51 protein-coding genes and 1 pseudogene (1 of these 52 cut by a window edge) are annotated in these 57,540 nt (G+C 43.7%); 13 read left to right on the top strand and 39 right to left on the bottom strand.

The window, feature by feature from the left end; all coding sequences use genetic code 11:
* From ACVBDU_RS06460 to ACVBDU_RS06485, 6 genes are all read right to left on the bottom strand, one after another.
* On the bottom strand, positions 1 to 23 hold the 5' portion of the coding sequence (locus ACVBDU_RS06460) for an AraC family transcriptional regulator (protein WP_447178945.1). The gene continues 1,504 nt to the left of window position 1, outside the view; 23 of the gene's 1,527 nt are visible here — the first part of the coding sequence; the start codon lies at positions 21 to 23; its stop codon lies off the left edge, out of view.
* A 205-nt stretch (positions 24 to 228) separates the two neighbouring features.
* Complete coding sequence (locus ACVBDU_RS06465; RefSeq protein WP_447178946.1) at positions 229 to 2,832, bottom strand: CHAT domain-containing protein; 2,604 nt, start codon at positions 2,830 to 2,832, stop codon at positions 229 to 231.
* A 49-nt stretch (positions 2,833 to 2,881) separates the two neighbouring features.
* Positions 2,882 to 4,849, bottom strand: a complete 1,968-nt coding sequence (locus ACVBDU_RS06470; RefSeq protein WP_447178994.1) for a PKD domain-containing protein — start codon at positions 4,847 to 4,849, stop codon at positions 2,882 to 2,884.
* A 166-nt stretch (positions 4,850 to 5,015) separates the two neighbouring features.
* Positions 5,016 to 5,981 carry a hypothetical protein gene (locus ACVBDU_RS06475; protein WP_447178947.1) on the bottom strand — a complete coding sequence of 322 codons (966 nt, stop codon included), beginning with the start codon at positions 5,979 to 5,981 and terminating at the stop codon, positions 5,016 to 5,018.
* A gap of 195 nt (positions 5,982 to 6,176) precedes the next feature.
* Entirely contained in the window at positions 6,177 to 7,166 is a 990-nt protein-coding gene (locus ACVBDU_RS06480) for a hypothetical protein (protein ID WP_447178948.1), read from the bottom strand.
* Positions 7,167 to 7,237: 71 nt separating this feature from the next.
* Positions 7,238 to 7,681 carry a hypothetical protein gene (locus tag ACVBDU_RS06485; RefSeq protein WP_447178949.1) on the bottom strand — a complete coding sequence of 148 codons (444 nt, stop codon included), beginning with the start codon at positions 7,679 to 7,681 and terminating at the stop codon, positions 7,238 to 7,240.
* 138 nt (positions 7,682 to 7,819) lie between these two features.
* On the opposite strand from ACVBDU_RS06485, the gene ACVBDU_RS06490 reads away from it, so the two are divergent.
* Positions 7,820 to 8,404 carry an RNA polymerase sigma factor gene (locus tag ACVBDU_RS06490; protein ID WP_447178950.1) on the top strand — a complete coding sequence of 195 codons (585 nt, stop codon included), beginning with the start codon at positions 7,820 to 7,822 and terminating at the stop codon, positions 8,402 to 8,404.
* Positions 8,404 to 9,147 carry a tetratricopeptide repeat protein gene (locus ACVBDU_RS06495; RefSeq protein WP_447178951.1) on the top strand — a complete coding sequence of 248 codons (744 nt, stop codon included), beginning with the start codon at positions 8,404 to 8,406 and terminating at the stop codon, positions 9,145 to 9,147. The genes ACVBDU_RS06490 and ACVBDU_RS06495 overlap by 1 nt, the downstream gene beginning before the upstream one ends.
* Positions 9,148 to 9,185: 38 nt before the next feature.
* Here ACVBDU_RS06495 and ACVBDU_RS06500 read toward each other — a convergent pair whose 3' ends face one another.
* The 10 genes from ACVBDU_RS06500 to ACVBDU_RS06545 all read right to left on the bottom strand — a co-directional run bounded on the left by ACVBDU_RS06500 (position 9,186) and on the right by ACVBDU_RS06545 (position 16,370).
* Positions 9,186 to 10,490 (bottom strand): retropepsin-like aspartic protease, encoded by a 1,305-nt coding sequence (locus ACVBDU_RS06500; protein WP_447178952.1) that lies wholly within the window; start codon positions 10,488 to 10,490, stop codon positions 9,186 to 9,188.
* Between the two features lie 237 nt (positions 10,491 to 10,727).
* Entirely contained in the window at positions 10,728 to 11,426 is a 699-nt protein-coding gene (locus ACVBDU_RS06505) for a lycopene cyclase domain-containing protein (RefSeq protein ID WP_447178953.1), read from the bottom strand.
* A 75-nt stretch (positions 11,427 to 11,501) separates the two neighbouring features.
* Positions 11,502 to 12,641: a M23 family metallopeptidase gene (locus tag ACVBDU_RS06510; protein WP_447178954.1), complete on the bottom strand. Its 1,140-nt coding sequence runs from the start codon at positions 12,639 to 12,641 to the stop codon at positions 11,502 to 11,504.
* A 108-nt stretch (positions 12,642 to 12,749) separates the two neighbouring features.
* Positions 12,750 to 12,983: a hypothetical protein gene (locus tag ACVBDU_RS06515; RefSeq protein WP_447178955.1), complete on the bottom strand. Its 234-nt coding sequence runs from the start codon at positions 12,981 to 12,983 to the stop codon at positions 12,750 to 12,752.
* Positions 12,984 to 13,027: 44 nt separating this feature from the next.
* Entirely contained in the window at positions 13,028 to 13,891 is an 864-nt protein-coding gene (locus ACVBDU_RS06520; protein WP_447178956.1) for a DUF6268 family outer membrane beta-barrel protein, read from the bottom strand.
* A gap of 16 nt (positions 13,892 to 13,907) precedes the next feature.
* A complete protein-coding gene (locus ACVBDU_RS06525) occupies positions 13,908 to 14,801 on the bottom strand; it encodes a DUF6597 domain-containing transcriptional factor (RefSeq protein WP_447178957.1) in 894 nt (297 codons plus the stop codon).
* A gap of 68 nt (positions 14,802 to 14,869) precedes the next feature.
* Complete coding sequence (locus ACVBDU_RS06530) at positions 14,870 to 15,103, bottom strand: hypothetical protein (RefSeq protein WP_447178958.1); 234 nt, start codon at positions 15,101 to 15,103, stop codon at positions 14,870 to 14,872.
* A 59-nt stretch (positions 15,104 to 15,162) separates the two neighbouring features.
* Entirely contained in the window at positions 15,163 to 15,498 is a 336-nt protein-coding gene (locus ACVBDU_RS06535) for a hypothetical protein (protein WP_447178959.1), read from the bottom strand.
* A 13-nt stretch (positions 15,499 to 15,511) separates the two neighbouring features.
* Positions 15,512 to 15,940 (bottom strand): SRPBCC family protein, encoded by a 429-nt coding sequence (locus ACVBDU_RS06540; RefSeq protein WP_447178960.1) that lies wholly within the window; start codon positions 15,938 to 15,940, stop codon positions 15,512 to 15,514.
* A 25-nt stretch (positions 15,941 to 15,965) separates the two neighbouring features.
* Positions 15,966 to 16,370, bottom strand: a complete 405-nt coding sequence (locus ACVBDU_RS06545; protein WP_447178961.1) for a VOC family protein — start codon at positions 16,368 to 16,370, stop codon at positions 15,966 to 15,968.
* A 431-nt stretch (positions 16,371 to 16,801) separates the two neighbouring features.
* Between ACVBDU_RS06545 and ACVBDU_RS06550 the strand changes: the two genes are divergently transcribed.
* A complete protein-coding gene (locus ACVBDU_RS06550; protein WP_447178962.1) occupies positions 16,802 to 17,776 on the top strand; it encodes a GlxA family transcriptional regulator in 975 nt (324 codons plus the stop codon).
* Between the two features lie 981 nt (positions 17,777 to 18,757).
* Positions 18,758 to 23,626 (top strand): endonuclease, encoded by a 4,869-nt coding sequence (locus ACVBDU_RS06555; RefSeq protein WP_447178963.1) that lies wholly within the window; start codon positions 18,758 to 18,760, stop codon positions 23,624 to 23,626.
* A gap of 158 nt (positions 23,627 to 23,784) precedes the next feature.
* On the opposite strand, the gene ACVBDU_RS06560 is transcribed toward ACVBDU_RS06555, so the two are convergent.
* The 3 genes from ACVBDU_RS06560 to ACVBDU_RS06570 all read right to left on the bottom strand — a co-directional run bounded on the left by ACVBDU_RS06560 (position 23,785) and on the right by ACVBDU_RS06570 (position 26,298).
* Complete coding sequence (locus ACVBDU_RS06560) at positions 23,785 to 24,165, bottom strand: VOC family protein (RefSeq protein WP_447178995.1); 381 nt, start codon at positions 24,163 to 24,165, stop codon at positions 23,785 to 23,787.
* A gap of 234 nt (positions 24,166 to 24,399) precedes the next feature.
* Complete coding sequence (locus ACVBDU_RS06565; RefSeq protein ID WP_447178964.1) at positions 24,400 to 25,179, bottom strand: zinc ribbon domain-containing protein; 780 nt, start codon at positions 25,177 to 25,179, stop codon at positions 24,400 to 24,402.
* A gap of 3 nt (positions 25,180 to 25,182) precedes the next feature.
* Positions 25,183 to 26,298, bottom strand: a complete 1,116-nt coding sequence (locus tag ACVBDU_RS06570) for a Nif3-like dinuclear metal center hexameric protein (protein ID WP_447178965.1) — start codon at positions 26,296 to 26,298, stop codon at positions 25,183 to 25,185.
* A gap of 194 nt (positions 26,299 to 26,492) precedes the next feature.
* Here ACVBDU_RS06570 and lpxK point away from each other — a divergent pair, with 194 nt between their 5' ends.
* The gene (gene lpxK, locus ACVBDU_RS06575; protein ID WP_447178966.1) at positions 26,493 to 27,512 is read left to right on the top strand and encodes a tetraacyldisaccharide 4'-kinase; all 1,020 of its coding nucleotides are present in this window, start codon (positions 26,493 to 26,495) and stop codon (positions 27,510 to 27,512) included.
* 39 nt (positions 27,513 to 27,551) lie between these two features.
* On the opposite strand, the gene ACVBDU_RS06580 is transcribed toward lpxK, so the two are convergent.
* From ACVBDU_RS06580 to ACVBDU_RS06630, 11 genes and pseudogenes are all read right to left on the bottom strand, one after another.
* A complete protein-coding gene (locus ACVBDU_RS06580) occupies positions 27,552 to 29,777 on the bottom strand; it encodes a tetratricopeptide repeat-containing hybrid sensor histidine kinase/response regulator (RefSeq protein WP_447178967.1) in 2,226 nt (741 codons plus the stop codon).
* Between the two features lie 119 nt (positions 29,778 to 29,896).
* The gene (gene gap, locus ACVBDU_RS06585; protein ID WP_447178968.1) at positions 29,897 to 30,928 is read right to left on the bottom strand and encodes a type I glyceraldehyde-3-phosphate dehydrogenase; all 1,032 of its coding nucleotides are present in this window, start codon (positions 30,926 to 30,928) and stop codon (positions 29,897 to 29,899) included.
* Between the two features lie 148 nt (positions 30,929 to 31,076).
* The gene (gene lipA / locus ACVBDU_RS06590) at positions 31,077 to 31,952 is read right to left on the bottom strand and encodes a lipoyl synthase (RefSeq protein WP_447178969.1); all 876 of its coding nucleotides are present in this window, start codon (positions 31,950 to 31,952) and stop codon (positions 31,077 to 31,079) included.
* Between the two features lie 140 nt (positions 31,953 to 32,092).
* On the bottom strand, positions 32,093 to 33,310 hold the full coding sequence (locus tag ACVBDU_RS06595; RefSeq protein WP_447178970.1) for an Nramp family divalent metal transporter: 1,218 nt from the start codon (positions 33,308 to 33,310) through the stop codon (positions 32,093 to 32,095).
* The gene (locus ACVBDU_RS06600; protein ID WP_447178971.1) at positions 33,303 to 33,872 is read right to left on the bottom strand and encodes an RNA polymerase sigma factor; all 570 of its coding nucleotides are present in this window, start codon (positions 33,870 to 33,872) and stop codon (positions 33,303 to 33,305) included. Before ACVBDU_RS06600 ends, ACVBDU_RS06595 begins: the two co-directional genes overlap by 8 nt.
* On the bottom strand, positions 33,863 to 34,963 hold the full coding sequence (locus ACVBDU_RS06605; protein ID WP_447178972.1) for a glycosyltransferase: 1,101 nt from the start codon (positions 34,961 to 34,963) through the stop codon (positions 33,863 to 33,865). The genes ACVBDU_RS06600 and ACVBDU_RS06605 overlap by 10 nt, the downstream gene beginning before the upstream one ends.
* Before the next feature lie 18 nt (positions 34,964 to 34,981).
* The gene (locus ACVBDU_RS06610) at positions 34,982 to 35,188 is read right to left on the bottom strand and encodes a membrane or secreted protein (protein WP_447178973.1); all 207 of its coding nucleotides are present in this window, start codon (positions 35,186 to 35,188) and stop codon (positions 34,982 to 34,984) included.
* 256 nt (positions 35,189 to 35,444) lie between these two features.
* Positions 35,445 to 36,206 carry an anti-sigma factor domain-containing protein gene (locus ACVBDU_RS06615; protein ID WP_447178974.1) on the bottom strand — a complete coding sequence of 254 codons (762 nt, stop codon included), beginning with the start codon at positions 36,204 to 36,206 and terminating at the stop codon, positions 35,445 to 35,447.
* A 77-nt stretch (positions 36,207 to 36,283) separates the two neighbouring features.
* Positions 36,284 to 36,820 (bottom strand): RNA polymerase sigma factor, encoded by a 537-nt coding sequence (locus tag ACVBDU_RS06620; protein ID WP_447178975.1) that lies wholly within the window; start codon positions 36,818 to 36,820, stop codon positions 36,284 to 36,286.
* Positions 36,821 to 37,083: 263 nt separating this feature from the next.
* A pseudogene (murB, locus tag ACVBDU_RS06625) lies at positions 37,084 to 38,100 on the bottom strand (UDP-N-acetylmuramate dehydrogenase); the annotation flags it as partial.
* 91 nt (positions 38,101 to 38,191) lie between these two features.
* Complete coding sequence (locus ACVBDU_RS06630) at positions 38,192 to 39,388, bottom strand: pyridoxal phosphate-dependent aminotransferase (RefSeq protein WP_447178976.1); 1,197 nt, start codon at positions 39,386 to 39,388, stop codon at positions 38,192 to 38,194.
* 215 nt (positions 39,389 to 39,603) lie between these two features.
* Here ACVBDU_RS06630 and ACVBDU_RS06635 point away from each other — a divergent pair, with 215 nt between their 5' ends.
* Positions 39,604 to 40,974 carry an aspartyl protease family protein gene (locus ACVBDU_RS06635; protein ID WP_447178977.1) on the top strand — a complete coding sequence of 457 codons (1,371 nt, stop codon included), beginning with the start codon at positions 39,604 to 39,606 and terminating at the stop codon, positions 40,972 to 40,974.
* Positions 40,975 to 41,059: 85 nt separating this feature from the next.
* Here ACVBDU_RS06635 and ACVBDU_RS06640 read toward each other — a convergent pair whose 3' ends face one another.
* Positions 41,060 to 41,446 (bottom strand): DUF1573 domain-containing protein, encoded by a 387-nt coding sequence (locus ACVBDU_RS06640; RefSeq protein ID WP_447178978.1) that lies wholly within the window; start codon positions 41,444 to 41,446, stop codon positions 41,060 to 41,062.
* 228 nt (positions 41,447 to 41,674) lie between these two features.
* Here ACVBDU_RS06640 and ACVBDU_RS06645 point away from each other — a divergent pair, with 228 nt between their 5' ends.
* Positions 41,675 to 44,317 carry a valine--tRNA ligase gene (locus ACVBDU_RS06645; RefSeq protein ID WP_447178979.1) on the top strand — a complete coding sequence of 881 codons (2,643 nt, stop codon included), beginning with the start codon at positions 41,675 to 41,677 and terminating at the stop codon, positions 44,315 to 44,317.
* A gap of 263 nt (positions 44,318 to 44,580) precedes the next feature.
* Positions 44,581 to 45,876 (top strand): OmpA family protein, encoded by a 1,296-nt coding sequence (locus ACVBDU_RS06650; protein ID WP_447178980.1) that lies wholly within the window; start codon positions 44,581 to 44,583, stop codon positions 45,874 to 45,876.
* A gap of 395 nt (positions 45,877 to 46,271) precedes the next feature.
* On the opposite strand, the gene ACVBDU_RS06655 is transcribed toward ACVBDU_RS06650, so the two are convergent.
* The 6 genes from ACVBDU_RS06655 to rsfS all read right to left on the bottom strand — a co-directional run bounded on the left by ACVBDU_RS06655 (position 46,272) and on the right by rsfS (position 51,206).
* Positions 46,272 to 46,535, bottom strand: coding sequence for an acyl-CoA-binding protein (locus ACVBDU_RS06655; RefSeq protein WP_447178996.1), 264 nt, complete (start codon positions 46,533 to 46,535; stop codon positions 46,272 to 46,274).
* An 80-nt stretch (positions 46,536 to 46,615) separates the two neighbouring features.
* Positions 46,616 to 47,302, bottom strand: coding sequence for a phosphatidylserine decarboxylase family protein (locus ACVBDU_RS06660; protein ID WP_447178981.1), 687 nt, complete (start codon positions 47,300 to 47,302; stop codon positions 46,616 to 46,618).
* Positions 47,292 to 48,104 carry a phosphatidate cytidylyltransferase gene (locus ACVBDU_RS06665; RefSeq protein ID WP_447178982.1) on the bottom strand — a complete coding sequence of 271 codons (813 nt, stop codon included), beginning with the start codon at positions 48,102 to 48,104 and terminating at the stop codon, positions 47,292 to 47,294. The genes ACVBDU_RS06660 and ACVBDU_RS06665 overlap by 11 nt, the downstream gene beginning before the upstream one ends.
* A gap of 1 nt (position 48,105) precedes the next feature.
* Positions 48,106 to 48,714 carry an LUD domain-containing protein gene (locus ACVBDU_RS06670; RefSeq protein WP_447178983.1) on the bottom strand — a complete coding sequence of 203 codons (609 nt, stop codon included), beginning with the start codon at positions 48,712 to 48,714 and terminating at the stop codon, positions 48,106 to 48,108.
* Between the two features lie 149 nt (positions 48,715 to 48,863).
* Positions 48,864 to 50,804, bottom strand: coding sequence for an ATP-dependent zinc metalloprotease FtsH (gene ftsH, locus ACVBDU_RS06675; RefSeq protein WP_447178984.1), 1,941 nt, complete (start codon positions 50,802 to 50,804; stop codon positions 48,864 to 48,866).
* A gap of 30 nt (positions 50,805 to 50,834) precedes the next feature.
* Complete coding sequence (rsfS, locus tag ACVBDU_RS06680; protein ID WP_447178985.1) at positions 50,835 to 51,206, bottom strand: ribosome silencing factor; 372 nt, start codon at positions 51,204 to 51,206, stop codon at positions 50,835 to 50,837.
* A gap of 180 nt (positions 51,207 to 51,386) precedes the next feature.
* Here rsfS and ACVBDU_RS06685 point away from each other — a divergent pair, with 180 nt between their 5' ends.
* Positions 51,387 to 52,118, top strand: a complete 732-nt coding sequence (locus ACVBDU_RS06685; RefSeq protein WP_447178986.1) for a biotin--[acetyl-CoA-carboxylase] ligase — start codon at positions 51,387 to 51,389, stop codon at positions 52,116 to 52,118.
* Between the two features lie 80 nt (positions 52,119 to 52,198).
* Here ACVBDU_RS06685 and ACVBDU_RS06690 read toward each other — a convergent pair whose 3' ends face one another.
* The gene (locus ACVBDU_RS06690; protein ID WP_447178987.1) at positions 52,199 to 52,591 is read right to left on the bottom strand and encodes an SRPBCC family protein; all 393 of its coding nucleotides are present in this window, start codon (positions 52,589 to 52,591) and stop codon (positions 52,199 to 52,201) included.
* Positions 52,592 to 52,672: 81 nt separating this feature from the next.
* A complete protein-coding gene (gene pyrE, locus ACVBDU_RS06695) occupies positions 52,673 to 53,326 on the bottom strand; it encodes an orotate phosphoribosyltransferase (protein ID WP_447178988.1) in 654 nt (217 codons plus the stop codon).
* A gap of 8 nt (positions 53,327 to 53,334) precedes the next feature.
* Between pyrE and ACVBDU_RS06700 the strand changes: the two genes are divergently transcribed.
* The 4 genes from ACVBDU_RS06700 to ACVBDU_RS06715 all read left to right on the top strand — a co-directional run.
* Positions 53,335 to 53,922 (top strand): NUDIX hydrolase, encoded by a 588-nt coding sequence (locus ACVBDU_RS06700; RefSeq protein ID WP_447178989.1) that lies wholly within the window; start codon positions 53,335 to 53,337, stop codon positions 53,920 to 53,922.
* Between the two features lie 99 nt (positions 53,923 to 54,021).
* Positions 54,022 to 54,312, top strand: coding sequence for a hypothetical protein (locus ACVBDU_RS06705; RefSeq protein ID WP_447178990.1), 291 nt, complete (start codon positions 54,022 to 54,024; stop codon positions 54,310 to 54,312).
* A gap of 155 nt (positions 54,313 to 54,467) precedes the next feature.
* Positions 54,468 to 56,306 carry an ABC transporter ATP-binding protein gene (locus tag ACVBDU_RS06710; RefSeq protein WP_447178991.1) on the top strand — a complete coding sequence of 613 codons (1,839 nt, stop codon included), beginning with the start codon at positions 54,468 to 54,470 and terminating at the stop codon, positions 56,304 to 56,306.
* Between the two features lie 194 nt (positions 56,307 to 56,500).
* Positions 56,501 to 57,540, top strand: a 1,040-nt coding sequence (locus ACVBDU_RS06715) for a transposase (protein ID WP_447178992.1), incomplete at its 3' end; no start/stop codon positions are given.

Genomic DNA, 57,540 nt, shown 5'->3' on the forward strand with positions numbered 1-57,540 from the left:
TAAGGGTTCCCGGAAATTGGCATTGTGTTGAAAAAAGGACTATTACTATCGTTTTTTTTAAAATTTCAGCCACTGATTCACGAATAATGGGATTGGTTTTCTGAAAATCATTCGTGTATTCGTGGCTGTTTTTAGTAAGAAGCCGATATTTTCTGCCAATTTATAAAATTAACGCCACTTGTGAGGCCCGGGTTTCGGATTTCACGATTTTTATATTCATGTCCGGTTTTATCTTCCCCGGGCCGATCGGTGTTTTTTTCTTTTTTTTCTCCGGTAAAATTCGATGAAGAGCACTGTGCAAAGCAGGGCTATCAAAGTACCTGAAACAATAAACTGGGAAGAAGCCGGGAGTTTTTCGTGCTGTATATTTCCATAGTATACGAACCCGCTCCAGTAATAAGGGGATTTTCGGGCCAGGGGGACTTCTTTGTCTCCCAGGTAATCTATTTTGGATTGATGATTTGCCGCGGAAGCAGAGACGTATTTTTCGTAGTTTTGATAAAATAGTGTCATAATCCGGGAGGTAGCCCGGTCATTTACTTGCCACAAAGAGAACAGCAGCCTGTTAGCTCCTGCATATTGAAAACCGCGTGCGAGGCTTATAGCCCCTTCGCCGTGCTGTAATTTCCCGATGCCGGTTTCGCAGGCGCTCAGTACTACAAGGGCGGGCTTTAGTTGTAAGCCATATAATTCGTGAAGTAACATTACATCATCCCGGAATTCAATGTTGGCTGGAATTACAAAATTTCCCCCGCTGGCGTGAGTGGAAAGGTGGATAATATCGTAATCTCCGGCTTTTTTAAGGAAATTGGCTTTGGTGGCATCTTTTCCACTTAGGACATCCGCATCGGTTATACATCTTATGCTTTCCGCTTCTTCTTCGGAATATCGCAACTCCATGGGAGTATTTTCAAAAACAGGGAAAATACCCAGAAGTTTTTCTTTTTCGGCATACCGGTATTCCCTGAGATATAAGTCTGCCGAGGTTTGGTATACCATTTTTTGCCGTTTTACCAGGAAAGGCATCCGGTTATAGTTATCGCTTTGCACGGGCTCGATCAATAAGGCTTCAAAAGGGATAAAACCAAGCAATCCGTCCGGTACGATAACCAGGTACTCGGTATTGAGTATTCCGGAAGGAAGCAGAGACCGGTATACCTGGTAAGCACTACTGGTATAAGCTGTTACGTCATTATTTATACGGGAGGGATCATCAAAGAAGGAAATAAAGTGACGTATCTCTTCCCGGAGTGCATTTGTATTGTCTTTTCTGTGTAGTTCAGCACCATTTCTGCTAAAGACAAAGGTATACAGGTGTTGTTTTCCGGAGAAATATACGATCATATTGGCTTTGTCATTCTTCAGTTTATCCTGTAACAAGGGAACGGATATACCGGAAAAAGCAGTTTCAGGATATTTTATATCGATCTTATGGCGGAGTGATTTCAGCTCCAGGTTGAGCCGGTTTAAGGTTTCTGTATACGCCCGGACGGAATCCTGTCCTTTCCCGGTGAGTTGTGCACGTACCAGTTTATCCACGGTATTTTCGCGGATAGAGGACAGGGTGTTTTCTTTCAGGAGCAGGGAATCCCCCGGAAATTTTTCTGCCAGTGTTTTTTGGGAAATGGCATCTTTTAAGGCAGAAGCTTTACTTCGCTCCGCATAGAGAAAAGCTCTTTCGAGATAACGATCCTTATCTGTGCTTCTATAGGCATTGTAGAGCAGGTCAATGCATTTTTCGCTTCGTATCCGGTTATCGTTGCTGTGTACGATTTTTGTTTCCTGCGATATGATTTGTTTCTGTAGTAATCCGGTGACGTAAAAACTCAGTTCATAGTAGTCCAGGGCGATCTCCATGTCGTTTTCCAATGCTGCCAGGGCGTCGAAAACAGCGATCAGTGTATTCTCAGGGTATAGTGTTTCTCCGTTGGGCAGCAAATCCTTATTCCGGTTCGGCAGAAGGAAATCAAGGGCTGTGTAAAGATGTTCTTTTGCCTGTACCGTATCGCTATTTACCGTAAATAACTCGGATTTTTCCACATATAGGCGGGCAATATCCCTTGCCTGAAACGGTTGCTCTTGCATGGCTTTTTCGGCGAGATCGAGATATTGCCGTGCCAATGTTACCTGATCCCGGCTTTTGGCAAGCTGGGCCATATTGCGGTACATGGGGGAAGTAATTTCCGGGTTTATCTGTGTTGCCTGTTGCAGGATGGCTTCCGCTTTTTCATATTCTTCCAGAGCAAAATAATTGGTAGCGAGATTGTTGAGTAGTAAAGCTTTTTGTTTTGCATCCGGAACGGTATTTTTGAGATCGTCCTCCAGTAACCGGATAGCTGTGCGAAAATTTCCGGTATTGTGGTATACTACGGACAGATTGAGAACCGCGGCAATTCTCTGGGCCTGGTTTCCCTGTTCTTCGGCCAGAAATAAATAGGATTTGATAGTATTTTCGGCCTGGGTGAAGTTTCCGGTTATCGTGTAAAGGTTACCAAGTGGTTTCAGGCAATATTCTATAATGTCATAATCGGTTAGTTGATGGTCCTGGTAATTTTTCCAGGCGCTTTCGTAACAGGAAATAGCCTTTTGTAACCTTCCCGATTTCCGATAATGGTATCCCATATTACATTGGAGTATAAGCATGGCCGTGTGTTCCCCGGGAGTAACCGCCTGTTTTTCAAAAGCAGATGCTTTTTCTTCCATCCGGGCCAAAATATGCGGGGCAGGATCTTTCACCAGCCTGTCCACAGTGTGGTATATGCTGTCCGTAAGCTGTGCCTGTAACGGAATGAATGCCAGTAAATAAACCAATAAAAGTAATTTTTTTTTCACGCCGGATGTTTTTGTGTTGAACGATACTGCTCCCTAACGTTACGGGGCATTAGAACTTCCATATGGCATAGAGTTGAACCTGGCTGTTAGGGGCGTTGAAATTATAGACATACCGTGCGCCGATACTCGGGCCTATCCTGGCAAATCCTGCATTGAATCCCACAAAAATCCCGGTCTGGAAATTGGTGAACGAACTCGTGGTTTCTGTTTGTGTGACAAAATCTTTGGTTTCGTCACGAAAATCCACACCTTCGGAGGGGATGAGGAGCGAATACGCTCCGGTATCGGTAATACAATGCCTGCTGCTCAGGTCGGTTTTGAGCTGTACTCCGGTGCCGACAGCGAGGTAATTGTTGAGGTTGTACCTGTAGGATACCGGGACGAGATATAACGATATGTTCCGGTATTCGTTAAGCGATTCCATATCATAGGAGTCCGTAAAACCATTATCGTTGACAACTTCTTCCGTAAACCGTTTTACTTCGTCAAAAGACGCCGCCGAGACCATGAGCTCGGCCTGGAGGTAACCGCGATAAGACTTGTAGGGCGAAATGGTAACACCTGCAAAATATTCGCGATGATTGTCAAGGTCCGGGCTTATCATGTAACCGGCTTTGGCACCGACAGAGATACCGGGGAGAAAGCGGGTAGTGGCATAATTGGTAATAACAGGTTCATTCTTATCAAAATATATGGCTGTCCGGCTTTTGGTTTTCTTTTTGTGAAAATCCTTAGCCAGTTTTATACGGTATTTTACAAAGCCTTTGGTGGAATCGTATTCCTGTACGTTTTTCTGTTCGCTACCCGGGAGATAAATATTTTTGAAGGTGAAAACAGCCTTTTTTTCGGTAAAGGCAGTGTCGATGCAACTGTATGTAATGTTTTCTTCTTTCGGGCAAACGGGACATTCGGGATAGAGGTCCTCAATTTCCAGTGTACTTTTGTCAAACATATCGGGAATATCCGTTTCCAGGCGTATGGTCCGGGCAGGGCCCTCACCGTTGTTCTGAAATCTTGTTTTAAACCGAAAGGTCTTGAATCGCACCAGGCGATAATTCATAATGGTGGCGTTGGAAGACATTTTGTTGGGATCGTGGGAGGTAACGATCTCCATCTCCATTTCCTTCACTTTGTGATTGTCATAATTTTCGTCCGGAACATAAATGCTCCGCACTGTTATAATGGCACTGGTGTCTTTTAACATTTCGGGAGTGGTACGAAGTGTGAAAAAGATATTTCGCTCTTCATTGGGAGACATTCCGTCAAATTCCAGGATACTCCAGTCTTTGTAATAAGCCCTGGATTCTTCCAGGGAGAGGGGAAGGTTGGTTTTTTCCGTGCTGTCCTGCCATTGTTGTCTCAGGTAAAGGATTTTGTTTTCGGCGGATGCCAGCAGGGTTCCATCCTGTATGGTATTACCGGTGTGAACAAAATCTTCACCCGTTCGGATCTTTTCTCCGTGGTAGGTGCGGGTATCCGTAAGTTTGAAATTATCGGCTTTGTATTTTAACTCGTTATAAAAAAGGTATAATTTGCCGCTTGTAACATACTCTTTGGGATTTTTATAGCTGAACACAACTACAATATCTTCTGCCGGGACGGGCTCCCGGTTTCTTTGCAGGATGAGGTAGTCTTCCATGGAAGCCTCGTCTTTATAGGTTTCCGTAACCTTATCCACTTTTATTTTCTGCGGACGGGTTGCAGGTGTTTTTCCGTTGTCGTAATGATTGGTAACCCATAGATTTACTTCGTATTCTCCTTCTTTTTTATAGTGGTGCTTCGGCTCTTTGTTCCGACTGAAGTCACCGTCCCCGAATTCCCAGAAATAAGAATAATAGGCTTTCGGCGCACCTGCAATCTGTATAAGGGCCGGTGGTTGTGCTGTAAGTTCCACTGCATTGCCGGAGATGTTGTAATTAAAAGTGGCCGTGCGTTGCAGGGTGTCGGAAGGTTGTGCTTCCTGTGCGAAAGTACAACGGAAGACCGTAATGAAAAATAAAGAGATAAAAATCCGCATGTGGTTGGTTATTTCATTTATTAAAAACATGAAAAAGAAGGGTATTTCCCTTCTGTGAACGGCTTTATAAGCTTGTTTCCATAGGTTGTTTGTCTTTATATCCGGAAAATGTATTAATTGTTACCTTTTATTTTTTTTTTTTCAGTATTCGGAAAACAGAAGTAGGTTAGGGGAGTTCTGTAATTACCGTGAGCAACTCCGCAAGGGTTGCCGTACTTGTTTCGCTATGGGCTATGGTGTATATCTTGTCTGCTTCTGCAGTTACGCTTTTTACGGCATAATGCCATTGTTCATCTTCTGCGGAGATAAACAACAGGTGTATGTCCAGGTCCGGGGAAAATTGCCGGTAAGGATCTGTAAACATGGATGTCTCGTCATCCCAGTAAAGTTGTGCCAGTCCGTGTTTTTCGCCGGCATAAGCAAGGTAGACAGCAGCATTTTCACCATTATATCCGTCGCTTGCCAATACCTGCATACCTGTTTTTCTTCCCGCGTAGTTTGCTGCATGGGCGATACCTTTCCATCCGTTACCGGAAACATAGGCTATATAATAACTGTTTTCCGTAAAAAATTCACTTTGTGTAAGCGGAGACCAGGAGAAACTGCCATTCGCATTTTCCGTACCTTCCCAAAGAGACATATCCGCTGTAGCATCCCCGGTTCGGGAAACGGGAACGCGTAGCTGTATTTCACAGTTGCCGATGATCTCTTGTCCGTTCCGGGTAAAGTTAAGATAAAAGAACCCTCCGCCTATGAGAAGCGATCTTGTTTGTTCGTTTATCTGCCCTATGGAAGGCCTGTTGACAACCAGCATATCATTACGGTCGTACAATTCTATAAATTCCAGGGTTATATCTCCATCAACGGGTTGGCCATCTGCCGAGGTAAAGCAGCCCTGGGGTATGATGATCATCGTACCGTTGTCGGAAGTATGTTCCAGTCCCTGTTCTGCCTGAAAGATTATATTAGTGGAAAGCGTTTCCCGGGCGGTTTCCCGCAGGTTAATGAATTCCTGTGGCGCCGGAGCTTCGAAGTTCATTTCTTGCAGGGGCTCGTCGCAACAGGTGTCCCGGTTACAGCCGGATAACAGCAGGAACAACGAAAAAAAGTGCAGAAATGATGCGGATTTCATGATATTGGTGATTTTGGCTGGTAACTCAAATGTAGCAAAAAAGTTTTTATCCGTAATGCGATAAAAAGGATAAGCGGACAATGAACGTGAAAGTCATTGACACAGGGGGTGTTGCAATAAAGAGAAAACCCCGCAACCTGTGATCGGACAGGGCGGGGTTTTTGCACTAACTAACCTAAAAAACCAGAAATATCTTTACGGCAGTGCGTTTATGGCATCGACCAGGTCTTCTTCGCTGCCTGTGGTCGTGTCTTCGAGTGTAAAAGTGTAGATATCGTTCTCGGCCACGGTAACGCCCTGGATAGCGTATCGCCACTGGCCGTCTTCTTCGGTAACAAAGATGACGTGCATTTCCAATCCCACCGGGATCTGCCCGTAGTGTTCGGAGAACGTATTGGTGTTGGCATCGAAAGTGTCCAACAGGGCCAGGGCATTTCCCTCACCGTCATAAGAGAGGTATACGGCACAATTTTCATTGGTGAAACCTTCCGGAACCTGTACCTGTAAGGTGGTTTTGGGTCTCGGATCGTTGTAAAAACGGTCTACATTGGTCCAGCCGAATTCCCCGAAGAACGCGAAATACTGGTCGCCTTCCGCAAATACACCGTTGTCCTGTCCGTTGTCGTTATCTCCTGTTTCATCCCATACCAGGTTGCCGTCATCGTCTATGGTTCCTGCCCAAAGGGTCATATCCTGGTCGGGCCCTCCGGTCAGGTCTGCCGGGATTGTCATTTGCATGTTGCAGCCGGATTCCAGTGCTTCCCCGTTTTGGGTGACATTTATAAAGAATTCTCCCCCGGAGATCAGAAGTGCCTTGTTTCCTTCGGCATCAAGTCCCATGGTAGGCTTGTTTGCCGGGAGCATATTGCCTTTTTCGAAAAATTCCATGAATTCCAGTTCTACCTCACCGGTTACCGCATCCCCGTTGAGCGTAAGACATCCGGGAAAGATATTCAGGGTTACCCCGTTTTCCGAAGTGAATGTAATACCGTCTTCTGCCTGGAATTCTGCGGTTTGTAACCGGTTTTCCAGTGCGGCATTTCTAAGGTCGTTAAATGCTTCTGCCGTGGGTGCTTCAAAAGGCAGCTCTATGGGGGTAATCCCATCATCATCACTCAGGGAGCATCCCGTAAACAAGAGTGCTGCCAGTACTACAATAGCCAATGGTGTTTTTACGTTTTTCATGATTTCTTCTTTTTGGATTAATATTTTGTTTCCTCACAGTGTGTTTGAAACTTTTTGATGTTTAAACGAGTTCATTGTCTTGATTGACTGAAAATTATTTTTGACATAATGATTTCACCGGAAGCGACCAGGGCAATCATTTTATAGGCGTAATCTTCGGTGGAAGCATAACCTTTTGCATATCCGGTAGCTGTTTCAACTTCCCAGAAATAATTTCTCTTTTCCTTGTTTTTTGCTTCGTTTTCCGGTACATAAAAGCTTACTATTTCTTTTTCTATAATAAACTCTCCCCGGCTTACCATTGCAATCATATTGTTGGCATGTTCCGGATTTGGTGAAGTCCCCTTATACATGCCTTTGTCCGTTTTTACAGACCAATCATAAACTTTGGTAATACGGTCTTTTGTGATTTCCGTAACTTCGGTTGAAGTGTTCAAGGTCATTTTTTTATTTGCGGCATTTACATTCAGAAAAGTAAATACTGCGGTTGCGATAATTAAAATTGAATTTTTCATAACGTACTGTTTTTGGGTTTTTATAATTTCTTTTTTTGAGTGTGACTCTTTCTCTGTTTCACCTTTATATCAAATAGGTCTTTATTTTGTTACCCCTCTGCGAAAACTTTTTTATTTTAGTTCGGTAATTCTGTTAATATGGCGGAACATAAAACTCATGAAGACCAGAAGTATATTAATGGCTTATTGGAAAATAATGCACTGGTCATACAATCCATTTACGACAGGTTTGCGCCTAAAGTGGTACATTATATCTGCAATAACAGCGGAGAGGCAAGTGATGCCGAAGACATTATCCAGGAGGTGCTGGTTATTATTTATAAACAGGCAAGGGATAAAGATCTGATACTTAGCTGTCCGTTCGATGCCTATTTTTTCCTGTTGTGTAAAAGAAAGTGGCTCAACGAACTGAAAAAAACTTCGAGGAGAGAGGTAACAACGGAAGGGGATAACGTATATAAGGATGAAGGTGCGGAAGCACAGGTTATGGAGACAGATATTTTCGGAGAAAAGGAAAAACTCTTTACGTTGATGTTCGACCGTCTGGGAAAGGTATGTAAGGAATTGTTGCAGACATCATTCCGGTTAAGGTCTATGGAAGAAGTGGCAGAAGCATTGGGAATAACTTATGCTTATGCCAGAAAGAAAAAATCGCTTTGCATCGGAAAGCTGACGGAAATGATCCGCCGGTCTCCCGAATATGAAAAAATAAAATCCTCCTGATGATGGAAGAGCAAGATTACATTTTATTTGAAGACTATCTTTCCGGCGCACTTTCCGATGAGGAAAAACGGAAGCTGGAGGAACGTTTACTGCACGATGACGAATTAAGGGAATCATTAGCGCTTTACAAGGAAGTCTCTGCTTACCTGGACCGTACTTTCGGTAAAGCGGATGACACGGCTGCTTTCCGGGAGAAGGTGTCGGATATATCTGAAGACTATTTCCTTAAAAATACGGATGCCCGTAAAGGGATACGAAGGCTCAGGCCCTGGCAAATGGCCGTAGCCGCGAGTGTACTTGTTATTCTGGGCATTTTCTTTTCCCGCAGGATAGGTGTACCTGCTTATGAGGATTATGCGGATTACCCCCAGTTAAGCCTGGTGGTACGGGGAGACGATCATACTTTGCGGAAAGAGGCAGAGACCGCTTTTAATGCGGGAGATTATGCAAAGGCCTCTGTCTTATTCGAGGATATACTCGAAGAAGACGGGACCAATACGGAAATATCTCTGTACTACGCTGTTTCCCTTGTGGAACAGGGACGGTTTAAAGAGGCAGACGAGGTATTTGCAGGATTGATGACTTCCCGTTCCGTATTCCGTAGCGAAGCCATGTGGTATGGCGCCCTGAGTAAGCTCAAACAAAAAGATTATCCGGGAAGTGCCGGAATTCTGAGAAAGATCCCGGAGGATTCGGACAGGTATGGCGAAGCGCAAAAACTTCTGAAAAAATTGCCGAAATAGAATGTAAAGGTATTCTAAAAATAACCATTGCGTTCCGGTTAGTCGAAACGTATGAACATATCGTTAAAGTTGAACGTTACTTTATCAAATTTACCGATCAGGTCCTGGCCGATATTCCCCAGATAGTGATTGTCGGGTTTCAGGGCTTCTTTCAGTACGATAATAGAATCCATAGGTACTTGCTTTTCACGGATTTCCGGGGTAAAAGTAATATACATTCCCTTTTTTGTGATAAGTCCTCCCGCACCTCCGATAGTAATGTCCGTCTCTTTATAGGCTTTGTCCAGTTTCTTTTCGTTTTTAATATAATAGGTATCGTACAGCATACTGCTCATTGCCCCGGTATCCAGGGTATACGTACCGAACCCGGTCTTATCTTTGAGGTAGATGAGGGGGGTGAGGAAATCTATGGCGAGGTTTCTTTCTTCAAAAGTAGTTTGCTCTACGGGTACGATAAACCTGTCGTCACTCGTTATCTGTATCTCTTTCATACCTTCAATAACAGGAAAACCGATAATGCCGTGTATCTGGTAATCTATTTGCGGAAAAGCCAGGGCGTTGTCCGGGAATACCAAAAAAACCGCATTATGTACCGTGAGACTACCGAGATGTAGTTTCGGAGCAATGGCGATACGCGATTTTATCTGGTGCCCGGTTATGGCATCTACATTAATGGTACCGTCCAGGAGTACGAGGCCAAAACGTTTGGCGGCTGTTTCGGTTATGGTAGAAAGATTGGCCCCGGTATCAAAGACAAAATACTGTTCTACCGAGTCGAGTGACACCAGCAGGTTCTGAAGTTGGGCTTTGTCCCGGGAGATCTTCAGGTTTACGGTACTCTTTATTTCTATCCGTTGTTTTGGCTGTCCTTCCAGTGCCGACCATATAGCCAGCGTGTTTTTATAATCTTCCTCTTCTTCTTCCGTCAGCCAGTCCTTGTACCCGGAGAGTAATAAGGCCAGGGTTTCTTTGGCCTTTTTATAATCGGACAGTTTCGAATAATTGACATGCCCTATAGAAAGTAACCGGAATTTAAGGCTATCCGAAATTTCAGAGCCGTGTTTGCCCAGGAGAAGGTTCATTTTGTGGATGGACGAATCCGGGCGGTTAAAGACATTATTCAGGAAAAATCCGCTTTTCAGTCTGTGGAGTTGGGAGAGACGGTTCGTGTTTTCCGAGTATATTTTCCGGGCTCGGAAATAGTCTTTTGCATTGATCAGGGAATCAATTTTAAGATAGAGTTCTTCGTCTTTTTTAAGTTCCACCTGGGCAAAAGTTGTCAGCGTTGAAAAAATAAAAAAGATTACAATGGCCCACTTACAGGAAAGGAGGGGAGTGTTCATGTTGTTGTCTTTTAGTGAATAGTGGGGTTTGTCCGCTAAATTATGGATAAAATCTCAAACAGTTATTACTTCTAATTTTGAATGATCTATAATCCGGTATTTTTTTGTATCACAAGACTAAATAGTCTTAGGGTCTTCTCTACAAAATGCAGATAATTTTCATTTGCGGTTGTATTAAAAAGTAGGACAACAGGGTAAAAGTCCAGAAAAATAATGAAATTTTATAGGTATAACGGCTTATTTTTCAGACCTGAATAGGGCAGTTTTCTTTTTCCCCGATGCAAAATCGTAGGCTATGCCTGCCATACATCCCCAGGAGAAATACCACAGCAACTCGGTTAACGGGATGTTTCCCAGGATAGTGGCCCCGTAAGGAGTTCCGGACAACAGTCCGTATGAATCCCAGTAAGTGGGTGACATGAGGTTAAAAATGATCGCATAAATCGGAATGATGAGCAGCAGGATAAGTATTCCGGAGGCCAGTAAAGGTCTCCACAGGTCTTTTCGGACTATAACCATTATTATGGAAAAGATAATAAAGGAAACGGAACTGACAAAAATGGAATGGAAGCCGAGCAAGTTGTTAAAAAGAAAAAGGGCTCCGACCCCAGTGAGAAAAAGGAAGGCAAAGTGTTTTTTCCTGCGTTGCTCCCCGTTGGAAGTGGTTTTTCGGAAAACCACGTCATACACAGATACGGCCAGCCCCGTAACGAAGAAGCCGAACAAAAAATCCTCCGGGGAAACAGTGGCAGAACCAACTGAGGAAGGAGGATGCCAGTAGTCGCGGAAATACCAGAATTCCGCGATCAAACCTGCAAAGCCGCCAATTACACTTGCTTTCCATATTTTTCTTCTTAAATCGGGCCTGGAACGAAAGAAAATAATCCAGGGCACACATAAAAAAACGGAAATGAATAAATAGATATATTGATCCATGAAGGTGTAATAATGGTTGGTTTGATATCGATAAAGTTAACAAATTTGCTTTACATAAGGAAATTTTCCACTTTCTTAATGAAACCTGATAACGGTGTTGGGAGCCGGTCTTTCCTGGTATTTTTCCTGTTCCGAATCTTTTTTTGCAGGGTCCCAGGGCATTTTTCCGAAGCGCGAAAAATCAGTATAATAGCCAAGAAGGGAAAAGTGTTCAAACAAAAAGGGAAGGCCTTCCGCACCGAGGGGAGAGTTGGCATCGGCCACATGCAGGTGCAGATGAGGGCCGGTGGATTGCCCGGTAAATCCGAGAGCTGCTATAACCTCTCCTTTTTTAACTTTTTGCCCGGTTTTTACCCGGATACTTCCCGGTTTCAGGTGCTCATAGAAAACATACCTGTTATCGTCGATTTTCAGGGAAATGTAATTACCTGTGGCTTTTTCCGACGGATATCGGGGATGCCCGGAAACAGTGGCACTTTCGGTAAAATCATCTCTGGCCGATGCTACCGTACCATCTACTACAGCGAGCACATCAGCACCATATCCGTACCAGTTTTTAACCTGGTCCTCATCACCTTTTACAAGTTTGCCCATACTGTCCGTTTGCATAAAATCAATGGCAAAACGCCCCGGTATCCGCGCTTTTCCTCCTTCGGTATAGAATACCCTGCGGTGCCCGCGTTCCCAGTCCGGGCTGTAGATCGCAGTCCAGGGGCCGCCACGTAGCGGTGGGCCCAGGATAACTGTAGTTTCCCGGGGTTCAAGTACCGGACCGGTGAAGAAAACCGGTTTGGTTTTGGCATTCTCCGGATGTATAAACCGAAAGTTGTGTATTAGTGTTCTATTTTTTATCGTGGGTGGCAGGATAAATTCCATAAAAATAACACTGGCCCCTCCCGGTGGTAATACATTATCGGGAAGAGGTTCTGCCGTGCCTGCCGTTTTATGCCGAAGCTGCCACTCATCACCTGTGATCGAGAAAACAGGAATACTGTCCGGTTGTCCCATGACATCCAGCCGGGTGAATTGTACGGGACTGTCAGAGAAATTGGTGATGTGCAATTCGTAGTAAACCGTGGGTTTCCCGGCTATGGTAACAATTTCCGGCTGGTGCCCGATACGTATATCCGGGGTTTGTACATATTCCTGCCCGAAAAGTATACCGGGCAATAGAATAAACAATGTCCGGTATAATCCTTTTATTCGTGGAGTCATAGCATTAAGTATATCTCCCGTTTTTGCGCGGGGTATAATGGCTAATATACTTAAATTTCGACAGACTATACTTTGTCTTTGGTTTCAGGTTGTCTTTTTTTACAGAATTCAATCCGTAAACATGCAACAATGTATATGCATGGATTTCAGCAGGGTAATAATTTTATCGATATCAATATGGTAACCTTCCACCCGGAGTATCCTGTCACAATCTTCCAGGTCAAAGTTAAAACGGGTACGGGAAAAGTGAAGGGATAATGCCAGGATGCAGCTGTCCGCAGTAATGTCGTCCTGTACGTTTGTCTTGAAAATCTCTACCCTGCTCTGTATGTTGTTTTTCATATGTTCAGAATGTTATTGCCTGAAAAACGGTTGTTAACAGCATTTTAGTTCAGGTTATATTTTAACCCGATATTGAAGTAAAACATGTTTTCCAGGTCAAAATTATAAAGGGCGTTATCATCCAGCTTATAATTCTGGATCTGCATTTCATTGAAAATGGTGTATCCGCCTTCGGCAAACAAGGAGAAAGAATCACCTATATGATGATGATACCCCAGTCCACCAACTACTGCAATATGCGATAACCTGTTTTTTTTATTTTCCTGTCCCGGGAGCATGGGTTTGGTGATATTGGCCAGTGTCCAGTCCAGTTTAACAAATGGCTGAAGGGCTATCTTCCGATTTATATTGTAGTTAATGTAAGTACTGGGAACACCTAAGTGATACGACCATTTTTCGTCAATTATTTTATAATAAGAAATCACCCCAATGGGAAATCCGAGTTGCAGATCATATGCCATTCCAAACGTGAAGAAAGAAGTGAGGTCTTTACCAGATAGTGTGGCCACTGCGTAGGCGGTAAGCGAAAAATCCCTGAATTGCAGATTGCCGTTGAGATTGGAAGATATACCGGGTTCTACGACAGCCATTAATCTCCACCTGCTATTGAATGTTTTTATCCATCCTGTCTTTAAGGAAGCCGTATGAAATCTTTCGAGGGAGGAAGTTGAAAACGGATGGGATCTTTTTTCGAAACTGAAAGTTGAATATGTATAGGATGCACCTATCATCAGGGCATTTCCTCTTTCATTGGCGGAAAAGGTTTTTTGAAAGGAAAATCCGGATTTGAGTATACGTGTTCCCTCGTTTTCAGGAAGGAGGGTAGAGGAGACGGACAGCCCGTCTTCCTGCTGTGCGTAGCCAAAATTAAAACCTGTTAATAAGGCTACCGCGATAAGTTTTTTCATGAATTTGTCTGTTTTATTAATTTTTCAGACAAACATAGGAATCGGTGACCTGCAGGAATTGTACAATTTCGACAACAGTGCGACAGGAGAAGAGGATTTGTTCTGTGGTATATACCAGTGCAAATTGTTTTTTTCGGAATTCCCGTGGCGTCAGATCGGTTACCTGCTTAAATTCGCGGATAAAATGAGATTGGTCGTAGTATCCGCATGCATAGGCCGCTTCCGTTAAAGGAATATTTTCAGCATTATGCATATACCAGACGACATTGTTGATCCGTTTGATCTTTAGCAGTTCGGAGGGATTCAGTCCTAAGATCTTTTTAAATTTTCGTTCGATGGTTTTGTAATTGGTTCTGTGTAATTTGCCCAGATCATTTATTTTTAAAGGATTTTCGGTGTGAAACAGGCTGTTTATACAGGATTTTACAAACCGGTAATCGCTTACAAAATCTGTTCTGGAAAGTTTGTTTAGTAAAAAGTTTTCGAGAATTTTTATTCTGTCCGTATCGTTCGGGGCTTCAAATATCTGTTCTTCCAGAAAGAGATACTCCTTTCCAAGCAAAATATCCAGGGGATAATTTTTGTTGGCAAAGAGATGAGCAGGAATACCCAAAAAAGGGAATGCCCCGCCGGGTTTAAACCTTACGCAGAAATATTTAAGTCTTCCGGGAAGCACAACATGTGAAGACTTACTTTGAATACCGGAAATGTGGGAATCTTTAACACATTCTTTTTTGCCGTTTTTTACTTCCGTATGGGGATCACCGAAATTAAATACCAGTTCTATGTTTCCGTCGGGGATAAACGATTCTATGTCCCGGGGAGAGATGGTGTTGGTCACGTCCGTACTCCAGAAACATTCCACGTATTCCGATAGCGCCGGATGTGGTTTATATTCAATGTATTTCATTTTTGCAGAGGGGTTTGACCTATCAACGGGAATATAGCCTTAATAGTATTGGATCTTTTTTTAGCATTTTAAAAGATCAATTCTACATGTATATGGTAGGTATGCAGAATGTTCTTCACCTTTTCCGTATCTATACGGATGTCCTCTATGCGCAATATCCTGTCGCAATCTTCCAGATCGAAATTGATGGTAGCTTCCGGAAAATTATCGAGGAGCACGGAAACCACTTTGTCAGCCATGATTTCATCCCGCACATCGGTCCGGAAAATTTCCACGGTAGATTCAAAATTGTATACGGGCATAGTTATTCTTTTTTTGGGATATATCTCATTAGTCCGGGTTTTAAGAAAAATGTTACAGGTTACCACCGGATAGTTTGTCCGTCTTCCACAACATGGCCCGGCCGGATCATGGAAGTCATAATAAAAATGTCTTTCTTCCCGACACGAAGGTTTTCCGACAGGATTTCCAGCAGGTTTTGTTGTATGTTAAGAATATCTTCTTCGGCCCACAGGGTGGGAAGGTAGAGGTTTACCATAACCTCAAAGGACTTCCCGCCCTGTATAAAATCGCTGACCAGGTTTACGCATATATCCTTTTCTGCTACCCCGATACGCATGCCCCATTCCCTGACCACAGAATCCAGCAGAGTTTGCGGGATATCCTTTCGCTTTACAAAACAATGGGCTATGGGCATAGCAGGCGGTTTTTTAAAATTTGCGTTCCTGGAACGGTAAGCCTTTTCCGTCTTCACAATATTCTTTCAGGCTGAGGAGGAACATTCCCCAGTTATAGTTGCACCAGCGGTAGAATTCCGTCACTTTTCTCCAGTCCGTATGTTTCAGCACCACGGTGGTAACGCCATCTTTTTCGGTAAGGTTAAATACCACTGAAGTGCCTACCCACTCCGGATCGGATTCCACACAATTCCACACGATCTTGCTGTGCTCCTTTAGATGCTCTACTTGCATTTTGGTTGCGTAGCCGTCGTCAAAATCAAATTCGTTGATATGGCCTTCTTCCGGTTTTACCTTCAGTTTCTGTGTCCACACTTCGGACAATCCTTTTTCGGTGGTGAGTGCGGTATACACTTCGGAAACGGGTGCTTTAATGTAATTGATGTGTTCTATATTTGCCATAGCTGAGTTTATGTAGTTTGTTTTTTTATTGGTCTACCGGACAGTTCACCATCCATGATTTACCAAACTTATCTGTAACCTGTCCATAATACGTATTCCAGAATTGTTTTTCAAAAGGCATAATTACGGTACCTGCATCCGCAAGTTTTACAAATATGTTTTCGGCCTGTTCTTTATCCTTGAATTCCAGGGTCAGTGATACAGCCCCGGAATCGGTTAGCTGTTGTCCGGGAAAATCATCACAGGCCAGCAGGGTGTTGCCGTCAAATACAAATTCGGCATGTAGTATTTTGTTCCTGTAATTTTCCGGCACCTCCATGGGAGCTTCGGAATAACGATACAGGGTAATTTCTCCGCCAAGAATTTCCCGGTACCGTGACATAGCTTCTTCACAGGTGCCCGAAAACTTTAAATAAGGTCTTAATTCCATAATAATTTAAATTAATACAGGTTTGACTTTAGCGCTAAATTAAGTTATTATATCGCTTTTTCAGGAGTTTATAAGGCCATTTTATAGGGGGATTCGGGACAAAATTGTATCTTTAAAGGCTTGTTTTGTATGATATTCTTAAAAATAAGTCCTTGTAGTTTAAATGTTTGTATTACAGTTAAGAAGGGTTGCCACTTATAAAATACAGTTTAGTACATGACAAAAATTAATTTCATCATACGAGTATGCCAGTGGTCGAGTGTACGAGTTATTAACATCCACCCATATACCCGAACACCAAAGGTCAAGATGCGTTTTGCCTTGTGGTAATACATACGATGTTAATGGAAATAAAAAAATGTCATGTACTGAAAAAATACAGGTAAAACCTTACATCCGAAAATCATCTATATAAAAACCAATATATCCCAATGGAATTATCTATTTTATTGACCTCCCATCACCGCCTGCTCAGTGTGGCCGCCATGCTGGATGTTTTCCAGTCGGTAAACCGGTATTTCACGGAAGCGGGAGAAGCTCCTTTTTTTGACATTCAATTGCTTTACGGCACGGATGAAAATCATAAAGACCGGTATAGCGAATTTACGACAAAACCCGTAACCGGCGTAGACCGTACGGACCTGGTGCTGATCCCGGCCTTTGCTTCGGAAGATATCAGGACACTGATCGGGGATAACCGGGATATCATATTATGGTTGCACGAACAGCACAGGCAGGGTGTGGAGATCGCCAGTTTTTGTACCGGGGCCTTCCTCTTAGGAGCATCGGGATTGTTGAACGGAAGGAAGGCTACTACACATATCAATGCCTCTACGGCTTTTGCCAACAGCTTTCCGAATGTGTTGCTGCAGGCCCGGGAAATACTTACCGAAGATGGCGGGGTATATACCAGCGGAGGGGCCACCAACAGCTTTCACCTGATGCTGCATCTCATCAAAAAATATTGCGGGGTAGAGACGGCTATTTATATTTCCAAGATGTTTGCCATAGACATGGACCGGGAACAACAGGCCTGTTACGGTACGTTTACTCCCAACCGGGATCACGGAGATGAACTGGTAAAGGGGATCGAACAGTACATTAATGAGATGTACCCGGAAATACAAACTATAGAGGAAATAGTCAACGAAGTGCCCTCCAGCCGGCGGAATATGGTCAGGCGTTTTAAGAAGGCAACAGGGGTAACCCCTATAGTTTACCTTCAGAAAATCCGTTTGGAAGCCGCTAAAAAAATGCTGGAACAGACCAATAAAAACATTATGGAAATTATGCTGGATGTAGGGTACCGGGATGAAAAATCATTCCGCAAGCTGTTTAAGAAAAACACGGGGACCACACCTGTGGCTTATCGCGAGAAGTTCAAGGGGGTGGTGTTAAACGCGTAAAAGCAATAGGGCAGTGCCCGCCAACGCCTGTGGTTTTCCCTGTCACGGGGCTTATTTTATCACAGAGACTCACAAAGCAGGCACAGAGAGTTGCACAAAGTATTGTAGAGAAATTAAATCCCATTCAATGGGTCTTATTCCCCAACGCCTGTCCTGAGTTTATCGAAGGGCTCTGTATCGAAATGAGCTAAGGTTTGCTCGTTTGAATACCTCGTGTCCCGATAATATCGGGATTGCCCCGAGGTAGTTGATTGTATAACTCAATATCTTTTTACCCTAAAAACAGCACTGTTTAGATGTGAAATAGTTGCTTTTAGTGAAAATACAACAGTATTAGGTCAAAATAAGGATGCGTTTAGGTGAAAAACAGATGCTTTTAGATCAAATGAAGATATTTTTAAGTAAAACAAGGAAGATTTTAGCTAAAACACTGTTCTTCTTTGTCATATCGTCTAAAAAGAAAGCCGTTTAACCTAAATGGGAGATCATTTTGGCTAAACGGGACATGTTTTTACCTAAACGGGAGGTCGATTTACCTAAACGGAACCTGGTTTCGGGCCAACTTTACCTCTTTTGAGGTAAACCGTTGTGATCCCCGGTTAAAAACCAGGCCTTTCGGGCTTATCGTTTAGGTTTTAGACCTAAAACTTTAGCTGTCATACCTGAAAAATCAGGGGGAGTAGTTTATCAAAGGAGCATCCGGGATATGTGTGCCCTCCGCGGGCTAAAATCCCTCCGGCAGAAAAAGCCCGGGGAACCGGAAAGGTAAAAACTATTTAGTTTGGAGCGCCCCGGGGTACTGGTGTTGGTTGTCTGGTACAGATTGGATAGAGGTTTACACCATAACCTTACGGGAATCTCTGTAGAACAACCCGATAAGATAGTGTAAAGCGAATGTTATTTTAAAGATAAACCTCACGTTACGGGACAAGGTTTTAGGATATTATTAGTAGTTTTGATAATGTTAAAAAAACATTAAATATGATGAAACTCTACGCTGCCAGATTATCTATCCTCTTTGTAATGCTTGTGTGCCCTGTTTTTTTACTGTTCGCACAGGTGCCCGCTTACTACAACGGGACAGATATTACCAAAACAGGCAATACTCTGAAAACAGAACTTGCCGCCCTGATTACACAAACTCATACCACGGAACTCAGTTATACCCCCGGGGTATGGGAAGCACTGAAACAAACCGATCTCGATCCGGATAACCCGGGAAATGTATTGCTGTTTTACGGCTATAATGATAATGACGGTAATATAAAGACGGACCGGACACGGGACAAGGACAGTAACGGCGGGAATACGGGAGATTGGAACCGCGAACACGTGTTTGCCAAATCATTGGGGAATCCTAATCTCGGCACTTCCGGACCCGGATCGGATGCACACCACCTGCGGGCCTCCGACGTCGGATTTAATTCCGACAGGGGTAATCTTCCTTTTGCCGATGCCAGTGGTAATGCCCGAAGAGTGAGTAATTCCTGGTATCCCGGTGACGAATGGAAAGGCGATGTTGCCCGGATGGTAATGTATATGTACCTGCGGTACGGAAACCGCTGTCTGCCTTCTGCCGTAGGAACGGGACCACAGACCTACAGCAGTGAAATGATGGATATTTTCCTGGAATGGAATGCCCAGGACCCGGTTTCGCAATACGAAATAAACCGGAATAATATACTGGAAAACTTACAAGGGAATCGCAACCCGTTTATTGACAACCCTGCTTTTGCTACTTCTGTTTGGGGTGGCCCCCAGGCGGAAAATCGTTTTGGTAACAATCCGGTTCCTACGCCCACAGCCAATATCCTTATCAACGAAATAGATTCCGATACGCCGGGCGTGGATACGATGGAATTTATAGAACTCTATGACGGGGGAACGGGGAATACTTCCCTGGATGGTATGGTAGTAGTGCTTTATAACGGCGCCAATGATCAGAGTTATGCTGCTTTCGACCTTACCGGGTACAGCACCAACGCGGAAGGATATTTTGTGTTGGGAAATGAGGATGTACCGAACGTCTCCGTTATTTTTCCGGGAAATACCCTTCAGAACGGCGCCGATGCGGTAGCCTTGTATGATGGTACTGCAGCCGATTTTCCCAATGGTACCCCGTTAACCACGGATAACCTTCTGGATGCCATTGTGTATGATACGAATGACGCGGATGACGAAGAACTGCTGACCTTACTGAACCCCGGAGAACCTCAGGTAGATGAGGCGGGAGGAGGCGATAAAGACAATCATTCCCTCCAGCGTATGCCCGATGGTGCCGGCGGTGCACGGAATACGTCTGCCTATACAACGGCCACGCCTACACCGGGAACAGCCAACAGCAGTGATAATGATAACCGGACAGGAGTTCTTATCAACGAAATAGATTCCGATACCCCGGGGGTAGACACCATGGAGTTTGTGGAGTTGTATGACGGCGGAACGGGGAACACTTCCCTGGACGGTATGGTAGTGGTGTTCTACAACGGTTCCAATGACCAGAGCTATGCTGCTTTTGATCTTACCGGACACAGTACCAATGCAGAAGGATATTTTGTATTGGGAAATGAGGACGTGCCGAATGTATCGATTATCTTCCCGGGGAATACCCTTCAGAATGGTGCCGATGCAGTGGCCTTGTACGATGGAACTGCAGCCGATTTTCCCAATGGCACCCCGTTAACCACGGATAACCTTCTGGATGCCATCGTGTATGACACCAATGATGCGGATGATGAAGAACTACTGACCTTGCTGAACCCCGGAGAACCCCAGGTAGATGAAGCGGGAGGGGGAGATAAAGACAACCATTCCCTGCAACGGATGCCCAACGGTTCGGGAGGCGCACGGAATACATCTGCATATGTTGCGGCTTTGCCTACTCCCGGAACAGTTAACGGAAGTGCAAACCCGGGAACGGAAAATATATGGATAAATGAGATCGATTCCGATACTCCGAGCGTGGATACCATGGAGTTTGTGGAGTTGTATGACGGCGGAACGGGAAATACTTCCCTGGACGGTATGGTAGTGGTTTTTTATAACGGTTCCAATGACCAGAGCTATGCTGCTTTTGATCTTACCGGACACAGTACCAATGCAGAAGGATATTTTGTTTTGGGGAATGAAGATGTGCCGAATGTATCGATTATCTTCCCTGGGAATACCCTTCAGAACGGTGCCGATGCGGTAGCGTTATATGCGGGTACGGCAACTGATTTTCCCCATGGCACCCCGTTGACTACGGATAACCTTCTGGACGCCATTGTATACGATACGAATGATGCGGATGACGAAGGGTTGCTGACTTTGCTGAACCCCGGAGAACCCCAGGTTAACGAAGGGGGAGAGGGAGATAAGGACAATCATTCCCTGCAACGTATGCCCAACGGTTCGGGAGGAGCGCGGAATACATCAACCTATGTACCCGCAATACCCACACCGGGAACCGCTAATGGCGAAATAGCGGAACCTACGGAACCGGTAACTATTATAGAAGCCAGAAACGCATCGGACGGAACTATCGTTACCATTTCCGGGGTACTCACGGTGTCCGATCAGTTTGCGGGATCGGCATATATTCAGGATACCACCGGAGGTATAGCGGTGTTTGACCAGTCTGTTCATGGCGACGGAACTTTCCAGATAGGAGACTCCATAACACTCACCGGAACACGAAGTGCTTTTAACGACCAGGTTCAGATAAGTACGGTTACGGTGGTTACCGGGCACGGACCGGCAAATAATCCTATAGAACCCGTTGTGATCCGCCTGGCGGAAATGGGAGATCACCCCGGGGAACTGGTACGGATAAGCGGGGTTACATTCCCCGTTCCGGGCGATATGTTGTTCGGCAACTCCAATTACATGCTTACCGATACCGAAGGTACGGGAGAATTACGTATTGATAATGATGTGGAGAGTATAGTAGGATTGGCACAACCGGATAGCTGTGAGGAGATCATTGGTGTGGTAGGAAGGTTCCGGGATATTTATCAATTATTGCCCAGAATGCGAACAGATATCGCTTGCGCGGAAGAATATATTCCGAAAGGGGATGATCTGGATATACCTAAAGATCAGACACTGGACGTAGTGACCTGGAATATTGAGTGGTTTGGCGATGAAGCCAACGCTCCGCCTGCCGGAAACCCGGACTCGGACCAGATTCAGAAAGACAGCGTTAAAGCGATCATCGGGGCATTGGATGCCGATGTTATTGCGGTAGAAGAAATATCCGATGACGTCCTTTTTGCACAGATGGTAACGGAAATGGACGGTTATGATTACGTATTGTCCGATTATACATCCTATCCTAACGATAGCGGAGTAAAACAAAAGGTAGGATTTATTTACAGGACATCGGTAGTTAGTCCTGTAGAGACCAAACCTTTACTTGCCACCATACATCCTTATTATAACGGAGGGGATGACAGCGCTCTGACCGGGTATCCGGACGATCCTACCCGTTTCTTTGCCAGCGGGCGCCTTCCTTATCTTATGAAAGCCAACGTAACTATTGAAGGGGTGACGGAAGAAATACACTTTATAGCACTTCATGCCAGGGCAAACAGCAGCAGTGGCTCGCAGTCCAGATACGATATGCGAAAATATGACGTGGAAGTGTTGAAGGACAGCCTGGATGCTATGTATGCCGATGCTAACCTGATCGTTCTCGGAGACTTTAACGATGATGTGGATGAAACTGTAGCCGACGGCGTTAATACGACAATAACCACTTATGAGGCATATGTAAACGATGCGGCGAATTACCATGTGGTATCCTCTACACTTAGCGCTCAGAATTTCCGCTCTTATGTATTCCGGGAAAATATGATAGATCATATCATGATCTCCAATGAACTGGAAAGCGGTTTTATCGAGGGATCGGCCAGGGTAGGATACGAATTTTACAGCAGTAATTATACCAATACTACTTCCGATCACTTCCCGGTGTCGGCGCGTTTCCGTATGCATTCCACCTTCGTCCTCACGGGGACGGAAGTTACGCATGCCAGTTGTTACGGGGAAAGTGACGGTACGGCTTTTGTAGAAGTTTCCGGGGGGATACCTCCGTATACCTATACCTGGAGCAATGGAGGAAACACAGCCGCTGTGGATGGTCTTACCGCAGGTGAATATTCGGTGGTGATACAAGACGCTTCCGGAACGGAAATATCCGCCGAAGTGGAAATCACGCAACCGGAAGCTATGGTCATAACCCTGGAAGGAGATACAAAAGTATATCCGGGGTACGGGCCGGCCGAATCTGCAGTGCTGACAGCGACCGTTTCGGGCGGAGCCGGGGAATATACCTATTTGTGGAGCACGGGCGACACGGAAGCCGGTATTGCCGTGAGTCCCGAAGAAACTACGGTATATACCCTTACGGTAACGGATGCAGGCGGTTGTTCTGCCTCACAGGAGATAACTATAGAGGCGGAAGACATACGATGTGGGAACGATCGTTTTTTCAATAAAATCCGGATATGCTACAAGGGAAAAACACTTTGTTTACCGGAAATAGCTGCGGAACAATTACTCAGGTTAGGCGCTACACTGGGCTCCTGTGGTAATTCCGGAGGCCCTGAAATATCGGATGTGTTTATATTTCCCAACCCGGTATTGCGAAATACGTGTGTGGTGTTGAACAGCAATATGGAATCTTCGGCAGTAGTACAGCTTTACGACCGGAACGGAAACCAGGTATATTCCGAATCAAAATCCCTGAATGCAGGTAATAATAAAATAAGTCTTAACCTTTCCGGTTTCCGGAGAGGGATTTATATCTGTAAAATAGTACCTGCGGAAGGAGGGGCTGCCGTAACGCAGAAAATACTGAAATTGTAAGTAGATTACAGAAGAAAGAATATAATCCCCGGCGGCCGTATTTTCGGTTACCGGGGATTTTTGTCTTTTTAATTTTCCGATGCTCTGTGTCAAAAAGAGCTGAGGTTTGTTCGTTTGAATACCTCGTATCCCGGCGCAATTGACCCGGGGGAAGCTTTCTATTCTTCCGGAGCGTGATACCGGACGATGTCTATGCCTACACCATTCGGGTCTTTTATAGCAAAATGCCGGTCTCCCCAGGGTTCATCCCTTAATTCTATGGCTATGGGGATATTTTTTTCTTTTAGTTCCCGGTGTATTTGGTCCACATCATCAACCTCAATGGTAAAGTAGACGCCTTGCCCGGCAAAGGCAGGCTGGAAAAGAGGTTGTTGTGAGCTGTGTTCCGGCATCAGGAAACTGATCTCCGATTCTTCATCCGGAGTATGCAACAGGAGATAAAAATCATTTTCAAAAGTTACTCCGAACCCGAGTACTTCCGTATAAAATTTTTTTGTTTCAGCGAGTTTTTCGGTTATTATACCCGCGTTTAACTTCATTTTGTGTTTGGTGCTCATAACGGAATGGTTTTGTGCGTTAATAGTTGTAATAAAAAAGATAATACCTAATAATGTCAGTGTAGTTTTCATGTTTCTGATGATTTGTTACACTGCAAAGTTGCATATAACCGTTTTCCTGCGATAGTAAAAAACGGACAAAAGCGACAAAAGAAACGAAAAAAGGCTGAAAGTTTAAACTCTCAGCCTTTTTTAATCTAAAATATTGTATTACCTCTACAGAGACTGGAACAGCTCTTCCATTTTGGTTTTTTCCTCATCGGCCAAGGCCGGATCTACGAGGATACGTCCGCTGTGCTCATCGGTTATGATCTTTTTCCGTGCAGCGATTTCCATTTGTACCTGTGGCGGGATGGTAAAGAAAGAACCTCCGGAGGCGCCTCTTTCAATAGCTACTACGGCAAGTCCGTTTTTCACATTTTCACGAATGCGCTTATATGCTTTTACCAGTCTGTCATCGATAAGTTCCTGGAATTCATTGGATTTTTCCTTCAGGGTGTTTTCCTCTTTTTCGGTTTCGGAAAGGATGGCATCGAGTTCTCCTTTTTTGTGTTTCAGGTGGCTCTCCCGTTCCTTAAGACGTTCTTTGGTTTCGGTGATCACCTCTTTTTTCTGTTCGATCTGTACCTTGAATTCCTTGATTTGCTTTTCAGAAAGCTGGATTTCCAGTTCCTGGAATTCCATTTCTTTGCTCAGGGAGTTAAATTCCCGGTTGTTACGAACATTTTTCTGTTGCTCCGTGTATTTTTTGATCAGCCCCTTGGATTCTTCGATAGCGTTTTTCTTGTTGGCAATTTCCTGGGTGAGGGTTTCCTGTTCTGCTCCCAGTTTCTCTAACCGTGTCCTCAGTCCTTCGACTTCGTCTTCCAGGTCCTCAACCTCCAGAGGGAGTTCTCCTCTCACGTTGGCTATTTCATCAATTCTGGAGTCAATTAACTGCAGATCATACAAGGCTCTTAATTTCTCTTCTACAGTAGCTTCGGTTTTTTTTGCCATAGGTTATAAATACTTGATCGAATTTGTATTGCATTCTGATAAAACCACCCTACCCTCTGGTAAGGCAGGTGCAAAATTAAGAATTTTTTTCGTAAGATGCTCAAACAAAAGATTTTTTGTATATTGTTCGCTCTCATAGTGCCCGATATCAGCGATAATCATTTGTTTTTCGGCCTGGTAAAACTCGTGATATTTAACATCTCCCGTAATAAAAAGGTCTGCTCCCGAGTTTTTGGCATGTGAAATGGCAAAAGCACCGCTTCCGCCCAGCACTGCTATTTTCCGGATTTTTTTGTGCAACAGTCCGGAATGGCGAATACAGGCCAGTTCCATTTTCTCCTTGATACGAAGTAAAAAGTCTTTGTCTCCCACTGGCTCGGGCAGTTCCCCGATCATACCGATACCTATGTGCTGGTTGTAGTTTTCGAGGGTAGTAATTTCATAAGCCACCTCTTCGTACGGATGGTTGGCGAAAAGTGCTTTTAGCACGCGGCTTTCCAGGTGTTTCGGAAAGGTTACCCCGATTTGCATTTCGGGTTCGTAACGGGTTACTCCGCGTTCCCCTATTACAGGATTGCTGTTTTCATCGCCCTGAAAAGTTCCCGTTCCTTCCAGGTTAAAACTGCAGTTGTTATAATTGCCTATAGTGCCTGCTCCTGCCTGAAAAAGTGCTTCCCGAAGGTGTTCGGCATCGTTTACGGGAACAAAGGTCAATAGTTTTTTAACCGTACCGTTCTGAGGGATCAGTATCTTCCTGTTTTGTAGGCCCAATACATCGCACAGGGCGGCATTTACACCGTTAAAAGCATTGTCAAGGGCAGTGTGAATGGCAAGAATGGCAATATGGTGTTGTACGGCCTTTATTACGGTACGTTCTACATAGGAAGAGCCATTCAGTTTTTTGAGGCCCGAAAATATAATGGGATGAAAGCTTATGATGAGGTTGCAGTCCTTTTTTATAGCTTCGTCCACTACTTCTTCCAGGGTATCGTGTGTAATGAGTATTCCCCTTACTTCATCGTCGCGGTTGCCAACCAGTAAGCCCGTATTGTCAAAATCTTCGGCATAGGCCAACGGAGAAAGTTCTTCCAGGCAGTCTATGACGTCCTTAATGTACATGTGGTTCTTTTTATTGTTAAACAAATAAGGCAGTTCCTGTATAAATTTACAGGTTCTAAAGATACAGTGAAAAATCCGGATTATCCGGAAGTGAAAAAATTAACCGTTATTTGTAATGCGAAAGACAGGTTAACAGGCATATGCGCCGGGGCGTGATATTTTCTTCAGGCCTGTATACCTGCCAAAAAAATACTATGCGAAAACTCCGAAAAATACTCTGGCCATTTTCCCTCCTTTACGGACTTATAGTATGGGTTAGAAATTTGTTTTATGACAGGGGCATATTTCGTTCTGTTTCGTTTGACATACCGGTTATCTGTGTCGGAAACCTGAGTGTGGGAGGAACGGGAAAAACACCTATGGTGGAATACCTGGTGCGGCTATTGAAATCCGACATTAATGTGGCAACACTGAGCAGGGGATACAAGAGAAAATCGAAGGGTTTTATCCTGGCAGGCCCGGAAACCGGGGTAGAAGACCTGGGAGACGAACCCTGTCAGTATCATAAAAAGTTTTCGGATGTAGCCGTAGCTGTAGATGCCGACAGGGTAAACGGTATACGTAATCTCCTTGCCATTCAACCGCCTCCGGATACGATTATTCTGGATGATGCCTTTCAGCATCGCAGGGTCAGGGCCGGACTGAACATTATGCTGACAGCCTGGAATGCGTTGTATGTGAAAGACATGTTTCTTCCGGCAGGGAATCTCCGGGATAGCCGAAAAGAAGCCAGGCGGGCCGATATTATAGTGGTGACCAAATGCCCGGAGGGTTTGAGTACGGATCAAAAGAACGGTATTTTAAAACTACTGGCCCCGGAAAAATACCAGGAAGTTTTTTTTACTACTATTGCTTATCAAGAGCATATCGCCTCCCCGGAACAAACTGTTCTGTTGTCCGATTGGGGAAAACAAAGATTTACCCTGGTAACGGGGATAGCTAACGCCCTTCCGCTGGTAACGTTCCTGAAAAGTAAAGGGCTGGATTTTGAACATTGCGATTTTCCGGATCATCATGATTTTACCGAAAATGAGCTGAAGGAATTAAAGAAAAAGAAAAATATCCTGACTACGGAAAAGGACTTCATGCGGCTGAAAGATAAAATTGAGGGAATTTTTTATATAGAAATACAACCTGTTTTTCTGTTTGGGGAACGGGAGAAATTTGACCGCCTGGTGCGGGATTATGTGGAAGGGAGCCAAGAGCTTGTTTAAACAGGCTCTAAAAGAGTACAGACGGGCGACCTGTCCAGCTTAGTCCGTGGTTCCCGTATTCTTGTCGAGGTTGTTCTTTATCTTCCTGTAGAAGATCTGGGGTTTGAATGGTTTCGTGATAATGTCGTTACATCCTGCATTGTACAGGGCGTCCATATTGTCTTCCAGAGAAATGGCGGTGAGTGCTACTATAGGTACTTTTTTGTTGAATTTCCGTATTTCTTCCGTTGCTTTGATACCGCTGATCCCCGGCATATGTATGTCCATCAGAATAAGGTCGTAGGTGTTGTTTTTTGCCATATCAATAGCTTCATAACCATTATTGGCGACCTCTGAGGTTATATTTTTCTTGGCGAGCATTTTTTTGGTTACTACCTGGTTTATCTTGTTGTCTTCAACCAGAAGAACATGCGTGTTCTCAAAGACGATCTCTTCTTCTGTCCATCCCTCGTCGACGGCAGGAAAAACGGGATTGAGAGTTTCTGCTTCGTCCGCATTGTCCAGGGTGAGGTCAAAAGTAAAAGTACTTCCTTTTCCCGGAGCGCTTTCTACTTTTATATCGCTTCCCATCAGGTTCAGAAGATTTTTAACTATGGTGAGACCTAAGCCTGTTCCCCCGTATTTTCGGTTTATCTGTGTGGACCCCTGGGCGAAACTGTCAAATATCAGCGGAAGGGTCTCGGATTCTATCCCCATTCCGTTGTCCTGTACTTCAAAATGGATGGTAATATTTTCCTTTTTGTGTTCCCGGATATCTCCCCGTATGGCTACGGTGCCGTTTTCCGTAAATTTAAGGGCATTACCGATCAGGTTTATGAATACCTGCGAGAGTTTCAGGGAGTCTCCTATAAGCTTAAGCGGAATGTTTTTATCGAGGGTCAATTCTATGGTGTTGTTGTTCTCTTTTGCCGAGTGTTCCAGGGATCTTACCACTTTTACAAGCATCTGTTCCAGGTGGAAAGGGACTTTTTTGACTTTGAGTTGATTGGCTTCCGATTTATTGACCTGGAGGATGTCGTTTATAAAGTTCAGCAGGTATTCTCCCGAAAATTTCAGGGAGTTGAGATATTCTTTTTGACTTTCCTTGGGGTTTTCCTCCAGCAGCAAATGTGTGAGTCCGGTTACTGCATACAAAGGTGTTCTGAGTTCGTGGCTCACTGTAGATAGAAATCTTGCTTTTACCTGCAGTGCGCTTTCCGCTTCTTCTTTTGCTGTTTGTAATTCCCTGTTTTTTTTGAGCAACAGGTTGTTGGTTTTCAGCTTTATTTTGTTGTTTCGGTATAGAGACATGGTGAGGATGAAAATGACGATTACCAAAACCGAACTGAATATGGATACCATTTTTGCAATGTTTACCTGGCGTGCCTGTTTCCGGGCATCGGTTTTATATTGCTCGATGACTTTATCCTTAAAATTTGAAGTGTTCTGGTAGGCAATGTTATTGCGTTCCTCTATGGCATGTGTGTTGAAATATTCTTCTCTGAGTGCCTCCGCCTGCCGGGCATATTCTGCGGCTTCCCGTTTTTTACCCTGGATAAGGAATATATCGGAGAGGAGAAGGTTTTTCTGAAGATTCAGTTTCGGGAAATTGTGGTTTTGTAAGAGCGGCGAAGTTTTTTCCACACAAGACATCGCTTTTTCCGGTTCATTCCGCTTCAGGTATGCGGATGCGAGATGGAGGAGTATGGACGTGTTGATATATTTTTGTTCGTATTGGTCCCGTATGGGATATATACGATGGAATAAGGATATCGCTTTGTCATATTGTTGTTGTTCCAGAAGTACCTGTGCTTTGTAGTAAAGAACATGGTTCAGAACATCTTCGTCTTTTTGTGAAGCAACAGTTTTAGCTTCGGAAATAAGAGAAGACGCTTGCAGATAATCGCCCTTTCGCGCTGCTGTGAGTGCTTTTAAAGACAGAAAAAGAGCTTCCCTCTTTGCGGGAGGGTTCGGACGGAGATGGGATTCGCTGAGAAATTCATACACCTCCAGATCATCGTTCCGGTCAAACTCCTGATATAGTTGTATGAAAAGGGTGTAGCACTCGAAGAGATAATGCGAACGTTTTCGTTTTAGCGTATCGGCCATGTTCACCGCTTGTTTCAGCTCTTCTATGGCAGGTGCAAAATCAAATTTGTTTTTGTGGTAATATACTTTTTGTATAGTGTTTTGAACGGGATCTCCGGAAGCGTTGTTGTGATATCCGAATATAAAGCCCGGAAGCAGGAACAAATAGACCAGAAAATAGTAAGAGAGTCCCTTCATGGCAAAAGATTCACATAAATATAACAGGGTTCTCCATAAAATCAAAAATTAAACGGCTTAAAAATTTCCCGGAATCCCTTTCAGCATTTATAAACAATGGTATAATATCTCCGAAAAGTTTACCGGACACCCTGAACCTGTTTTTTATTCTTTAACATACTGATATGGGACATAAGGTCGATTATCCGGTTGCTGTAGCCGTATTCGTTGTCATACCAGCCTATGATTTTCACCATTTTGCCGATAACCGAGGTCATTTGCGCATCAAATATACACGAATATGGGTTATTGATCACGTCAATGGACACGATAGGGTCTTCCGTATAGGATAAAATCCCTTTCAGGCTGCTGTTTGCCGCTTCCCGGAAAGCATCGTTTATTTCCGCGATAGAGGTTTCCTTTGCTACGTTAAAGGTAATGTCGGTCAAAGATCCGTCCGGTACGGGAACACGGATACCGCATCCTCCGATTACATCGCTCAGTCCGGGAAAAATACCGGTAAGAGCTTTTGCTGCACCTGTTGTGGTTGGTACGATGGATTGTGCAGCGGCCCTTGCCCGCCTGAGGTCTCTATGCGGCTGGTCGTGCAGGCTCTGGTCCGAAGTATAAGAGTGCACCGTGGTTATATAGGCCTGTTCTATACCGCAAAGTTCATCAATGACCTTTATCATGGGAGCGGCATTATTGGTAGTACACGAAGCGTTGGATACAATATCTTCCGAACCGTCCAGTATATGCTCGTTTACTCCCAGGACGATCATTTTAATAAGGTCATCCTCGGGAGGAACGGAAAGAAGTACCTGCCCGGCGCCGTTTTTCAGATGGTATTCGAGTTGTTCTCTTTTTTTATACTTCCCGGTAGATTCCAGTACAATATCCGGATGAAAGGGAGTCCAGTTCAGGTGCCGGATATCGGGTACGTTGAGAAGCGGATAATGTTTGTCACCGACGATAATGGAGTTTGCATCACAGCTTACATTATCGGTCAGAACACCGTGTATACTGTCATATTTGAGCAGATGGCTCAGCGTTTTACTGTCCGCAAGGTCGTTGATGGCCACCACTTCTATGCCGGGGTGATCCAGGAGCAGGCGAAATACCGTTCTGCCTATACGCCCGAAGCCGTTTATTGCTATTTTAGTTTTATCCATACCCTGGGAATAAGGGTGTTTTTTTGATTTGTTTGTAATGTATGGTTCGGGTTGGGATACGGACCTGCTTCACAGAAAAAGTCTCACCTTATATAACAACGGTTTGTCTGCCGGACATTCCGGTGCCAAACAAATACCGGTTATTACTCTAGTCGATATGTTTGTGTGCTTTATAAGAAGATCTCACCAGGGCACCGCTTTCTACGTGACGGAATCCCATGTCCAGACCGGCTTCGCGTAACCTGTCGAATTGCTCCGGTAAAATAAACTGCTTCACCGGAAGGTGCTTTTTAGAAGGCTGCAGGTACTGGCCTATGGTAACCACATCTACCTTTGCTTCCCTGAGATCTTTCATGGTTTCCAGAACTTCTTCTTCGGTTTCGCCCAGTCCGAGCATGATCCCGGATTTGGTCCTTCGTACTCCCTGGTCTTTCAGGTATTTCAATACGGCAAGACTTCGGTCGTATTTGGCCTGAATACGGACTTCCCGTGTGAGCCTTTTTACGGTTTCCATATTGTGCGATACTACTTCGGGGGAGACTTCCACAATCCTGTCGATGTTTCTTTCCGCACCCTGGAAATCCGGAATTAAGGTTTCCAGCGTGGTTTCCGGGTTCATTCGCCTCACGGCTTTTACGGTCTCTGCCCATATGATAGAGCCCATATCTTTCAGGTCATCCCGGTCCACGGAGGTGAGCACGGCATGTTTGATGTTCATTAATTTGATGGAACGGGCTACTTTTTCAGGTTCTTCCCAGTCAATCGTTTCCGGTCTCCCGGTTTTTACCCCGCAGAAGCCACAGGACCTGGTACATATATTTCCCAGTATCATAAAGGTGGCAGTACCTTCACCCCAGCATTCTCCCATATTCGGGCAGCTTCCGGACGTACATATGGTGTTTAGCTTATATTTATCTACCAACCCCCTCAGTTCCGTATATTTTTTACCTGTGGGAAGCTTAACACGAAGCCATTTCGGTTTGCCTTTCGGTGGCGCTGCATTAGCAACAGTTTCTATACTCATAGCTCTGTTTTTGTAGCACAAAGATACAAAAGAAGTATGAAGTAACAGGTATGATACGGGGGAAGTGAAAATGTAGTTTTCCGTAGGTTATTCACAGGTGTTTTTTTACTTTGAAAACCGGAATAATACATTCATTGTTTTTAAAAAAGGGTTATGGTATACCAAAGACTGAATCCGGTCAGGAAGATAATTCCCATCCAGCTTATAACTTTAAGGGCAATACCCGGCCGGTTCTGCTCCGGCGTATGAGAGGAACAGATAAGCCGGAAATTGATAATCGCATAGAAAGGGGCGGTTACAAATGACAGGATGGTAGCTATATCGATAAGGGTCTTCATTTCCGAGAGGAAGTAGAGCAATATGGCAACCGTTCCTGCCGCGAGTATTATCATCCAGATAGTATAGGAGTGTTTACTTTTTTGTTTAAACAATAACCGGGTGGTATAGGACATGGCCCTGGGCGAGGCGTCCAGCGTGGTGAGCGTGGTGCTGAACATCGTGGTGAAAGCTGCTACGGCAATGAGTATATAGGCGGCTTCACCCAGGTTTCTGGTATATAAGGATATGAGTTGTTCGGAAAAAAGCGAGGCATTGCTGCTGAAAGTATTCCCGGTACCGAACATGACCAATGCGCCCAATGCCATAAACAATACACCGAGAATTACAGTACTGCTGTAACCGAGGTTGAAATCGGTAATGGAATTCTTCAGGCTGTATCCCGGAATATTTTTTTTCTTTTCCAGGGCCCACAGGGAATGCCATATGGAAATGTCCAGGGGGGCGGGCATCCATCCCATGAAGGCGATGAGAAAGGCAATACCGGCATCACTTTTTGGCAGAACCTGGCTGAACGTATGCGGAACGGAGGTGTCGGGAATGGCCAGAACAACTGCTATGCAGGTGCTTATGGTGAGGGTGAAGACAATAATTTTCATCAGGTTGTCCAGAAATTTATACCTTCCCAAGACTAATATTACCATACATATGGCAGTGATTATGGCACTCCACAGAATAATATTCTGTGTTATCCCGAAAAGGGTGGATGCCAGGCCTGCGGTAACTATAGTGAGTGCGGTTTGTATGGTAAACATCGTGGCAAAAGTCAGTATAAAATATGTCACCAGGATGGGAGTACCGAGTTTTTTGTACCCGTCAAGAAGGCATTCGCCCGTAGCCAGGGTATACCTGGGGCCATACTGAAAAAAAGGATATTTAAAAAGGTGTACGAGTAAAAGAGCCCAGATCAGTCCGAAGTCAAAATCGGCACCTGCTCTTGTGGATTGTACCAGGTGCGATACGCCTATCGCTGCCCCTGCAAACAACAGGCCGGGCCCCAGCTTAGTAATATACTTATACATTTTTGCTTTTGTGGATAATTTCAGCCAGTAATTTTCGTGCCCGAAGTAATTTTACCTTGACGTTGTTGAGAGGTTCGTTCAGTTCCGATGCTATTTCCTGGTAGCTTAGTTCGCGGAAATACCGGAGATTGATAACATCCTGGTAGTGGGGTTTTAATTTTTTTATGAAGCGCTTTAGCTGTGCCAGATTTTGTTCGTAAATGAGGTTGTCCTCTGCCGAGGGGGCATCGTCCGGCACGTCGTAAACTCTATCCTCGTCCTGGGAGGTGGCCTGGAGTAAACTTGATTTTCGTTTTCGAAGCAGGTCTAGGTGAATGTTTTTGGAAATGGTAGTCAGCCATGTCTTAAAAGAATAGCTGTTGTCAAACGTGTCTATTTTGTCAAAAGCCTTGGAAAACGTCTGGATGGTAATGTCTTCCGCGTCATTTTCATTTTTGGTGCGTATAAGCTGAAAGCCGTAAATGTCGTTCCAATAATAATCCAACAGGAAGTTAAAGGCTTTTTGGTCACCTTCACGGGCCTTTTCTATATTTTTTCGGATAAGTTCTGAGGCTATTTCCAACGTGTACTTTTTCTGAAACTTGTTATAAAGATATAAAATTGCACACTAATAAGAACGGCTTCGTACAGTGGAAGAAGCCATATAAATCCTTTTTCCCCGAATTTTCGGACCAGTCTTGTCATTATCGCGTATTGGATTACCCATTTGAGGAGGATAAGAGCAAGCAGGGTCACAGGATTTACCCCTAGTAGTATGGATGGAACGGGCAATAGCCAGAAAAGTAACTGCGCCAGGTAATACAGGTTGAGGAGTACCCGGTCCTTTAGTTTAAAATTCCGGAAAACGTAAAAACCTTCCCGTTTTTGTTTTATCCATTCGGAAAACGAAGGTGTTGTGACAGATTCCGTCCGTGCTGCCTTTGCGGTGCACACTATGGTATTTTTTGCTGTAGAGACTTCATTTATAAAAAGTTCGTCTTCCCCGTTTTTCATGTCCATATGGCTGATAAACCCGTTTACCTTGTAAAATGCGCTTTTATGGAAAGCCAGGTTTTTTCCGGATCCGGAATACGGGAGTCCGGCTGTTGCAAATGAAAGGTATTTTACAGCATGGAACCAGTTGTCAAAACGGATCAGCGCATTGGAGAATACATTTTTCTTCCTTTTTATGGCGCTGTAGCCAAGAATAACGGTTTTTTCCCCGTAGCAATGCTGACTGATTTCCCGTAGCCATAGATTGGAAAGCGGTACATAATTGTCTTCGATAGATACCAGGAGATTGTTTTTGGCTGCTTTTATTCCGAGAGTCAGGGCGTATTTCTTCTTGCCCCAGAAGGCTTCGTTGTTTATGACGTTGACTATTTTTATATTCGGGTATCGTTCTGCAAATTCTTCAATGACGTCGAGTGTATGGTCGGAAGAAGCGTCATTAATAAGGATAACCTGAAAATCCGGGTGATCCTGAGCCAGAACGGAAGGAAGGGTTTGCCGAAGGATATGGGCATTGTTTTTTGTTCGTATAAGAACAGAGACCGGGGCAGAATTTCCCTGTTGTAAGGATTTACCGGAAAAAGCCAGCTTTCCGAACAATATGTAATAAATGACGAGGATACCTGTGCTTCCTGCAAACAGGGAGAGTAAAGTTATTACCATAGGCAGTATCCCGCTGCATTAATTTTGTTGTAATTTCGGATCTTTGCATTCCTGCTCATCCGGCATCTTTCCGCAAAAACTACAAGCTTCCCCCGATTTATTCAAAAAAGGGCTCTGACTGGCACAGGTTCCAGCGAATTTACCATCTTTCTTCGCCCATATTTTTATGGCTATTCCGGCAAACGCCAGGGCCAGTAATCCTATGGTAAGCAAAATCAATTTCATCGTAGCAATCTTTAATTTATTTCTACTGCAAAGTTACGAAACAAAATAAGGAATAACGAATTATCCGGGTCGAATGATGCGTAATTCCGTTGTGTTGCCCTCTTTTTTCCGAAATATGGTTTCCGGCTGGCCTTTTTGGCTTTAATTCCACTAAGTGAGACAACTCTGCAATGCTCTGTTTGGAAATGAGCCAAGGTTGTTCGTTTGAATACCTCTTGTCCCGATTTCTGTCAGAATGCTCCACGGCTGTTGATCGCTATCTAAGGTAAATACTTGCCACCATATTTTCTTCGGTAGCGTTGATGTTTCCTCCTTTGGGTTCAATGGTTATATTGTAGCTTTTGGCTCCTTCTTTGAAAGGAATGGACAACAATTTGTTTTGTGCATTTTGCAGAACACCGAGACTGACCATTTTACCATCAATGTCCGCCCACATCTGGAATACCTGCTCTTCCGGAAGTTCGGGGAGCGAAACAATATTTATCATAGACAGTTTTTCCACCGGGTCTATGTAAGCCACTGTTTTCAGGTTTTTAGCCCTGCGGTTTCCATGAAGAATATACTTCTGGGTTTTCGGGTTGTTGAGTATGAGGAATTGATTTTTTACATCGTCCAGTTTGGAATTGGTGTTCAGGATATCACTTTTAAGTGAAGCGATCTCTTCATTTACCAGTCCGTTTTTGTAAAGTAATAGTTTGTTCTGGTAAAGCAATACCACGGTGGAAGTGCAAAAGATAATCGCAATAACAGCAGCGGCATTGAAATACCAGGATCTGGTTTTTTTCTTTTCCTTACGGATAGACCTCATTACGTTCTTTTTAACCTGTAAGGGTGCCGGCCTGGAAAAGGACCTGGTATAATTTTCGAGGTCTTCCTGCAATTCGGTATATTTTCTTTTAACCTCCGGGTATCGGGTTATGCTTTCTTCTATCTCATAGTTTTCTTCAGATGTTGTAGATCCTATAAGGTATCTTTCCAGCATATCACTTTCCAGCATGGCTTTTATAGCGTCGTTCATTTTCTCGGTCTTTTGACTGTCTGTAGATCACATCTGTGCAGCGGGAGGTATATGGTATTCCCTGCACATGTAAAAAATTAAATATTCGCATTAAAAATTTTCCTGAGTTCGCGAAGGCCTATTTTTAACCGGGATTTAACGGTACCCAAAGGAACATCCAGTATTTCACTGGCTTCCTGTTGTGTCATTCCTTTAAAAAACAGGGCTTCCAGGATTATTTGGTATTTTTCATCAAGGGATGCGATGTGTTTCTGAATATCCATATATTCAGGTTTTATGGCATCAATACCTATATTATATACGTGGGAAATATCCAGTTGGATTTCCTGTTCCTCTTTTATGTTTACATTTCTTACCTTATCTATGGCCGTATTGCGTATAATCCGGTACATCCAGGTGAAAAGCCTGGCTTTTTCAGCATCGTAGGTATGTGCTTTTTTCCATATTTTCATCAAACCTTCCTGCAGGACATCTTTGGCAAGCTCCTCATCGTGGGTTATTTTGTACGCAATGCCGAAAAGCGCATCTCCATAGTGATCGTAAAGCATGGCCATGCCCTTCTCATCTTTTTCAATGAGCAGGTTCATGATGTTGATTTCTAATAAAGAGGACATTGCCTTAATATTTTTTTAGTACATGACATCCGGCACACCCGGTTATTTCGTATATAAAGATGGGCCATCCAAAGTTATTAAAATTATGGATAGCTCTCTGTAAAGAGGAGACTATTTTTCTTATGTAAGGAATGAGGAAAGGGTCTCCCGGAAATAAAAATTTATAGGATAGTTGTTACGAGATACATCCCGGTATGGAAAGGGTTAGTCATACCGGCGGAAAACCTCCCCGGTACTATTAAGCCGGGGAGGTTTTTGTTTGTTCACAAAACGTTTACTTCGGGTTCGAGTAAAATGCCAAACTTGTCTTTTACGGTTGTTCGGATGGTTTGTGCCAGCTGCCATATATCTTCGCCGGAAGCATTTCCGTAATTTACCAGAACGAGCGCCTGTTTTGCGTGTACGCCTGCATCGCCATATCTTTTGCCTTTAAAACCACATTGTTCAATAAGCCATCCCGCAGGGATCTTGGTCTGGCTTTCGGAGATACTGTAGCTCGGGATTTCCGGAAATTTCGTCTTTAATTTTTCGTAAACCGCGATCGGAACAACCGGGTTTTTGAAAAAACTACCGGAATTCCCGATTTCTGCCGGATCGGGGAGTTTACTCTTTCGGATAGATATAACAGCATCGGAAATATCCCGGATAGAGGGGGATTCTATGCCCCGTTCTTCGAGAAGGGCCTTTATGGCTCCATAGCCGGTATGGAGGTTGTGGTTGTCTTTGGTAAGCCGGAAGGTGACATCTGTAATGATGTATTTTCCTTTGGCTTCCTGTTTGAAAATGGAGTCCCTGTAGCCAAAACGGCAATCCTGACCGGTGAACGTTATGCGTTTTCCGGAACGGACCTCTATAGCTTCGCACGATTCGAAAACATCTTTGAGTTCAACCCCATAGGCTCCTATGTTCTGGATTGGGGCGGTACCTACATTTCCGGGGATGAGGGAGAGATTTTCCAATCCCCCGTAATTCCTGTCCAGTGTCCATAAAACAAATTCATGCCAGTTTTCACCGGCACCGGCTTTGATCAGCACCTGTTTTTTATCTTCCTGCAAAACGGTAATTCCTTTTATTTTCATCAGAATCACCAGGGTCTCCAGGTCACGGGTAAGAAGGATGTTACTTCCTCCACCCAGTATAAATCTGTCCGGGTAGCCAGGATCTTCCAAGATATTAAGAAGTGCTGCCGTATCGGAGACGGAAGTAAAGTGCCTGGCACGGACGTCAATACCGAAAGTATTGTATTTTCTGAGAGAGATATTTTGTTGAATATTCACTTTGTTTTTTGTTGAATAGGTCCGTGGTGATTATAGGTGAAAAAGAGGCTGAAAACAGGATGTCGGTACCCGGAGATCAGCCGTCTTTATACGTTTATTTTTTGCCGGGGTATACTTTAAGAGCTTCTTTCAGTATATTCACTGCAGCGATCAGGTCTTCTTTTTTGAGGACATAAGCAATTCGCACCTGGTCGGTTCCCATTCCCGGTGTGGAATAAAATCCGGCTGCGGGGGCTACCATGACCGTTTGATTTTCCCATTGAAAGCTTTCCAGCAACCAACGTGCAAAGTCGTCCGAGTTTTTTACGGGAAGTTCGGCAATGCAATAAAATGCACCTTTTGGCCTGGCTACACGTACACCGTCTATTTTTTCGAGTTCACTGACCAGTAGGTTCCTCCGAGAGACATATTCTTCGATGACATCATCGAAATAATGCTGTGGAGTTTCCAGGGCGGCTTCACTTGCTATTTGCGCATAGGTAGGGGAGGAGAGCCTTGCCTGGGCGAATTTCAGCCCCGTGGAAATCACTTCTTTGTTTTTGGATACCAGGCAACCTATTCTTGCCCCGCACATGCTGTATCGTTTGGAAACGGAATCGATCATTATCGCATTTTCCTTAATCCCTTCTTCCCGCATTATGGAATAGTGCTCTGCATTGTCGTAAGCAAATTCCCGGTATACTTCATCGGAGATCAGGAATAAATCGTGTTTTTTAACGATTTCGGCAAGTTTGCGGATCTCTTCTTTGGAATATAGGTAGCCGGTAGGATTACCGGGATTGCAGATCAGTATTGCCCTGGTTTTCGGGGTAATCAGTTTTTCGAATTCTTCGATCGGGGGAAGGGCGAAGTTGTTTTCTATGGAAGATACCACCGGAACTACTTTTACACCGGAAGCCGTGGCAAAACCATTGTAGTTGGCATAGAAAGGTTCCGGAATAATAACTTCGTCGCCGTAATCGGCAACAGTTCCCATAGCAAACAAAAGTGCTTCCGACCCGCCTGTGGTAACAATGATATCTCCGGCGGTAACATCAACTCCTTTACCCTTGTAATATGCCGCCAGCTTTTCACGATACTGATCGGAACCTTCGCTCCTCGCATATTCCAGGATATCTATAGTGTTGTTCTTTACCGCATCCAGGGCTGCTTTTGGGGTTTTGATATCGGGCTGACCGATGTTGAGGTGATATACTTTACGTCCCTGCTTCTTTGCTTCTTCGGCATAGGGCACCAATTTACGTATGGGTGATTCCGGCATGAGTTTGCCTTTATCGGAGATTACTGGCATAATGTTTATTGTGTTAGTTTAATGTTTAAGCACCTGAACGCGGGATTGTAAAATACTACCGCGCATGTTTTTAGAGCCTGGATTTTCTGTTCTTTCTTCCTGATCCGGCTATGCAAATTTGCAAAATAATTTTTAGCTGTTATCTGCCAATCCGAATATTATTATTCTTTAATCTTTAATACGGTATATGTATGTTATTAAAAAATAAAACTTATATGTATATTAGTATTATGCATTTTTTTATACTAAATATTGATAAAAAATCAATGCTGGTCATTTTTTCAGTGTTGTTTTTTTGTATTTCCTCTTCTGCACAGTCGTATTTTAATTTATCTACGGATAAGGATTCCCATTCTGTCAGGTTCCGGCTTATCAGTAATCTGATTGTATTGCCTGTGGAGATTAACGGGGTGGAATTGTCTTTTATACTGGATACAGGAGTAAATAAACCAATATTATTTGACCTTACCTCGGCAGATTCACTGAAACTGAAGAACACGGAAGTGATATATATAAGAGGGCTTGGAGGAGGCGAGGCTATAAAAGCTTACAGGGCAAAGAACAATACTTTCAGGATAAAGAGGGATATTGTCAATTACAATGAGGATATATACCTGATACTGGATCAGGATATTAATTTTGCACCCCGGTTGGGAGTGCCTATACATGGCATTATCGGTTTTGAACTCTTTCGCGATTTTGTGGTGGAAATTAATTACGCACGCAAACGAATAAAATTCTATCGCCCGGGAACACATAAACATAGGACCTGCAAAAGATGCCAGACTTTTCCTTTGGATATCATTCACAATAAACCCTACATACAGGCAAGGGTAGATTTAAATGACAGGGATGGTTTAGAGGTGAAATTACTCATAGATTCCGGTAGTAGCGACGCCCTCTGGCTTTTTAAAAAGGAGGAAGAAGGACTTGTGACCCCCGATAATCACTTTGAAGATTTTCTGGGCAGGGGGCTTAGCGGCAGTATATACGGAGACAGGGCCAGAGTGGATAAGTTACAGCTGGGCCAGTTTGAGCTTAAAGATGCAAAAGTAGCGTTTCCGGATTCGATCTCCATACAACATCTTCAGAACCTGAATGAGAGGGATGGCAGCCTGGGAGCTGAAGTGTTGAAGCGTTTTAATGTTACGCTGGACTACGAGGGAAGAAAAATAACACTTCGGCGCAACAGGTATTTCAAAGAGCCTTTTAAATACAATATGAGCGGAATCGAATTGCAGCACAACGGAATTCGGGTGGTTAAGGAACTGGAATCGGGGATAAGGAGAGGGAAATCGGAAGGTGCCGGGAGTGAAGGTGTAGAGATACGACTGAACAGATTTTTTAAGTATGAATTGCACCCGGCATTTGAGATTGCCGAAATAAGGGAAGGTAGCCCCGCTTCTTTTGCCGGATTGCGCACAGGGGATATTATTTTATCTGTCAATGGAAAACCTACCTATAAACATTCGCTGCCGGAAGTTACGGAAATGCTGAATGTAAAGGCCGGGAAAAAGATCAGGCTGATTGTGGAAAGGGAAGGCAGGAGTATGCGATTTGATTTTGAGCTTAAGAAGGTGCTGTGATAAAGTATAAGGGACAGTCCCTAAAAATAACAAAGCCCCTTTTCAGGGGCTCATTAAACATTTTTTTACCAGGGAAACGGTAATGTTACTTACTGTTCCCTTCCAGTACTTTACCTTTGATCTTTAAGGCAACAGTAGGTGTTTCCGCATTGGAAGATACAGTAACGGTTTTTCGTATGGGCCCTACTCTTTTTGTGTCGTATTTTACTTCAATGGTTCCCTTTTCTCCTGGTTTTACAGGATTTGAAGTCCATTTTGGTACAGTACATCCACAGGAGCTGGATACGTTTGAAATAACCAACGGGGCATTACCTGTATTGGTAAATTCAAAAACGCGCAGGCCATTACTTCCCTTGGCGATTTCCCCATAGTCTATGGTGTCTTCCTTAAAATCGATTTTCGCTACTTTTTCTTGTGCGTGTACGGCCAGGGCAAACGTACTAACGAACAGGAATAATGCTAACTTTTTCATAAGCTGTAAATTTGTGGTTGCTTTACTGAAAAAACAACCTGTTTTTGTAACTTTTAAGTTTGTAACAAGCGCTAAAAATAAACACTTTTTCTGCTTCTGCAAAATTTACTCTCCTATTTACTTGCCGGGAGAATACCCTTTTGCCGTCATTTTCTTTGATTGACGGGCTTTTATAATCCTGCAGATATAACTACTTTTGCCAATTAAAGTCAAAAATCGTTCCAAAAAATGAATATTCCATCAAAATACGATGCTGCAAAAGTAGAGGGGAAATGGTATGAATACTGGTTAGAAAACGGTTATTTCCATTCGGAACCCGATGAGAGAAAACCTTATACTATTGTAATTCCTCCTCCCAACGTAACCGGTGTGTTGCATATGGGGCATATGCTCAACAACACCATACAGGATGTTTTGATACGCAGGGCGCGCCTCAAAGGTTATAATGCCTGCTGGGTACCCGGAACAGATCACGCTTCTATAGCTACCGAAGCCAAAGTTGTGGCAAGACTAAGAGACAGGGGGATTAAAAAATCGGACCTTAGCCGGGATGAATTCCTGGAACAGGCCTGGGAATGGACCAGGGAGCACGGTGGAATAATTCTGGAACAATTAAAAAAGCTGGGGGCTTCGTGCGATTGGGACCGTACTAAATTTACTATGGATGACGATATGTCAGCTTCCGTAATAAAGGTGTTTGTAGATTTGTATAAGAAAGGGCTTATCTACAGAGGGTATCGTATGGTAAACTGGGACCCGGAAGCGAAGACTACCCTGTCCGATGAGGAAGTTATTCACGAGGAAAGGCAAGGGCTTCTTTATTATCTCGCATATAGTATTGAAGGTGAAGACGAGAAAGTAATTATTGCTACTACCCGCCCGGAAACCATACTCGGGGATACCGCAATTTGTATTAATCCGAATGACGAACGTTATGCCCGTTTGAAAGGGAAAAAAGCTATAGTGCCTATTTGTAACCGCGTAATTCCTATAATCGAAGATGAATATGTAGATATGGAATTCGGTACGGGATGTCTTAAAGTAACCCCGGCGCACGATGTAAATGATAAAAACCTGGGAGATAAACACGGACTTGAAGTGATCGATATCTTTAATGAAGATGCCTCTCTCAATCATTATGGACTGCATTACGAAGGTAAGGACCGTTTTGTAGCACGAAAGGAAATAGCACGGGAACTTGAGGAAAAGGGGTACCTGGTGAAAACGGAGACGCATATCAACAAGGTGGGGACTTCGGAAAGGACCAAAGCCGTTATAGAGCCCAGACTTTCCGATCAGTGGTTTTTAAAAATGGAGGAACTTGCAAAACCCGCATTAAAAGCAGTTCTGGAAGATAAGGAGATAAAGCTTTTCCCGAAAAAGTTTGAAAATACATACCGGCACTGGATGGAAAATATCCGGGACTGGAATATTTCCCGGCAACTGTGGTGGGGACAGCAGGTGCCTGCTTATTATTACGGGGCAGGTAAAGAAGATTTTGTTGTTGCGGAGAATAAAGAAGAAGCTTTGAAACTCGCGCGTGAAAAATCCGGAAACACATCCCTTTCCTCTTCGGATATAACTCAGGACCCGGATGTACTGGATACCTGGTTTTCTTCCTGGCTGTGGCCGATGAGCGTGTTCGGAGGTGTACTCGATCCGGAAAATGAGGAAATAAAATATTATTACCCTACAAATGACCTGGTGACCGGACCGGATATCCTGTTTTTCTGGGTGGCGAGAATGATCATGTCCGGGTATGAATACCGGGGAGAAAAGCCATTTACTAATGTATATCTCACCGGACTGGTACGGGACAGCCAACGGAGGAAAATGTCCAAATCTTTGGGGAATTCACCGGACGCCCTCAAACTTATTTCCGATTACGGTGCGGATGGGGTTAGGGTTGGATTATTGCTCAGTTCGGCAGCAGGGAACGATCTGCTGTTTGACGAGGCCCTCTGTCAGCAGGGCAAAGGTTTTGCAAATAAGATATGGAACGCTTTCCGCCTCGTAAAGGGATGGGAGATCTCAGATACTGCCGAGCCCACCAAGGTTTCTGAAGTGGCCGTACGCTGGTATAGTTCAAAATTGGGACAAACACTGGCAGAAATTGAAGATCATTTTGCTAAATACCGAATATCTGATGCTTTAATGGCAACGTATAAACTCATTTGGGATGATTTCTGTTCCTGGTTTCTCGAAATGGTAAAACCCGTTTATGGTATGCCTGTCAGTAAAGAGACGTATGAGAAAACAGTTGCCCTTTTCGAAGAGAACCTGAAAATATTACATCCCTTTATGCCTTTCCTTTCCGAGGAAATATGGCAACATATGGAAAACAGAAGTAAGGACGAGGCACTGGTAGCGGCAACCTGGCCCGAACCCGTACAATCCGAAATGTCCCTTCTGGGAGGATTCTCCGTAATCACGGAAATCATATCCGGGATCCGTACGGTCCGAAAGGATAAAAATATTCCCTTTAAAGATGCATTGGAACTACATACCACAGGGGATAATTCTGATTTTTCCGAAGATCTCGATGAGGTCGTTAAAAAGCTGGGTAACATAACAGAAATCCATTGTAATGTGGAAAAGGTAGAGGGAAGTGTCTCTTTCCGCGTAGGAACAAATGAATATTTCATCCCGGTAGCCGGGGCAGTTGATGTGGAAAGCGAAATTAAAAAGCTTCAGGAAGAATTGTCCTATGTGGAAGGGTTCCTGAAATCGGTAAGAGGAAAATTATCTAATGAGCGTTTTGTGAATAACGCCCCGGAAAAGGTCGTGACCATAGAGAGACAAAAGGAAGCAGATGCCATAGCTAAGATTGCCACTATACGGGAAAGCTTATCTAATTTAAAGGATATGTAGGGTAATTCTTTCTTTTTGGATTTGCGATATATTGTACATTGCGAATTACGCAATTTAATACTTTATTAGATCTAATGTTTTGATATACAGTGTATTGTTTGGAATTGTGCTTTTTTATCGGTGATATTGAAAGGGCAGTATGTCAAAAAAAGATGAAAAAAGTTATTAAATTTTGAGAAAACTGTATTACATTCGCACTAACATTTGTATATTTAGGAAACAGTATTTAAGAAAATTTTTTTACTAAACACTTGATTATGATTATGAAAAAATTAATGTTTACATCGCTGTGTGTGGGATTATTTGCTACAGGCATGACTGCGCAGGAGATGAATACTTCCGAGGTATCGGGGACTACAGATGTCATGGCTCAGGACAATTTTAACAAATGGTCTATTGAGGTTAACGGTGGTGTTAACAAGCCGATGCGGCCTATGGCTTCAGGATATTTTAACAATACCCCCGATTTTCTTCACCTCGATCTTGGTGTTCGATACATGTTCAACGAAAAATTCGGTTTGAAACTGGATGTTGGATACGACAATTTCCAAAGCGACGAAAAATCTTTGGATTATGAAACCAAATACTACAGGGCAAGTTTGCAAGGAGTTGCAAACCTGGGTAGAATTATGAACTGGGAAACATGGACTAAAACTTTCAACCTTTTAGGACATGCCGGTGCCGGATATTCTCAGATGCGTCCGGACCAAGGGCCTATCTCTGATGATCACGATCAAATGATGAACTGGATCGCTGGTTTGACAGGACAGGTGAAACTCAGCGACCGGGTAGTGTTAAATGCCGACTTTACAACATTGGCACACAGTCGTCAGGATTATACTTTTGACGGTACCAAAAAAACTGCAACACGTGGTTTTGACGGTATAATGTTCAATGCAAGCGTAGGTATTTCTTTCTATCTCGGAAAAGCAAAACAACATGCTGACTGGTACCTGAGAGATAACGAGGCGCTTGATAATCTTGCACTGCGTGTAGATGATATCGAAGCAATGCTTCAGGATACGGACAGAGACGGCGTGCCGGATTATTTGGATCAGGAGCCAAACACTCCAACAGGAGTATCTGTTGACCGATATGGTAAAGCAAACGATCTGAACGAAAACGGAATTCCGGATGACCTGGAAAGCTCTCTTGACATGCGTTACGCTTCCAAAGAAAGCCTGGATGGTCTCGAAGGAGGTGGTGACCCTGTGAAAAGATTGCTTAACGACGGATACGTAAACGTATACTTCGGGTTCTCAAGCAGCAAACCGGCCGTATATTCTTTCGATGCTATCAATTACCTGATCAAGTATATGAACGAGAACCAGTCTGCACAGGCGGAGTTACTCGGATATGCTGACGAGATCGGAGGACAGGGGAATTTCAATACTTCCCTTTCTGAAAGAAGAGCTAAGGCAGTATATGACATACTGGTTGCTTCAGGTGTTCAGGAATCCAGACTTTCTTACAAAGGAATGGGTGTAGATGACACTGTAGATAAGAGTTCTGCTAATGCACGTCAAATCGTAAGAAGAGTTACTTTCAAGCTGAAGTAATAAATCTTAAATAAATAATAGTAAAACCGCCGGAAATCCCGGCGGTTTTCTTTTTTAATAGCATATCGTATCTGAAAACGGATATATTGCAGTGCTTTAGGGATAATCCGGAAGGTGATGAACTGAGCCATAACTTTGGCTGTTTCGTGCGGTAAGTATTCAGGTAGGGAATAGGTCCGGGGTAATCATATCACAGGCTTGAAGGCACCTGAATACAGGTCAAATAATACTGTACAGGTGGGAAAGCAGGTCTCTGCGGACAAAGCCCGATAGACGGACTTTGGAGAATTGGTTGATCCCTGAAAAGCACGTCCGCGCTTGTGGTCACATGTTGGGGTGAAGAATAGAAGAGAAAGGTATAGTTTGGTTAACAGCTAACCTGTTTCAAAAAAACCTTACTGGTCTTTTAACTGGGCTTTTACTAACGCTATATACTTTTCCTTTGCTTCGGTTTCCGATATATTCCTGGCTTGAAACAGGGCATTAGCTTTGAATGCATTGATAAGAGGTTTCCGGCTTCCCGGGTTGTCGTAATTTTTATTGGCTATTTTGTAATACGCATACAGGCGCAGGAGAAAATCGGCCGGTAGCGGGTCGTTGTAGTTGTTGATCTGTTCAACAGCCTCTTCAAAAGCTTTATTTAATGCATCTTCGGTCATCCTGGTAATTAATTGTAGCAATTGCTGTTTGGTTTTGTGCTCACTAAGAGAATTTCATGCTTTGGTGCTTGTACCCGGATTTATTCGAATACCTCCTGTATTTCCTGTGAGTCAGTTGACTTTTCTGCAATAATATCAATTCCGCCCTTAACCTTTTGATTAAGGTTTACCTTTATCCTGGCGTCTAACGGCAATAGAAGATCTACACGGGAGCCAAATTTGATAAAGCCGGCATCAGCACCCTGAACAGCTATAGAGCCTTCTGCGGCGTAATTAACGATACGCTTGGCCATGGCTCCTGCTATTTGTTTGTACATTACTTCTCCCCAAACCGCATTCTTAACTACTACAGAGGTCCTTTCGTTCTCTTCGGAAGATTTCGGATGCCAGGCCACCAGGTATTTTCCCGGATGGTATTTGCTGTAGACCACCTGTCCTCCCAATGCGTAGCGGGTGACATGAACATTTATCGGTGACATGAATATGGAAACCTGTATTCTCTTGTCTTTGAAATACTCTTTTTCGTAAACTTCTTCTATAACGACCACCTTGCCATCTACGGGGGCAATGATATGCTCATCGTTTTGCGATGCCTTTCGCTTCGGGTTCCGGAAAAACTGAAGTATGAGAATCAGTAATAGGATAGCGGCTATTTGTATGGAAAGTTGTAACCATGCAATGGGTGTAAAGTATTCTGCGAGCAGAATAATACTGACGACCACCAGGAAGGTGATGATGATGATTTTATGTCCTTCTTTATGAAACATAATTAAAAAATTGTAAAGTCAGGTATGCAAAAGGTGCCAGAAATATAATACTGTCCAGCCGGTCCAGCAGCCCCCCGTGTCCCGGCAATATGGCTCCGCTGTCTTTTACTCCTGCCAGCCGTTTGAACTTGGATTCGATAAGGTCTCCCAAGGTTCCCGTGATTACCACGACCAGGGAGAGAATGAGCCATTGTAAGATAGTCAGATCGCGGTTATATAATGCAAATATATATGCTGCTATAAGGGAGAAAACCATTCCTCCGATAAAACCCTCTATGGTCTTGTTAGGGGATATGCTGGGGAACAGTTTTGTTCGTCCTATGCTTCTTCCTACCAGATATGCAAAGGTATCATTAATCCATATCAATATAAAAATACCAATAATTATGAATTTGGCAAAAGGATTATCGTGATTGTGGTAGGGGATCATAGTCAGGAAAATGCACCCGGCTCCTATGTAAAAAACGGTGATGATGAATTTATGCAGTTCCCGTATGTTCTTCAACTGCTTTCCGGAATACAGGAGCGCAACCAAAAAAAGATTGACAATAAGGGTAATGGAGAGCAGGAAAAAGATAGCGGTTTTCCCTTGTACCAGGTGTACAAATAACCACCATAACAACAGGAAGGCTATAAATATATAATAACCGCTTAATTTGATGAGTTTTTTAAATTCATAGATGCATATCAACCCGAAGGACAGGAAGAGGAAATCAAAGGCATCACTGCTTAAAAACACTGCCGACAACAACAGGAAAACATAGAGGATTCCCGTAATGGAACGAGTGAGAAGGTCTTTCATTCTACAAATCTTCGAGAAGGAGCAAATATAGGTTTTTTGAATTACTTCCGTAGTTAAGAAAGTTCTTTTCTCCCTGTATATTGAAGTGTTTTATTGTAGTGATATTGGTAGGTATGTGGTCTTTGTTCTTATTTTTAATCCCCCGAAGGCCTTCCCCTATGGTATTTACGAGCTGGCTGGTAGTAGCGAAAAGTATTAAATTGTCCGGAAGATCATGCAATTTGAGTTCTCCTATCTGATTGGAACTTATGAGTATAGCGCCATTATCGGCAACTAGGTTTTCGCAGGTGGTTATAAAAGCGGAACTTCCCTGGTAGCTGGAAGAAAACTGCCCCCCTAGCTTTTCAAACTTTTCTTTCAGTTTGGCGTTTATACAGAATATTTTTTTATCACTCCAGTTGTTCTCGGTAAGTATACTCTGAAAACTTTCACAAATCTCTTCTATAGAGTCGCAATAAATAAATTTACCTCCGTTTTTCTTAAAATTTATGGTGAATTTTTCGTCTACCGGAAGATCGATATTAGGCATAAACTTACCTCTTTCCGCAGTGGGATCGTCGGCAGGATGCGGTTTGTTTATAATGTCTAAAATCTTCTTAAATAGCTTCATTCAATATTCAACGGAAAAAAGTGCCTTTTATTTTTATGTAAAGTTAAAAATATTCTTCGAGAAACTCCTTGTTTTACCTGTTATTTACAACAACTCTGCCGGCTTATTGTTCTTAAGCCGGCAGGGGGTGGAAATATTCTGGCGGAAGATTACTTTTCTAAGGTTTCTTCTTCCTCTTTTTGATAGGGACGTCTGCCGAAAATTCTCTCCAGGTCATCTTTGAAGATAACCTCTTTTTCAAGCAGTCTGTCTGCAAGTTCCGTAAGCTTGTCCCTGTTCTCGGATAATAACTTTACAGCCCTTGCGTATTGTTCTTCTATAATGTTGGAGATCTCCTGGTCTATGACGATGGCAGTCTCTTCACTATAGGGCTTGGTAAAGCCATATTCGCTCTGTCCGCTGGAATCGTAATAAGTCAGGTTTCCTATCTTGTCGTTAAGTCCGTAGATGGTTACCATGGCTTTAGCTTGTTTGGTCACCTTTTCCAGGTCGCTAAGGGCGCCTGTGGAGATCTTGCCGAATATTACTTTTTCTGCAGCTCTTCCTCCTAATGCAGCGCACATTTCATCCAGCATTTGCTCCGGACGAACAATCAGGCGTTCTTCGGGGAGGTACCAGGCAGCACCGAGGGACTGACCTCTCGGAACGATAGTTACTTTCACCAAAGGAGCGGCATGTTCCAGCATCCAGCTTACGGTGGCATGACCGGCTTCGTGGAACGCTATGGTTTTTTTCTCTTCCGGAGTTATGATCTTGTTTTTCTTCTCCAGACCACCTATAATACGGTCTACAGCATCCAGAAAATCTTGTTTGTCTACTGCCTTTTTTCCTTTTCTTGCGGCAATAAGGGCCGCTTCGTTACACACATTGGCGATATCCGCTCCGGAAAAACCGGGGGTTTGCTTGGCCAGGAATTCCAGGTCAAGAGCCTCGGATGTTTTTATAGGTCTGAGGTGGACTTCAAAAATCTCTTTTCGTTCCCGGATGTCCGGAAGGTCCACGAAAATCTGTCTGTCAAACCTTCCCGCACGCATAAGTGCTTTATCCAGTACATCGGCACGGTTGGTAGCGGCAAGGACAATAACGTTTGTGTTGGTGTCAAAACCGTCCATTTCCGTTAACAGCTGGTTCAGGGTGTTTTCACGTTCGTCATTAGACCCGGTGAAATTATTTTTTCCCCTGGCCCTTCCGATGGCATCGATCTCATCAATAAATATAATGGCGGGCGATTTGTCCTTGGCCTGTTTAAACAGGTCCCTTACCCTGGACGCACCTACACCTACGAACATTTCCACAAAATCAGAACCGGAAAGAGAGAAGAAAGGCACTTTGGCCTCTCCTGCAACTGCTTTGGCAAGAAGGGTTTTACCGGTACCCGGCGACCCCACGAGCAGAGCTCCTTTGGGAATCTTTCCACCGAGGGAGGTATATTTGTCCGGATTTCTAAGGAATTCCACAATTTCCTGGACTTCTTCTTTGGCTCCTTCAAGACCGGCAACATCTTTAAAAGTTACTTTGGTCTCTGTCTTTTCGTCAAAAAGTCTCGCTTTGGATTTACCTATATTGAAGATTTGTCCGCCGGCACCTCCGGCACCGCCTCCCGCCATTCTGCGCATCAGGAATATCCATATCCCTATGATAAGAATAAAAGGCAGCAGGGTAATGATAAAGTCTCCGAAAAGGTTGGACTCCTGGTCATAACCGATAACGGTCGGCAGGTTGTTCTCCTGTATGGTTTTATTAATTTTATTCTCAAAATTCTGAAGATCACCGAATTTCACCTCGTATTGAGGAGAAGATCCGGAAGCAGGAAGCAGGGAATTGTCTCCTACGTCCTTATGCACTTCCTTGGCCATGGCATCTTTGGTAAGAAATACTTTGGCCTGTCTTGTATTGGTAATAATAAGTACTTTTTCTACGTCACCGTTTTTGAGAAATTCCTGTAATTCGGAAGGAGTGGTGGCGGTAAGTTTTTGCCAGCTATTTCCCCCTGAAAACAGGTTTACTCCGATAATTACAAACAAAATGATTGCATAAATCCAGTACGAACTGAATCTCGGTTTTTTGTTATTCGGGTTGTCTTTTGCCATTAATTATTTGTCTTTGTCTGAAAATATTCATTAATAATCGGTTGGAACGGCGGTTACCTTTGCATCGCCCCAAAGACCTTCAATGTCGTAGTATTCGCGAATGTGCTTCTGGAAAACATGTACTACTACATTTACATAGTCCATGAGTACCCATTCGGCATTGTCCGTACCTTCTACATGCCAAGGCTTGTCTTTGATTTCCTTACTTACTGTTTTCTGAATGGAATTTACAATGGCATTTACCTGAGTGTTGGAGGTACCGTTGCAGATGATGAAGTAGTCACAAACCGTGTTTTCAATCCCTCTTAAATCCAGTATATTTATATCCTTTCCCTTAACATCTTCTATCCCTTTCAAGATTATTGCAATGAGTTCATCTGTGCTACTATTCTTTTTTGCCATTAACTTTCATGTGTTTAAATTTGCACCCGGGCCTCATACTGTTTTTACATATGGTGTAAGTCATCCCGCCCGTTTTGCCTAATTACCAGAGGCGATGCCTGCCGATATTGGTTATTTTCGCAAAGTTATTACTTTTTTGTTTCTTTAACTATTCTATTTAACAGAACATTTGTATTCCATATGCATATAATCAAACTTAATGCCATTGATTCTACGAATTCTTATTTAAAGGAGCTTAGTACTTCCGGGGTTCTGCAGGATTATACCGTGGTGGTTACCCGTGAGCAGACCAGGGGAAGAGGACAGATGGGGACATCGTGGAAGTCGGAGTCTGGTAAGAACCTGACATTTAGCGTATATAAGAAAATATCCTGTATTCGTAAAGAAGAGATATTCTGCCTGAGTATGGCCACATCCCTGGCTATTATCCGTGCCCTGAAAAAAATCGGTATACCGCGGCTGAAAATCAAATGGCCTAACGACATTTTGTCAGCTAACCAGAAGGTATGCGGGGTTCTTATTGAGAGTATTATAAAAAAAGGAGAACTGAACGCGGCTGTCATAGGCATGGGGCTTAATGTGAATCAAACGGATTTTAATGGATTGCCTAATGCGGGGTCGCTAAAGATGATTACAGGGGTGACGTATAATCTGGACGAACTGATGCACGGAATAGTAATGGAATTACAGAGCGGTGAAAAATTTTTGGTAGACCGCAACCTGGATGAATTGAAGTCTCAATATGAAGGGAGTCTTTTTCGGCGGGACAAACCTTCTACTTTTACCGATAAGGATGGCGTGTTGTTTATGGGATTTATCAAAGGTATTTCGGAAACAGGAAAGTTGATAATCCAGCAAGAAGACCAGGTGAGGAAAGAATTTGATTTGAAAGAAGTGAAGCTGTTGTATTGAAGTTGGAAGCATGGAGCACGGAGCACGAAGTTGTATGTTAGGAGAATTATTTTACTTCGTACTCCGTGCTTCCGGCTTTTTCACAACTTCCCCATATTCTCCGTAAGGGTACCGATAAAGCTGGTGATAGGGCCTTTTATCATCATCCCCATCATGGCGTTGAATTCGCCTTCGAAAACAAGACTTACTTCGCTTTTATCTGCTTCGATCTCCCGGATGTTTCCGGTTAGTGTAAAAGGCAATTTATTGCTGGAGGCCCCCAGAACAATACGGTCAAACTCATTCTTTTCTTTGAGTTCCAGGGTTATTTCTGGCATTCCCTTAAGTGCAAATGCAAACTTTTTATCGGAAATTACTTCGAACATACTGGTGTTTTCCGGCATCAGCGTTTCAAAGTTTTTTACATCGGAAAGGAAGTGAAAAAGTTCTTCCTGAGATTTATTTACTATTGTTTTCGGACTTTCTATGTGCATATGCAAATTTGTGTTAGTGTGAATGTCATCGTATGCAATTTGTGTGCCGTCCTTGCTGTAAAGATGTTCTTTCGGGGAAAATTATTTTACCACTGTCGATTTCCATTCTGCCGGGTTGGTCCGCCATTCCTTCAGGGCGTGGAGTTCTGTTTCACTGATGTAGTTGGTTTCTACCGCTTGTTCCAGCAGGTATTCGTAATTGCTCAATGTAGCGAGGTGTACACTTTTTTCTTCGAAATTCTTAGCAGCAACATCAAATCCGTAAGAGAAAATAGCTATCATCCCTTTGACATTTGCTCCCTGTTCCCGGAGTGCTTCTACGGCATTGAGACTGCTTTTTCCGGTGCTGATAAGATCTTCCACCACCACAACGTTCTGGCTGTGGTCCAGAAATCCCTCTATCTGGTTTTGTCTCCCGTGACTTTTTGGTTCCGGTCTTACATACACGAAAGGAAGCCCCAGGGATTCCGCTACCAGTATACCTATACCAATGGCCCCGGTAGCTACTCCGGCAATAACATCGGGCTTACCGTAATGTTCCTCGATCTGCTTTGCCATATTCTCGCGGATAAAATTTCGGATAGGTGGAAAGGATAGAGAAATTCTGTTATCACAATAGATGGGTGATTTCCATCCCGAAGCCCATGTAAAAGGATTTTTCGGATTCAATTTTATTGCATTAATTTGCAACAAAAGTTCTGCTGTTTTCTTAGCGGTATTTTTGTCTAAAACCATGGTGACAAATGTATGAAGTTTTTGTAAATGATTATCCAATTATTTTAACAAATATACTTACGAAAGAGGTAAAACATAAATCGTTTTTACTGGAGAGTGTAAGTATAGAAGAGGTTATCAGGCAGCTTAATAAAGGAGAAATAGAAGCGGCGCATTTGTATTATCCGGAAGAGGGGCAATTATTGCAGAAACTTCAGGAAAAATTACCTCTTGTGGTAGCTGCGGGTGGATTGGTGACTAATGCAGAAAATGAAATATTGTTCATTTACAGAAATGGCAAGTGGGATTTGCCCAAAGGCAAGTTGGAGAAAAAGGAATCCATTGAAGAAGCGGCAATAAGGGAGGTTGAGGAAGAAACCGGTATAAAAAAACTAAAACTCGGGCCTTTATTACAAAAGACCTACCATATTTTCAAAAGAAACGGTACTTACAAGTTGAAAGAAACCTATTGGTACGCTATGAGCAGTACCTATACGGGAAAGTTAAAAGCACAATGCGAAGAAGGTATTGAAAAGGTGGAATGGAAGAACCCGGAGAAGATATCCGAAGCACTTCAAAATTCCTATGCTAATATAAGGACCCTGTTTTCTGTTTAACAGGCATATTCGCATTATCGGGGTAAAATTTTATATATTTTTTAATAATAAGCTGTTTTTTAATACTTATTTTTGCAGTATACACAAAAAACAGACAGCATGAAAAATACATTAATTTTAATGTGTACGGCGCTAGCTGTGTCCGTTTCTTACGGTCAGCAGAGAGCTGACACCGGACCAAAAGTCAAAAATGAAAAAGTGTGGAACAAAGAGTCTAAGGACATAAAAGTGTACCACACTCCCGAAAGAGAAACCGTAACGGGACCCAAAGCCAAAAACAGTAAAATATGGCAAAAGGAAGAAACCTCTCAAAAAGTGGTTACCCGAAAGGAGAGGGAAGACCTTACCGGTCCTAAATACAAAAACAGAAAACCCTGGAAAAAACAATAGATGACCTGTCTGGTCGGATAAAAACAGATGGATACCGACGCGTAATAGAGTCCAAGGCGATGTCTTGATCCCGATAATTATCGGGATATCGAAGGGATAAAACTTAGTCTCTGAATGTTTAAAAACCCTAAATTTATCGGGTAAAACATAAAATTATGCCTCAGAAAAAGTCTGTTACCGATTCCGGTACATCCAAAATAGGGTGGAAAGAACGCCTGGGTTCCCTCCAGTATCTTCCGAGATTTTTCGGGAAGATACGGGAGGTGTCTCCCGGGCTTTTTTATGCCAATATACTGGCCCGTATTGTTAATTCGGCCATTCCGGTGCTCCTTTTGTGGGTCGGTAAGTTAATACTGGATGAAGTTGTTCTGCAAATCGGCGCTGCCGACAAGGATTTTGAAAGACTTTGGGTTTTGGTAGCCATAGAACTGGGATTGGCCGTGATTTCCGACCTGATCAGCAGGGCCACAAACCTGACAGATACTTTGATTGGCGACCTTTATTCCAATAAATCATCCGTGGAGATTATCAATAAAACGGCGGAAATTGAACTGAGTCAACTGGAAGATGCCGATTTTTATGATAAACTCGAAAGGGCACGCCGGCAAACTGTGGGGAGAGTATCGCTGATGTCCAATATTATGGCCCAGTTGCAGGACAGTATCACGGTTATTTCCCTGATAACGGCCCTTACCGTATTTGAGCCCTGGCTTATAGCACTTCTCATCCTCGCGGTTATACCTGCCTTCCTCAACGAAATAAAGTTCAGTCAGAAAAGCTACTCCCTTGCACGTGGCTGGACGACCGAACGGCGGGAACTGGATGACCTGCGCTATGTAGGGGCCAGTGACATTACGGCCAAAGAGGTAAAGTTGTTCGGTCTTACGGCGTATATAGCAGACCGTTTTAAGAAACTCTCGGACGCTTATTATAAAGTAACCCGCAAGCTGGCCATCCGGAGGAACCTGTGGGGAGGGGCTTTCAATATCCTGGGGGTGCTGTCTTATTACGGTGCTTTTGTATTGATCATTTTCCGGGTGGTTGCAGGTGTGCTTACCGTTGGAGACCTCACCTTCCTTTCCGGGTCCTTTAACCGATTGCGAAGCCAGTTGCAGAACATTTTTTTCCGGTTCAGCCAGATTACGGAAAGCTCCCTGTACTTAAAAGACTATTTCGATTTTCTGGACCTGGAAACCGCTTCCGATGATCCGGGAACAACGATACCCGTTCCGGATGTTATTCACCAGGGGCTGGAATTTGTGGATGTATGGTTTAAATACCCGGGAAGGGAAGAATATGTGCTCAAAGGGGTGAGTTTTGAAGTTCCTGCAGGCCGGAAACTGGCCTTTGTAGGAGAGAACGGTGCAGGGAAGACCACGCTTATAAAACTCGCCCTTAGGTTTTACGAGCCGGTAAAAGGACAAATATTACTGGACGGAACCGATATCCGGGAATTTTCCAAAGAAGCGTACCAGGGACTTTTCGGGGTGATCTTCCAGGATTTTGTAAAGTATAATTTTTCGGCAGGAGAAAATATAGCTGTGGGTAATATAGAAGAAGTACATAATCGTGACCGGATATTTAACGCTGCTGAGCAAAGCCTGGCCGACCAGGTTATCGCTTCCCTTCCCGGAAAATATGATCAGAAACTGGGACGCAGGTTTACGGACGGGCTGGACCTCTCCGGTGGACAATGGCAAAAAATAGCGCTGGCCAGGGCATATATGAAGGATGCCAAAATCGCTATCCTCGACGAGCCTACTTCTGCACTGGACGCCCGGGCAGAGTATGAAGCCTTTCAGCGGTTCATAGGACTTACCGAAGAGAAGACCGCCATAATAATTTCGCACCGGTTCAGTACAGTACGGCTGGCCGATACCATTGTAGTGCTTAAAGACGGCAGGGTACTGGAATACGGAACACACGAATCGCTTATGGAAAACAACGGCCTGTATGCAGAGTTGTTTGCGTTACAGGCCGTCGGGTATAACTAAGGGCAGAAGTACTGAATTTTTTCTGTTATCTTATGGTTACTTAGTTATTGGGTTATTGTGTGTTAACTAAATACCCCAGTAACCTAATAACCAGGACCATTTCATTGCCTTTCTAAATCGGCACTTTCAGGATTAAATAAACATTTGTAATTCAACGGATTAATCCTTAAATTAGAGAAACAAAACCCCGAAAAATGGCCAAAGTGCCAAAAAACGGGGTTTTTTCATTTTCTCTATCGATGAAATTACAAAGAATCTCCGAATTACAGCACCGTTTATCCTTTTTATCTTCCACCGAAGAATTATCTGCTTATAGGGACCGCTTTTTTGAGAGCGATCTGGGCAAAATCTACCAGGCAGTTCCCTGGGATGCGTTGGTCAGGGAGTTTGGGTTAAAGGAGTCTGGCAAAGGCACCCGTATGATGTTTAGTCCTCATGGTCGATTAGCCCTGATGTTTTTAAAACATCATGCAGGCTGTTCCGACCGGAAACTTATCGAGCAACTCAATAGCAATATCGATTACCAGTTCTTCTGCGATATCCACCTGGGGTTAAAACGACTTACCAATTACAAGATCGTCAGCCAGATCCGTTGTGAGTTGGCGGCTTGCTTGTCCATAACCGATGTGGAGAAGGCGCTTTATGTCCATTGGAAGGATTATATAGCGGAACCGGGAAACATCACTATGGATGCCACTTGTTACGAGAGCCAAGTGCGTTATCCTACCAATCAAAAACTGTTGTGGGAGTGTGTAGATTGGTTATATCGTCAAGTGGGTCAAATCTGTAAAGTTTTAGGCATTGCTCGTCCCCGTAGCAAGTATCGCAAATGGAAACAGCGCTACATAGGGTATAGTAAAATGCGTAAGAAAACGATAAAGAAACGCCGCAGCCTAACCCGAGCCTTACTCAAGTTATTACATAAACTCTTAGCCTTTGTAAAACAGTTGCAAAAGCACTATGATTTTACCATGCCTGAGCGGTTTTATGATCGGTTAAGGATTACCCAAAAGGTGTATGCCCAGCAGTATGTTTACTTTACTACTGGGAACAAGCCTAAAGGGCGGATTATCAGTTTGAGCAAGGATTACCTACGTCCCATCGTCAGGGGCAAGGAAATCAAACAGGTGGAGTTCGGGGCCAAAGTACACAAATTGCAAATCGACAGGATCAGTTTTATCGAACACCTGAGCTTCAATGCCTTTAACGAAGGGACACGTTTTACCAAGACCAT

Source organism: Sinomicrobium endophyticum (assembly GCF_052983315.1).

Excerpts from the sequence above, each read along its gene's own strand:
- ACVBDU_RS06490 (WP_447178950.1), top strand. The coding sequence starts at position 7,820 with ATGGCGGAACATAAAACTCATGAAGACCAGAAGTATATTAATGGCTTA.
- ACVBDU_RS06580 (WP_447178967.1), bottom strand. The coding sequence starts at position 29,777 with ATGAAGGGACTCTCTTACTATTTTCTGGTCTATTTGTTCCTGCTTCCG.
- ACVBDU_RS06525 (WP_447178957.1), bottom strand. The coding sequence starts at position 14,801 with ATGAAATACATTGAATATAAACCACATCCGGCGCTATCGGAATACGTG.
- ACVBDU_RS06645 (WP_447178979.1), top strand. The coding sequence starts at position 41,675 with ATGAATATTCCATCAAAATACGATGCTGCAAAAGTAGAGGGGAAATGG.
- ACVBDU_RS06540 (WP_447178960.1), bottom strand. The coding sequence starts at position 15,940 with ATGGCAAATATAGAACACATCAATTACATTAAAGCACCCGTTTCCGAA.
- ACVBDU_RS06705 (WP_447178990.1), top strand. The coding sequence starts at position 54,022 with ATGAAAAATACATTAATTTTAATGTGTACGGCGCTAGCTGTGTCCGTT.
- pyrE (WP_447178988.1), bottom strand. The coding sequence starts at position 53,326 with ATGGTTTTAGACAAAAATACCGCTAAGAAAACAGCAGAACTTTTGTTG.
- ACVBDU_RS06510 (WP_447178954.1), bottom strand. The coding sequence starts at position 12,641 with ATGACTCCACGAATAAAAGGATTATACCGGACATTGTTTATTCTATTG.
- ACVBDU_RS06635 (WP_447178977.1), top strand. The coding sequence starts at position 39,604 with ATGTATATTAGTATTATGCATTTTTTTATACTAAATATTGATAAAAAA.
- lpxK (WP_447178966.1), top strand. The coding sequence starts at position 26,493 with ATGCGAAAACTCCGAAAAATACTCTGGCCATTTTCCCTCCTTTACGGA.
- ACVBDU_RS06650 (WP_447178980.1), top strand. The coding sequence starts at position 44,581 with ATGAAAAAATTAATGTTTACATCGCTGTGTGTGGGATTATTTGCTACA.
- ACVBDU_RS06485 (WP_447178949.1), bottom strand. The coding sequence starts at position 7,681 with ATGAAAAATTCAATTTTAATTATCGCAACCGCAGTATTTACTTTTCTG.
- ACVBDU_RS06475 (WP_447178947.1), bottom strand. The coding sequence starts at position 5,981 with ATGAAATCCGCATCATTTCTGCACTTTTTTTCGTTGTTCCTGCTGTTA.
- ACVBDU_RS06660 (WP_447178981.1), bottom strand. The coding sequence starts at position 47,302 with ATGTTTCATAAAGAAGGACATAAAATCATCATCATCACCTTCCTGGTG.
- ACVBDU_RS06480 (WP_447178948.1), bottom strand. The coding sequence starts at position 7,166 with ATGAAAAACGTAAAAACACCATTGGCTATTGTAGTACTGGCAGCACTC.
- ACVBDU_RS06570 (WP_447178965.1), bottom strand. The coding sequence starts at position 26,298 with ATGTACATTAAGGACGTCATAGACTGCCTGGAAGAACTTTCTCCGTTG.
- ACVBDU_RS06565 (WP_447178964.1), bottom strand. The coding sequence starts at position 25,179 with ATGGCAAAAAAAACCGAAGCTACTGTAGAAGAGAAATTAAGAGCCTTG.
- ACVBDU_RS06685 (WP_447178986.1), top strand. The coding sequence starts at position 51,387 with ATGCATATAATCAAACTTAATGCCATTGATTCTACGAATTCTTATTTA.
- ACVBDU_RS06470 (WP_447178994.1), bottom strand. The coding sequence starts at position 4,849 with ATGCGGATTTTTATCTCTTTATTTTTCATTACGGTCTTCCGTTGTACT.
- ACVBDU_RS06515 (WP_447178955.1), bottom strand. The coding sequence starts at position 12,983 with ATGAAAAACAACATACAGAGCAGGGTAGAGATTTTCAAGACAAACGTA.
- ACVBDU_RS06610 (WP_447178973.1), bottom strand. The coding sequence starts at position 35,188 with ATGAAATTGATTTTGCTTACCATAGGATTACTGGCCCTGGCGTTTGCC.
- ftsH (WP_447178984.1), bottom strand. The coding sequence starts at position 50,804 with ATGGCAAAAGACAACCCGAATAACAAAAAACCGAGATTCAGTTCGTAC.
- ACVBDU_RS06605 (WP_447178972.1), bottom strand. The coding sequence starts at position 34,963 with ATGGTAATAACTTTACTCTCCCTGTTTGCAGGAAGCACAGGTATCCTC.
- gap (WP_447178968.1), bottom strand. The coding sequence starts at position 30,928 with ATGGATAAAACTAAAATAGCAATAAACGGCTTCGGGCGTATAGGCAGA.
- ACVBDU_RS06655 (WP_447178996.1), bottom strand. The coding sequence starts at position 46,535 with ATGACCGAAGATGCATTAAATAAAGCTTTTGAAGAGGCTGTTGAACAG.
- ACVBDU_RS06500 (WP_447178952.1), bottom strand. The coding sequence starts at position 10,490 with ATGAACACTCCCCTCCTTTCCTGTAAGTGGGCCATTGTAATCTTTTTT.
- ACVBDU_RS06495 (WP_447178951.1), top strand. The coding sequence starts at position 8,404 with ATGATGGAAGAGCAAGATTACATTTTATTTGAAGACTATCTTTCCGGC.
- rsfS (WP_447178985.1), bottom strand. The coding sequence starts at position 51,206 with ATGGCAAAAAAGAATAGTAGCACAGATGAACTCATTGCAATAATCTTG.
- ACVBDU_RS06700 (WP_447178989.1), top strand. The coding sequence starts at position 53,335 with ATGTATGAAGTTTTTGTAAATGATTATCCAATTATTTTAACAAATATA.
- ACVBDU_RS06505 (WP_447178953.1), bottom strand. The coding sequence starts at position 11,426 with ATGGATCAATATATCTATTTATTCATTTCCGTTTTTTTATGTGTGCCC.
- ACVBDU_RS06710 (WP_447178991.1), top strand. The coding sequence starts at position 54,468 with ATGCCTCAGAAAAAGTCTGTTACCGATTCCGGTACATCCAAAATAGGG.
- ACVBDU_RS06670 (WP_447178983.1), bottom strand. The coding sequence starts at position 48,714 with ATGAAGCTATTTAAGAAGATTTTAGACATTATAAACAAACCGCATCCT.
- ACVBDU_RS06640 (WP_447178978.1), bottom strand. The coding sequence starts at position 41,446 with ATGAAAAAGTTAGCATTATTCCTGTTCGTTAGTACGTTTGCCCTGGCC.
- ACVBDU_RS06535 (WP_447178959.1), bottom strand. The coding sequence starts at position 15,498 with ATGCCCATAGCCCATTGTTTTGTAAAGCGAAAGGATATCCCGCAAACT.
- ACVBDU_RS06550 (WP_447178962.1), top strand. The coding sequence starts at position 16,802 with ATGGAATTATCTATTTTATTGACCTCCCATCACCGCCTGCTCAGTGTG.
- ACVBDU_RS06545 (WP_447178961.1), bottom strand. The coding sequence starts at position 16,370 with ATGGAATTAAGACCTTATTTAAAGTTTTCGGGCACCTGTGAAGAAGCT.
- lipA (WP_447178969.1), bottom strand. The coding sequence starts at position 31,952 with ATGAGTATAGAAACTGTTGCTAATGCAGCGCCACCGAAAGGCAAACCG.
- ACVBDU_RS06665 (WP_447178982.1), bottom strand. The coding sequence starts at position 48,104 with ATGAAAGACCTTCTCACTCGTTCCATTACGGGAATCCTCTATGTTTTC.
- ACVBDU_RS06630 (WP_447178976.1), bottom strand. The coding sequence starts at position 39,388 with ATGCCAGTAATCTCCGATAAAGGCAAACTCATGCCGGAATCACCCATA.
- ACVBDU_RS06620 (WP_447178975.1), bottom strand. The coding sequence starts at position 36,820 with ATGTCCTCTTTATTAGAAATCAACATCATGAACCTGCTCATTGAAAAA.
- ACVBDU_RS06560 (WP_447178995.1), bottom strand. The coding sequence starts at position 24,165 with ATGAAGTTAAACGCGGGTATAATAACCGAAAAACTCGCTGAAACAAAA.
- ACVBDU_RS06520 (WP_447178956.1), bottom strand. The coding sequence starts at position 13,891 with ATGAAAAAACTTATCGCGGTAGCCTTATTAACAGGTTTTAATTTTGGC.
- ACVBDU_RS06555 (WP_447178963.1), top strand. The coding sequence starts at position 18,758 with ATGATGAAACTCTACGCTGCCAGATTATCTATCCTCTTTGTAATGCTT.
- ACVBDU_RS06690 (WP_447178987.1), bottom strand. The coding sequence starts at position 52,591 with ATGCACATAGAAAGTCCGAAAACAATAGTAAATAAATCTCAGGAAGAA.
- ACVBDU_RS06615 (WP_447178974.1), bottom strand. The coding sequence starts at position 36,206 with ATGAACGACGCTATAAAAGCCATGCTGGAAAGTGATATGCTGGAAAGA.
- ACVBDU_RS06595 (WP_447178970.1), bottom strand. The coding sequence starts at position 33,310 with ATGTATAAGTATATTACTAAGCTGGGGCCCGGCCTGTTGTTTGCAGGG.
- ACVBDU_RS06530 (WP_447178958.1), bottom strand. The coding sequence starts at position 15,103 with ATGCCCGTATACAATTTTGAATCTACCGTGGAAATTTTCCGGACCGAT.